The sequence below is a fragment of the Microbacterium sp. Leaf151 genome (assembly GCF_001424225.1).
Lineage (GTDB): Bacteria > Actinomycetota > Actinomycetes > Actinomycetales > Microbacteriaceae > Microbacterium.
Genome location: NZ_LMOR01000003.1, coordinates 1 through 53,937, shown reverse-complemented (window position 1 = coordinate 53,937; position 53,937 = coordinate 1). Strand labels below are relative to the sequence as shown.

Below are 53,937 nucleotides of genomic sequence, written 5' to 3'. Positions count from 1 at the left end.
GTGTCAGCCGCTCGTCGTTCTTGGCGAGGAGGAAGCGGGCGAAACGGTTCTGCGCCAGGAGGATGACCTGCAGGAACTGCTGCTGGGTGAGCCCGAGGATCTCGTCGAGGCGAGCCGCCACGTCGACCGGCCGTGCGGCGACCCCCGTCCATCCCTCGGGTGCGAGTACCTCGAGCAGGGCTCGGTGCGGTTCTTTGGTCGTGCCGCCGCCCCGACGCTTGGGCCGCTCGAACTCCGGCGATCGCGTGACACGCCACCGTTCGCCCTCGGCGCTGAACTCCAGGGTGACGCGCGTCGGGTCGTCGGGGCCGCAGTGGTCGCTTCGCAGGCGCCGCTCGGCTCCGTCGTAGCGGGGGACGCCGCCGTAGAGGGCGTAACAGACACCGTCGAGCACGCTGGACTTGCCCGCGCCGGTGCGGCCGGTGATGAGGAAGATGCCGTCGTCGGCGAAGGCGTCGAAATCGACCTCTTGCGCGTCGAGGAACGGGCCGAACCCCTCGAGTTCGAGTCGGTGCAGTTTCACGCGCGCGCCTCGGCCATCGTGCGGGCGCCGAGCACGTCGCGGATGAGCTCGCGTTCGACCACCGACGCGCCCTCGCCCTCGCGCACGTGCGCGAGGAACGCGTCGATCACCTCGGCGTCGTCTCGGGCCGCGCGCACACGCCGCGCGTAGCCCGCGCCGTCGTCGGCCGAGGACGCGGCCGGCAGGTGGACGACGGTCGCACACCACGGAAAGCGCGCCTGCAGACGACGCATCGGATCGGGCTGGGGGGTGGGGTCGGTGTACTCCGCGCGCACCCACTGCTGACGGTGATCGGCGAAGCGTTCGTCGGTGAGTAGGTCGTCGAGCGGCGCCCGCAGCGTGACGAGGGGACGCGGCACGGGAAGGTCGAGCCACCGCACCGACGACAAGCCGGCCGCATCGAGATCGACGAGCCACGACCCGCGGGGTTTGCCCGCTTCGCCGAAGCTGTAGTGCAGCGGCGCCCCCGCATATCGCACGCGCTCGGAGAGCTGTTGACGGCCATGGATGTGCCCGAGGGCGACGTAATCGGGGCCGTCGAACGCCGACAGGGGAACGACGTCGAGTCCCCCCTGCCGGATCTCGCGCTCGACGCCGGGCGTGGACTCGACGCCGGCGGCGAAGCAATGCGCCGCAACGACGAAGCGACCCCCGCGCGCGGCCGCATCGGCGCGCACGAGATCGAGGGCGTGTGCCATCGTCTGGGCCTGGCTGCGCAGCTCGACGCCCGCCCACAGGTGCCGCACGATAGCCGGCTCGAGGTACGGGATGCCGTAGACGTGCACGGGACCGTGCTCGTCGGCGAACGTCACCGGAGTGCCGACCGCCGAGGGGTCGGTCAGGACCGTGATGTCGTCGCGGAGTAGAGCCGACTGGAAACCGAGACGGGCCGCGGAGTCGTGGTTGCCGCTGGTGACCAGCACCCGGGCACCGGCGTCGGCGAGAGCGGCGAGGGTGTGCGAGAGCACGGGATAGCAGGCCGCCGACGGCGCGGCGGAATCGAACACGTCGCCCGCCACGATGACGAGGTCGACCGCGTTCTCGCGTACCTGCTCCACCAGCACGTCGAGCACGCCGGTGAGCGCGTCGAGGGTGGAGTGCCCGTGGAACGAGCGCCCGATGTGCCAGTCGGAGGTGTGCAGGATGCGCATGCAGCCACGGTACGTCGCACCTCCGACATCGGCTCGCAGCAAACGCGCGGACGCACGAACGCCCCGCGCCGCCTCAGCGGCGGCACGGGGCGTCTGCGAGCTGATCAGCCGCCGGCGACCTCGGCAGCGAGGGCGCGGATGCGGTCGTCGCCGAGGTCGAGCCCGACCTCGGCGAAGCGCTGGCGCAGGACGTCGGCGATGCGTTCCTCGCTCTTGTCGCCGACATCGGCCCGCGTCTGGACGATGACGCCGCGGATGCGCGCCTCGTCGTCGGTGGCGTGCATGTCCATCGCCGGTTCGGACTGCTCGCCCGGTTGAGGGGTCTTGCGGTCGCGGTGGACGGCGCCGCCGACCGAGTCGGCCGCGTCGGCACCTCCATCGGGACCGGAGCTGGGCTCGGGGGCCCGGGTTGCATCCGACATGTCAGTCCTCCGTACTCAGGTCGGGGTCGATGCCCTGGCTTGCGGCATCGCCTTCGATGGGGTCCGAGGGTGCGGCGTCGTTCAGGCGCGCAGACCCCTTGGCGTGATCGTTGCGCTCGGCGGTTTCACCGTCGGCCACAGTGCTGCTTTCCCACCCACCGGGCGGGTCGGCGTCGATGACACCCTCGGGCAGATCGCGGTCGTCGTTCATGACTTCCCCTTTCGAGGTCTTCAGCTTCGTCGCGTCGGACGAACGACGGGCGGGGGTTGACGTTCGCGCACGCGCGCGCAAACGTTCAGACCGTCATGATGCCGGGCGCCGGTGCAGGATGTCGGCGCGCTCGGGGTGGGCGTCGAACCACTCCCCCACGTACCAGCACACCGGGATGATCTCGCGGTCACCGGCCCCTTCGATCGCGTCCACGGCGCGCTCGGTGACGATGCCGGCGTAGCCGTGCCCTCGGAAGGTGGGAATGGTGAAGGCGCGGGTGAGGGCGATCGTGCGCCCGTCGTCGCGATAGTCGAGGACGGAGACGAGGTCGTCGCCACGATGGAGGGTGAACCGGGACGCCGTCTTGTCGTCGGCGAAATGCAGATCGGACATGCGGAGAGGCTACGCCGGTCGTCCCGGCCGACGCCGGGATGACACAGAATGCACGGCGGCACCGCAGGTTCACGGGCAGGGATCGAGCAGAATGCGTCAGACCCGGAGCGTCATCATGATTTGACCTTGTTGGACGCAGTGGGTAATAATGCCGCCATGACTGACTTCGCGCGTCCTCTGTCCGCCCGGGAGGCGAACAGGACTGCCGGCATGATGATGCCCGGCCGCGCTGTCATGTGCTGTCGAATGTGCCGCTGACCGCGACCCTCGAACGTCCTGACCTCGTGCTTCTGAACGCCGACGTCGTCCCCCGGTCGCCTGGCATCCGCGTCGATCACGCGTACCCCGGCACCGCCCTCCGGCCTGACGGCCCTCACCTCCCGTCGAACCCCGCTCACGATGACGCCCGGGTTCACACACCCAAGGATTTCTCCTCATGTCGCTCTCCGCAGTCCTCGACCGTCCCGTGACCGCCTCCACCCGCCCCGTCACCGCCGGCACGGCATCCACCCCTCAGCCCGCCACTGCCGAAGCCGCCACCGCGGCGCCCGCACGCGCCGCCGCCTCGACCGCGCCCCGCGGGTTCGCGCTGTACGTCGGCATCGATGAAGAGAAGGCCGCAGCCGCCGGTGTGAGCCTGGGAACGCTCGTCGAGGCGCTTCGCCGCACGCTCGGCGAACTCGCCCCCGCCGCCGAAACCTACGCCACGGTCGCCCTGGCGCCGACGGGATCGGGAGGTCGCGACGTGGACGTCGTCCGCCTCGCTCTGCACGAGCCGTCCGCCGTCGCCCGCACCAAGGACGAGCCCGCCGAGGAAGACCGTGCCGCCGGCGGCGTGGTCGTCGACATCTCGCGCAAGCGCGTGCTCATCGACGGCGAGTCCGCCGCCTTCACCTTCAAGGAGTTCGAGTTGCTGCAGTACCTCGTGCTGCGCGAGGGACGCACCATCGAACGCACCGAGCTCGTCTCGTCGTTGTGGGAGGGCTCCACCGACGACGACGCCCCCGGCGAGCGCACCATCGACGTGCACGTCCGACGCCTCCGCGCAAAGCTCGGCGCGTACGAGGACATCGTCCGCACCGTGCGCGGTGTCGGCTACCGCTTCGACCGTCACGCCGATGTCTCGATCCGCTACGGTCACGGCACCCCCTCGCCCGACCGTTTCTGATCGCGACGCGCACGCCGTCTTCGGCGCCCCGGGCAGGCGACCGGGGGACGGCGGCGTGGATTCCGGCCCCGCAGAGCCCGGATGCCGTGATGTCGGTGGTCCGACGTAGGGTGTCGCCATGAGATCGACCGGGGTTCGCACGCGCCAGGCGCCACACGAGCTCACGGCGCCGGTCGAACGAGCTCTCGAGTCGGACTACCGGCCCGCCCGGCCCGTCGACATCGGGCGCGCCGTCTCCGCACAACGCCACGGCAGCAACGACCCCACCTTCTTCGCGACGGCTCCCCTCGGGGCGGGCGGTGTCGTCTGGCGCGTGAGCCGCACGCCGCTGGGTGTCGCCACCCTCGCGCTCCGCCAGCGGGCCGGTGGGAGCATCCGTGCAGCTGCGTGGGGCCCCGGCGCTCCGTGGGCTCTCGACCAACTGCCCGCGTTGTGCGGTGCGCACGACGATCCCGACGGGTTCGACGCGTCGCGGCATCCGTCGGTCGCCGAGTGGCACCGTCGTCACCCCGACCTGCGCATCGGTCGCACCGACCTCGTCTTCGACGCCCTCGTCAGCGCGATCATGGAGCAGAAGGTCACGAGCATGCAGGCGTTCTCGGCCTGGCGCAGCATCGTCACCTGGTACGGCGAGCGCGCGCCGGGCCCCACTCCCCGCCCGATGTTCGCCCCGCCCGACATCGAGGGGTGGCGCCACGTGCCGTCGTGGGCGTGGCACCGCGCCGGGCTCGAGCCTCCCCAGTCGCGCACCATCGTCGAGAGTGCGCGTCGCGGCACGGCGATCGTCCGCGCCGCGACCGCCGCCACCGACGGCGAGAGCCGCGACCGCGTCTTCATCAGCCTTCGTGGCGTGGGCATCTGGACGAGCGCCGAGACGCGCATCCGCGCTTTCGGTGATCCGGATGCCGTGAGCACGGGCGACTACCACCTCGCGCACCAGGTGGGTTTCGCCCTGACGGGCCACCGCACCGACGACGACGGCATGCTGGAGCTGCTCGAACCGTTCGCCGGCCATCGTCAGCGTGTGATCCGCCTGATCTACGCCGGATCGTCGCTCGAGCCGCGCCGCGGACCGCGGCTCAGTCCCGAAGACCACCGCGACCGCTGATCCGTCGCGACGCGGTTGCGCCGCGACACGAGTGCGTCGCGACGCGGTTGCGCCGCGACACGAGTGCGTCGCGATACAGAGTCGTCGCAACACAAGTGCGCCGCGACGCCAGTTCGCCGCAACACGGGCGCGCCGCAACACGAGTGCGCCCCGGTCGGGCGTCCCCGCCGCGGACGCCGGCACCTCAATGAGCGCGCGGTGCCCGCCAGTATCCGGTGAACGAGATCATCCGTTTGTCGACGCCGACCCGCACCCAGTGCCGACGCATCGCCGCGACCAGGGACTGCTCCCCCGCCACCCAGGCGTAGGCGGGGACGACCGCACCCGCCTCACTCGCCTCGACCGCCGCAGTCAGCACGGCATAGCCCGGGGTCGCGTGAGGATCGTCGCGCACGACCCACGACACGTCCACGCCGACCGGCGCGGCCAGGTTGCGCACGTCGCCGGCGTCAGGCACCTCGATGAAGGCGCTCCCCGTCGTGTCGGCGGGAAGGGACGCCAGGATGCCGGCGAGCGCGGGGAGGGCGGTCTCGTCGCCGACGAGCGCGAGGGGGCCGCGCAGACCGGTGGGCGGCGCGAACAGCACGCCCTCGTCGAGGATGGCGACGGCGTCGCCTGGCGCGCAGGTCTCCGCCCAGGATGCCGCGGGACCCGCCGTGCCCGCGGCGGCGGAGCCGTGCCGCACGAAGTCGACGTCGAGTTCGGGACCCTGCGCACCGCCGGAGCGGAAGCCCGCGACGGTGTAATTGCGCAGCACCGGGCGCTGGGTCTTCGCGATCGCGAGGTAGCGCAGATACGCGAAGGTGTCGAGACGGTTCGGCAGTCGCGTGAGCGTCCCCTCAGCGACGGGTAGGAAGAGGCGGAACCACTGATCGGCGCCCATCGGGATGAAGCGCGCCAGGTCGGCTCCGCCCAACGTCACGCGCTCGAAAGTCGGTGACAGACGACGGCGATGCCTCACGTACAGCGTCAGCAGTTCACTCTTCTCGGGCGCGACGCGCTTCTGCGCGGCGGTGGTCCGGGCCATCAGCCCCTCCTTCTTCTCGGTATCGATGGGACGTAGCGCGCCCCGCCCCCGCCGGCGCCGCACCGTAGGCTGTCCGACATGACGCAGACGGGAACCGGCTGGCCTCGCGGCCGCACGTACTGGGTGCTGGGGAGCCTGCTCCTCTTCGGGCTGGGTGTCCTGTTCGGACTGGTGTGGCAGAACGTGTGGCTGGGCGTCGTCATCGCCGCGGCGGTGTCGGTCGGGTGGCTCATCGCCTACGAATCCAGCCGCGGCCGCAACGTCGGTGTCAACGACGAAGACAACGGCATCCAGCTCTGAGATCTCATCGGTAGTAGACCGCCAGCGGGTACGGCCCGTCGCGGCGCACGTCGATGGGTGTGCCGAACACCTCTTCGAGGGTCGATGACGTCATGAGATCGTCCGGCGTACCGACGTGCACGACCCGCCCCTCGGACAGCGCGACGATCCGGTCGGCGTAAGCCGACGCGAAGTTGATGTCGTGCACGACGATGACGATCGTCTTTCCGAGTTCGTCGGCCGCGCGGCGGAGCTGGCCCATCATCGCCACCGCGTGCTTCATGTCGAGGTTGTTCAGCGGCTCGTCGAGCAGGATGTAGTCGGTGTCCTGCGCGAGCACCATGGCCACGTATGCGCGCTGGCGCTGCCCGCCAGAGAGCTGGTCGAGATAACGCCCCGACAGCTCGGCCAAGTCGAGGAAGTCGATGGCCTCGTCGATCTTGGTGTGGTCGTCGGCGGTCAGACGCCCCTGCGAGTGCGGGAAGCGCCCGAAGCCGACGAGTTCGCGCACGGTCAGGCGCGTGACGAAGTGATTCTCCTGCCGCAGGATCGACACGATCTTGGCGAGCGCCCGTCCGGGCGTGGCCGTCACGTCGAGGCCTGCGACGGTGACGCGGCCGCCGGTGGCCGCCGTCAGGCGCCCGACGATCGTCAGCAGGGTGGATTTGCCCGCGCCGTTCGGACCCACCAGGGCGGTGACTCCGCCGGCGGGGATGTCGAGGGTCACGGGACCGAGCACGGTCACGTCGCCGTAGGTCATGGTGACGTCGGTGAGCGAGATCACGGGACGCGCCGTCCCGGCGAGCGGGTGAGCATCAGAGACTCCCCTTCCGGAGGAGATAGACGAGGAAGAAGACGCCGCCGACGAACTCGATGATGATCGAGAGCATGCCGGCCGCGTAGAACACGTGCCGCAGCACGAAGTACCCGCCGAGCAGCGTGGCCATGCCCAGCAGCACGGCGAAGGGCAGCACCACCCGATGCTGCGACGACCCCGCGAGCTGGTAAGCGAGGGTGGCGACGATGAAGCCGAAGAACGTCATCGGCCCGACCATGGTGGTCGACACCGAGATCAGCACGGCCACGAGAACGAGCATCCCGATCACCTCGCGCCGATAGGCGAGCCCCAGGTTGACGGAGGCCTCACGGCCGAGCGCCAGCACGTCCAGGCGGTGTCGCGCGCGCCAGACGACGGCGAGCACCGCGGCGACGACCAGCGCCGCCCACGGGAGGTACTCGGCATCCGAGTTCGAGAGGTTGCCGAACAGGCGGGCCGAGAGGATGTCGAAGTCGCTCGGGGTGAGCAGCCGCTGCATGACGGTCGACAGCGAGCCGAAGCCCACACCCAGCACGACCCCCACCAGCAGCATGACGTGGAGATTCCCGCGGCGGCCGGCGAACAGCCAGCCGTACAGCAGCGTCGCAAAGCCCACCATCAGTACGCTCTGCACGGCGACCTTGAGCAGCCCGTCGGTCGCCGACAGAGCGGCGCTTCCGAAGAAGAACACCAGCGCGGTCTGCATCACGACGTACAGCGCGTCGAAGCCCATGATCGACGGGGTGAGGATGCGATTCGCCGTCGCCGTGTGGAACAGCACCGTCGCGACCGCCTGGCAGCAGGCGACGAGGGCGATCGTTGCAACGCTCACCACGCGCAGGTTCACCGCCAACCAGAAGGCCCGCGAACCGGGCTCACCCGGGACGTTCCACGTCAGCACGCCGACGGCGGCGACCACCACGATCAGGATCAGGATGCCGAAGCGCAGGGCGATCCTGGGGCGACGGGCCGCGAGCGCCGGGGCCGACCGGGTCATGGTCTCAGCCACGGGCACGCATCCTCAAGAGCAGGGTGATGAACACGGCGGAGCCGACGACCCCGAGGATCATCGAGACGGGGACCTCGAACGGCATCCGGATGACGCGTCCGACGATGTCGCAGACGACGACGATCGCCACGCCCCCGACGCACACCCAGGGGAGGTTTGCGCGGGCGTTGTCGCCGCGCCACATCGACACGAGATTCGGAACGACCAGGCCCAGGAACGGCAGGAAGCCCACGACGACGGTGGTGACGCCCGTGGCGACCGCGACGAGCCCCGTGCCGATGAGCAGGACGCGGGTGTGGTCGAGGCCGACCGAGGTGGCGATGTCGCGCCCCAGACCGGCGACGGTGATGCGGTCGGCGTACAGGAACACCAGTAGCACGACGATCGCGGCCACCCAGAGCACCTCGTAGCGTCCCCGGACGATGGAGGTGAAGCTCCCCATGAACCACGTGCCGAGCATCTGGAGCGAGTTGGTCGAGACCGCCAGGTACGTGGTGAATGCCGAGACGACCGCGCCGAGCATGATGCCGATGAGCGGCACGACGAGCGAGGAGCGCAGTGAGATGCGCTGCAGGATGCCGATGAAGATCATGGTCCCGACGAAGGCGGCGACGGATGCCATGATCATCCGCACGGGAAGGGGCGAAGCCGGTGCGATCAGCACCGTGACGAGCAGGCCGAGCGCGGCCCATTCCGACGTCCCCGTGGTGGAGGGCTCGACGAAGCGGTTCTGCGTGAGCAGCTGCATGATGAGGCCCGAGACGGCCATCGCGCAGCCGGCGAGAACGAGCGCGAGGGTGCGGGGCACGCGCGAGATCCAGAACATCTCGCCCCCGAACTCGTCGGCGGTCAGGTCGTAGGCGCCGACGAACAGCGACACGACGACGAGCGCAGCGACGCCGATCACGGCGAGCGGCAGCGCCGACCGTGCGCGGGGGTGGGTGGCGGTGACAGTCATGGCATCCGTCCCGCCCCACGCGCGTGAGGGGTCATTCTCTGTCGCCTCGGCAGCCCAGGCGACGGATATCGACCCCTCACGCGAGGGGGCCGGGGGCGGGTCAGGAGGCGAACGCCTCGGCGGCGGAGCGGTACAGCGTCGTGTACGCCTGAATGCCCTCGTCGAGGTAGAAGCTGCCGTCGAGGTAGACGATCTGGCCCTTCTGCACGGCGGGGACGTTCTTCAGCGCTTCGGCGTTCTCGACGAGCTCCTTCGCCGAGACGTAGCCGTCCTCACCGAACATCGCGTCGCGATCGAGGACGAAGAGCCACTCGGGATTGGCGGCGGCGATCGCCTCGACGCTGATGTCGTCGCCGTGCGAGGCGTCTTCGGCGGACCGCTCCAGAGCGGGGGTGAGCCCCAGGGTCGGGAAGAGCACGCCGACGCCACGGCCCTCACCGGGAGCCGCGTACGCGATCTTGCCGCCCGACGTAATGAGACCCATCACGCTCTGGGACGGGTCGTAGGCCGCCTTCGCATCGGCGATCGCGGCATCGAGGTCGGACGAGAGCTGCGCCGCCTCGTCGTTCTTGCCGAAGACCTGACCCAGGATCGTCGTCTGGCGCTTCAGCTCCGAGGCGTGGTCCTCACCGTCGCGGGGGCTGGTTTCGATGGTCGCCGGCTGGATCTCCTTCAGCTGGTCGTAGATGTCGCGGAACCGGTAGCCGCCGACGATGAGGTCGGGCTCGGCGGCGAGGATGTTCTCGATGTTGGGCTCGCGGTGCAGGCCCGCGTCGAGCACGTCGTCGTCGCCGGAGAGCGAGGGCCAGAGGTCGTACATGAGGGGCTTGGGGGCCGCGGCCAGGGTCACGCCCCATTCGCTGAGCGTCTCGAAGGTCGTGTTGTCGAGGGCGACGACGCGCTCGGGCGCCACCGGGACCTCGATCGAGCCGTGGTTGTCTTCGACCGTCACGGTGGTCGCGGCGGCGGCTTCATCTGCGGGGGCAGCGGCTCCCGAAGAGCATCCGGCGAGGGCGAGGGCGGCCACCAGGGATGCGGCGGCGAGGGGACGGAACAGGCGGGTCGTCATGCGAATCTCTCCAGTGCTGTGTGTGAGTCGAGCCGCCACCGGCAGGGGTAGCGGACGATTCGTTAGGTTAGCCTTACCTCTATGCCCATGTCGAACCAGAGCGTCTCCGCCCGCCTCGAGCCTCGTCGCCACGACCTCGTCTTCCGTTCGGCGATCCTCGCGCGGCGGACGCACGTGACGCCGTCGTACGTGCGCCTGCGTCTCGAGGGGCCCGAGTTGAGCGGCTTCGACTCCCCCGGCGCCGACGACCACATCCGCGTCTTCTTCCCGTCGGGCGCCGCAGACGACCTCCGCGCCGCGCCCAGCCGCGAGTACACCCCGGTGACCTGGGATGCCACGGACGGCTGGCTCGACGTCGATGTCGCGCTGCACGGGGCCGGCGTCGGCAGCCGGTGGGCCGAGACGGCCGCCATCGGCGCACCGGTGGGCGTGGGCGGCCCCCGCGGCTCGATGGTGCTGGTGGGACGCCCCGACGCGTGGCTGCTCGCCGGCGACGAGACGGCGGTGCCCGCGATCCGTCGGTTCGCCGCGCAGATGGACGACGACGCCGTCGGTCGCATCGCCGTCGAGGTGCCGGATGCCGCGCACGACCTCCCCGTCGCCGCCCCTCCCGGCGTCGAGGTGGTGCAACTGCACCGGGGTCAGCGCCCCGCGGGCGAGGAACTCGTCGACTGGCTCGACTCCCTCGACGTCGAGGAGCGTCCCGATGGGTGCGTCTTCGGCTTCGTCGCCGCCGAGCAGTCCGTGGTGCGCGCAGGGCGCGGGCTCCTTCTGGACCGGTGGGCGGGCGACCCCGCCGCCACGGTGGTGAAGGGCTACTGGAAGCGCGGCAGCACCGAGTACCACGCGCCGCACTAAGTGCGCTCGACCGGCACCTCGTCGACGTCATGCCACACGTACAGCGCGCACGTGGTGTCGTAGTAGTCGCGCGTCTCGCCCGCGGGACGCAGACCGATCCGCTCCGCGACGGCACCGGACGCCGTGTTCGCCGGGTTCGTGACCGCCACGATTCGACGGATGCCGTGGTCTCGAGCGAGCTCCATGACCGCAGCCGCCGCCTCCGTCGCGTGGCCGCCGCCCCACGCATCGGGGTGGAAATGCCACCCGATCTCGATATCGTCGGGACGCCCATCGGAGACCCCGGCCGACCACGGGATGCGCTTCAGGAGCACCGACCCGAGTCGCGCTCCGCCGGGAGTCGCGACCGCTCGCACACCAAGGACGCCGTCGGCCAGACCCGCCCAGCGATCGAGCAGGCTGTCGACCTCGGCCGCCTCGACCATCACCCGCCCGTCACCCAGGTAGCGACGCACCTCGGGGCGGCGGTACATGTCGAACAGGAACGCACGATCGGCGTCGTCGCGCGTCCATTCGCGGAGCACGAGACGTTGCGTGACGAGGCGTGTGCGCCGCATCGGAACGTGCGGAATGCCGTCCTCGGCGAAGGGCGGGCCGGACACGACGAAGCCGAAGCGCCCGTACCACCCCGCGAGGTGCGCCTGCGCGTCGAGCAGGATCGGGATGCCGGGCGCCTCGGCATCGAGAACCTCGACGGCCGCGCGCATGAGGTCGGCGGCGATACCGCGCCCTCGCGCATCGGGGGCGGTGGCGACGCGCCCGATGCGCAGGTTCTGCGTCTCGCGGAGGATGCGCAACGTGGCCAGCACATCGTCGCCCTCGATCGCCCACATGAGCTCGGCGCCGGACTCGATGTCGCGGCCGTCGATCTCGGGGTAGGCGGCCTGCTGCTCGACGACGAACACGGTGACCCGAAGCCACAGCAGGCGGTAGAGAGTGAGGGGGTCGATCGCGGCGACGGGCGCCCGATGCAGGGTGACGGCCATCTTTCGACCGTACCCCGCGGCTCCGACATCTCTCCTCCGCGGGCCGGGCGGAGAGTCGACCCGACGCGGGATGCCGCCTCACGTCCGGCGTCGAGACCCTGCCACGGATGGACCGATCCCGGAGGGGCGCGCTACCCTCCGGACATGTCATTCCAGTCGTATCTCGACAACATCGAAGCCAAGACCGGCCTGACCCCGCGGCAGTTCATCGCGCTCGCCGAGGAGCGCGGGTTCGGCGCCGGCACCAAGGCGACTCCCATCCTGCAGTGGCTGAAAGACGAGTACGACCTCGGACGCGGCCACGGCATGGCGCTCGTGCACGTCATCACCAAGGGTCCGAAGATCAGCGCCGCGCACGTGGGTCGCAGCGGGCCGCACGGCGACGTGAGCGACGAACTCTGGCTCGACGGGGCGGCCAGCAACCCCGACCGCTGACCGCGGCGGGCAGAACCGGCGCGACCTCGGGGTCGGGCATCACTCGCCCGACGTGACCCCGAAGCGCCTCGAGGCGGCGATCTGCTCCGCCACGCGCCGCAGGGCCAGGATCAGCGGCTCCACGAGCGCCGTACCGAGGACGACGTAACGCACGGCATCCTCGATCGATGTGTCGGGCGTCGCCGCGAGTTCTGCCTCGGCAATGGCGGAGAGGTGGACGAGGTACGCCTCCATGACCCGTTCTGGCACGGTGAATCCCGCCCGATCCAGCCCGGCCAGAGCGTGGGCGACCGCGGCGACCTGATCGGGGAAGCACTTCTCGCCGTTGCCGCCCATGCGCTCGAGCAGCGCGGTCGCCACCGTCAGGTCGATGTCGGCCGCGACGGCAGGGGTGACGGCCGCGTTGGCGGCGCCGAGGAGGTCGTAGGGATTCGCGGGGGGCTCCTCCAGAACGCCGACCACCTTGCGCACACCCGCGAGGCCGACGCCCGCGTCGACCAGGGCGCGGATGACGCCGAGACGCTGCACGTGCGCGACACCGTACGACGCCTGGGTGGGCGAGGTCCGCTCCCCCTCTGGCAGGAGCTTCTCGCGCAGGTAGTACTTGATCGTGGCGACCGGCACGCCGGCTCGCGTCGATAATTCCGAGATCCGCACACTCACCCCTTGACTCGATAGCTCTACTATCCAACACTGGATAGCAACACTATCGAGTGAGGACGAGCCATGGCATCCATCAATCCGGGTCGGATGACCCATCGTTACGACGGCGAACTCGTGGTCTTCCACATCGGGATGACCGTCAACAAGTGGTGGCGACCCGACCAGTGGATGCCGCTCATGGGCGACATGCCGCGGATGCTCCGCGAGCTGAGCGTCGACCCCGACTCGGGCCTGCTCGGATTCTCGATGCTGCTCGGGGCGCGCGGGCCCTACCTCGTGCAGTACTGGTCGTCGCTCGACAAGCTCTACGCGTACGCCTCCGCGCCGCAGCAGGAGCACCGGCCGGCGTGGACGCGCTTCAACAAGCGGGCGCGCAAGACGCCCGGTGCGGTCGGGATCTGGCACGAGACCTACGTCGTCGAACGGGCCGAGACCATCTACGTCGCGACGCCGCCGATGGGCCTGCCCCAGGCGACCGAGACCGTGCCGATCACGTCGCGCCACGACCGGGCGCGGGCACGCGTGGCCGATGGCCGGACGCACGGCGACGCGGCAGGCGACTGAGGGCCAGACTGGGGGGATGGCCTCGATCCTCACCACCGCTCCCGAGCTGCACGCCGCCCTCGCCACGGGGGCGTACCCCGACGGCGGCTCCGTGCGAGTGCTCGACGTCCGCTGGCGGCTCGACCGGCCCGACGGACTTCCCGACTACCGCAACGGGCACATCCCCGGCGCGCAATACGTCGACCTCGACCACGACCTCGCAGCGCACGGCGACCCGACAGACGGGCGGCATCCGATCCCGCCGATCGAGACCCTTCAGGCCGCCGCACGGCGATGGGGCGTCGACGCGGGAGACACGGTGGTCGTCTACGACGATCTGAAGAACATGTCGAGCGCACGGGCGTGGTGGCTGCTGCGCCACGCCGGCGTCGACGACGTGCGGCTGCTCGACGGATCGCTACGGGCGTGGACCGACGCCGGTTTCGACCTGGAGGACGGCGATGCCGAGACACCCGCGCCGGGCTCGGTCTCGCTGTCCTACGGGGCGCTACCGGTGCTCGAGCTCGACGCCGTCGGCGGGTTCGCCGACGAGGATCTGCTTTTGGACGCCCGCGCGGGCGAGCGCTATCGGGGCGAGGTCGAGCCGATCGACCCGCGCGCGGGGCACGTGCCGGGCGCCGTGAGCGCGCCGACGACCGAGAACGTCGGCGCCGACGGACGGTTCCGCTCACCCGACGAGCTGCGGTCGCGGTTCCGGATGCTGGGGGCCGAGGACGGCGTATCGGTCGGCGTCTACTGCGGTTCCGGCGTCACGGCGGCGCACCAGGCGGTGGCGCTCACCCTCGCGGGCTACGAACCGCGCGTGTTCCCCGGGTCGTGGAGCCAGTGGTCGAACCATCCCGAGCTGCCCGTTGCCGCGGGGCCCGACCCCCGCTAGGCCCAGAGGTCGCTGACGGGGATCGCCCTGCCCAGCACGTTCTGTGCGGCACGGTGACCCGAGAGCATCGCGCCGGGCACGGTCGCGGGGTCGTCGCCCCACGTCGCCTCCCCCGCCAGGTGCAGGACGCCTCCCACCGGCTCGGCGAGATCATCGTGGTCGGCGCTGACGGACCCCGGCAGCATGTACGCGTAAGAGCCGCGCGAGAACGGGTCGTCCTGCCAGCGGGTCACGACCGCGCTGGTGGGCTCGGGTACCGCGTCGCCGTAGAGCCGGCGGAGTTGCGCGAGGGTGGACGCCACGATCTCGTCATCGCTCCAGGCGCGCGTGGCCACCGCCGCGGGTCCGGCGGCGAAGGTGAGCAGCGCGGGTTCGTCGTGCAGACGCCCGAGGTCGTACCAGGAGTGCCACCACTGCCCCTCGTCGCCCAGCTGACGGATGCCGTACACGTCGGCATCCCAGAACCGTTCGGCGAATCGCAGCACGACCTTCTCGAACGCGTTCATGCGCAGCAGCCCGAGCGCACGGCGGTGCCGTTCGGGCAGCGGGGGCTCGATGACGACGGCACCGGCGTTCAGGACGCCGACGGGCACGGTCACGACGGCGTCGGCGGCGGCGAAGGTGCCGCGGTCCGTGTCGACCTCCACGCCCGTCGTCGACCACCGCACCGCAGACACGACGTGTGCGAGGCGCAGTTCGAGCCCCTCGGCGAGATGCTGTGCGAGTTCGTCGTACCCCTGCGGGAAGACCACCTCGTCGCCGTTCACCGTGTCGTCGTCAAGGCCATGGGCCCCGAGGCCATCCCCTCCGACGCCGTACTGCTCCTGGGCGCGCCGGTCGTTGTACTCGCGCACGCGCTCTTTCCGCTCCGCGTCCCACTCCCGCGTCCCCAGAGCCGCCTCCACGACATCCGCGTACGTCGCGTCGGCCGGGGCGTCGGCGATGACGTCGACCAGCGTCGCGTTCAGCGCGCGGACGTCGTCGGCATACTGCCGAACGGCGGCGGCCTCGAGCCGCCGGCCCGCCGCGTCGAAATAGGTCAGCGGACGGCTGTCGGGCTGGTAGCCGCCGACCGTGAACTCCACCATCGGCATCCCGAAGGCGCGGGCGGCCTCGGCCACCGGGCTGTCGGTGATGCCGTGGATCCACGAGGCTCCCCGGTCGGTGACGTGCCCGTCGGCGCGGTCGGTGAAGACGCGCCCGCCGACGCGATCACGGGCTTCGAGCACGACGACGTGGCGTCCCGCACGAGCGAGCAGCCGGGCGGCGGCGAGGCCCGCCACCCCCGCGCCCACGACGATGGTGTCGACCGTCTCCATGTGTCCTCCGGGCTCTCGGTTCCCGTGACGGTACTGCGGTCGCGGGGGTGGCGGCATCCGCCGCTCCGGAGAACCGGCGATGCCCGAGTGGACGCCGCGTACAGCGTCGGCCGACCGGGGTGGGCGGCGGCGGCGCGGTCTGAGGCTCAGGACTCGGGGAACAGCTCGGCGAGGGTGGTTGGGACACCGTGGTCGGTGTTCGACGGGGCGCGGTGACGGGCCCGGGCGACGACCTCCGGGTGGGCGTTGGCCATGGCGTATGACCAGTCGGCGGCATCCATCATCTCGAGGTCGTTGAGATAGTCGCCGAACGCCGCCGTCTGGGCGGGGGTGACCGCGAGGGCGGCTTGAAGCCGGCGGAGGGCCGCTCCCTTGTCGACACCGAGGTTCATGATGTCGACCCAGTGCGGCGACGAGACCACCACGCGACGCGTCGCCGCGATGTCGTCGAGTGCGCGCCCCACGCTGTGCGCCGCCTCGGCGAAGTCGCAGACGGCGATCTTCAGCACGTCGTCGTCGACGGCGAGCACGTCGTCGACCTCCTCGAGCGCGGCGTAATAGGTCGACGCCTGAACCCGGAACGCGACGTCGGTGCGCTCGATGTAGGCGGAACGCTTGCCGCACAGGACGACACCGAGGTCGTACCCCTCTGCCGCGAGTGACCGCAGTCGGCGGACCGCGCGTTCGACGACCTGCGCATCGAGGGCGTCGGACGCCACCTCGACCCCGGCGCGCACGACGTACGCTCCGTTCTCGGCGATGAAGGTCATGGCATCCGCCGCCTCGCCGAACGTGGCACGCAGGGTCGCGAGCTGTCTTCCGGATGCCGGGACGAAGGCGACTCCGCGATCCGCGAGTCGAGGGAGAAGCTCCCACAACGGTTCGGGGACGTTCCCGTCCCCGTCGAGCAGTGTTCCGTCCATGTCGACGGCGACCAGGCGGATGTCGTGGGTCACGGCATCCATCCTCTCAGCCACGGAAAGCGGCGCGAAAACCCCTCAACCCCTGGGAGGTCCCGGAAACACGCGCGGGTGCATGCGACTATGAGAAGGACGATCGCCCGATCGCGCCGACCAATGGAGAGCGGATGCCCCCCATCTGGAGACGAATCGTTCCCCGCAGCGTGCGCCTGCGCAGCAGACTGCGGCTGAAGAACGGCCGCTGGCGTCTCGCGACGCCCGACCGCGTCCTGCTCGAAGACGTCATCGTGCCCGAGTTCCTCGGCAAGGACGACATCCGTCGCATGCTCGACGTCGGAGTCGCCTGGTACACCCGCACCTATCCGCGGCTCTACCGGGGCATCGAGTACCACTCGATCGACGTCGACCCCGCGATGAAGCGCATCGCCGGGCGCCACCATCACACCCTCTCGATGACCGATCTCGCGACGGTCTACCCCGCCGACACCTTCGATCTGGTCGTGTGCAACGGCGTGTTCGGGTGGGGTCTCAACACCGCCGAAGAGGTCGCGCGCGGCCTCGAGGCGTGCGCGGACGTCCTCCGGCCGGGAGGGTGGCTCGTGGTGGGCTGGAACGACATGGAGGGGCGGCGCATCCCCGACCTCGACACGCTCGCGGCCGTCCGCTTCGAGCGCGCGGTGCTCCCCGCGGCGCACGCCGACCACGTCGTGACGTCGACCCCCTACGCCCACCGATACGACTTCTTCACCCGCCGGTGAACGCGCCGACGCCGATGATCGCCGGGATCTGGGCTCATTACGACGACGATCTGCTCTTCGCCGTCCCGACGATCGACGAGGCGATCAGCGCCGGCCACGGTGTTCGGCAGCTCTTCCTGACCGCCTCAGACGCGGGCCGCGGCATGTCACGGTACGTCGACGATCGTGAGACGGGCATCCGCGCCGCCTACGACGTCATGCGCGGATCGGCGACCGCCTGGTCGGATCGACGGACGGTGTTATCGAACGGCGTCACCGTGACGACGACCTCGCCGGACGACGACCCCCGGATCTCCCTGTCGTTCCTGCGGCTACCCGACGGCGGTCTCACCGGCGGCGGCTGGTACGCGACCGGTTACCGCACGATCACCAAGCTCCTCGGCGGGGCGCTCCCATCGCTGGCGACGCTCGACACCGGCCAGGACCTCACCGTGGCACGACTCCTCAGCACGATCGCCGCGTTCGTCGCCGAGGCGGGAGCGACGGAGGTCTTCACGACCCTGCCCGATTTCGCACCGGCCAGCGAGGGCGACCACCCCGACCATGGCGGCGCGGGCCGGCTCGTGGCCGCAGCGGTCGACGCGGGACTCCTCGACGGCGCGATCGTCCGGTACGCCGTCGGATACCCGGGCCGCACGTGGCCGGCCAACCTGGACGACGGGGCGGTCGCTCGCAAGCTCGCCGTCTTCGCCGCCTACGGCGCGCACGATGAGGTCGTGTGCCGCGCTCCGGAGGCCTACCTCGAGACTCCCGGACTCGGCGAATGGCTGCAGCGCGAGCATCTCATCGACGACCACGACATCGTGCGGCCCTCCCCGCCCTCCGCCAGCGGTCAGGCCGACCGTGCGGCGACGCCGAGTCACGAGAGGGTACCCGGCGAGGCCTGAGAAGGCGAGGGCCGCGCGCAGACCCCCGGATGCCGCAGACACTTCGAGGATCATCCCCCTTGGAGGCAGCATGTACTTCCACCTGCAGGAATTCATCAACGAAATCGCCCAGGACGAGCCCGATCCCGCCGCAGCGAACGCGCTGCAGGAGGGACTCGGCGGGCAGTTCGGCGAGATGCGCACGATGATGCAGTACCTCTTCCAGAGCATCAATTTCCGCGGACCGTCGGGTAAGGCCTACAAGGACCTGATCCAGGGCATCGGAACGGAGGAGATCAGTCACGTCGAACTCATCGGCACCACGATCGCGCGCCTGCTGGACGGCTCCCCCGCCTACCAGGGCAAGCCGGCCGATCCCGTGGACCAGCCCGGCGCCGGCGGCGCCACACCGCTGAGCATCGCGGTGGATCACGGCAACATCCACCACTACCTCGTGGGCGCCCAGGGTGCGCTGCCCGTGGACGCGGCGGGAAACCCGTGGTCGGGGAGCTACGTCTACAACTCCGGCAATCTCGTGCTCGACCTGCTGTACAACCTGATGCTGGAATCCACCGGGCGCCTGCAGAAATGCCGCCTCTACGAGATGACCGACAACAAGATGGCACGCAGCACCATCTCGTACCTCATCGTTCGCGACCAGGCGCACGAGAATGCGTACGCGAAAGCGCTCGAAACGCTCGGGGTCAAGTGGCGCACCTCCCTGCCCATCCCGAAGACGAACGCCGAACAGTTCCCGGAGGTGAAGCGGCTCGTCGACCTGGGTCTGCAGAGCAAGCAGTACTCGTTCGACCTCGGCAACCAGTCGGAGGCGGGCAGGATCTTCCAGGGCGCGTCGCCGTCCAACGACGGCACACAGCTGGATGCCAGCGAGCAGGCGCCCGTCGGCACGCCGATCACCGTGGCCCCCGAGCGCCCCGAGGAGTTCTCGCCGGGAGCCGACGCCGAGCTGCGCAGACTGATCGAAGCGACGGCCGCGATGGAGATGGCGGATATCGACGCCACGTTCGGACGGATGAAGTAGGAGCCCCGAGCGCCGCGCCCCCCGAGCCGGGGTGCGGCGCGATCTCCCGCCCTCGTGCGTACCGCTGGCACGAGCGAGGACCCTATGAATAACAAAAAGATCACGGACGCCTCTTCCGCTCCGTTACCTCACCGTTATAGAGTGCATACACGGTAGATGTTTTGCTGTGGCACCTACCGACATGTGATTGCAGGACACTCTGGTGCAGGACCGGGCCGGTCGGGATCCCCGACCGGCCCGTCTTCGTCTATACGGCGCCGCCTCACGGCGCGAGGATGTACACGTGAAGGACGCAGAGCTGACCGAACCCGACGGCCGCATCGTGCTCGTGCGGCACGGCGAGACCCAATGGAGCCGAAGCGGGCGGCACACCGGCCTCACCGACATCCCGTTAACCGAGACGGGCGCCTACAAGGCCGAGCTCGCCGGCACCCTGCTCGCGACACGGCGGTACGACCTCGTGCTGACGAGTCCGCTTCGTCGAGCCGTCGAAACGGCCACCCGCGCCGGGTACCCGGACGCTCGGCCGGAGGGGCGCCTGGTGGAGTGGGACTACGGCGCGTACGAGGGCCTGACGACGCCAGAGATCGTCGAACGCCTCGGCCACGCGTGGACGGTGTGGGACGGAACGCCCCCGGGCGAGACACCCGGCGAGACGGTCGCCGACGTCACCGCCCGGGCCGAGTCCCTGCTCGGCGAACTCCGCCCGCGGGTGCGGGCCGGAGAGCAGATCCTGATGTTCTCGCACGGCCACTTCCTGCGAGCGCTCGCCGGCACGTGGCTCGGCCTCACCGCCGCCGGCGGCCGCTTCTTCGTGCTGGGCACTTCGGCGGTGAGCGAGCTGGGCTTCGAGCACGGCACCGAGGTCATCACGCAGTGGAACCACGTACGCGGGCGGTGAAGATGCGGCTTCGACGAGCCCTGACGGAGCCCGCGAAACAGCCCGTGAAGATCGGTCACGAAAATGTAACGACGACCTCTTCCCTTCCGTTACCCCACCGTTATAGAGTGCTCGCACGGTAGTTGTTTTGCTGTGGCAGCTACCGACATGTGATTGCAGGACACTCTTGGTGCAGGGACAAGGGCCGGTCGGAAGCCTCTCCGACCGGCCCTTACTCTGTCCGGCCCTCGCACGGCCCCAAATCTCACCCGACGCAAGGGGCGAAACGTCGGGCCGGAACGGGCACGGTCGGCTCTACGCTGAAGGGATGACCGATCGACGCCTCGCCGTGCAGGCCTGGGAGAGCCTCTTCCGCGCGCAGCACGAGGTGTTCGAAGACATCCGCGGCGATTTCGACAGCACCGAGCTGACGCAGGCGGAGTACGACGTGCTACTCACCGTCACTCGGGCGCCGCAGATGACGGCGAGACTCCGCGACGTCACCGGCAACATGCTCATCAGCCAGCCCAGCGTCTCGCGTCTGGTCGAGCGGATGGTGACGCGGGGACTGCTGACCAAGTGCGCCGACCCGGAGGACGGTCGCGGCTCGCTCGTGTCCGCCACCGAGAACGGCGCGGTGGTGTTCCGCCGGCTGGCCGCCGCGCACGGCCGCTCGATCGCCGAGCGCATGGCCCGCCTCGACAACGACGAGCTCACGCAGCTGCACGCGCTCACCGCGAAGCTCCGCGACGGGGCCTGACCGCACGCACCACAGGCCGCGTGCGACCCGGCGGCGCGGGCTGCAACTCGCCATGTGGCGGTGAAACCTCACCCGTTCGCCGAGGCCGCACGCCTTCGGCCGCAGTCCGTTGCGGTGTTTCAAAAACCCTGCGGTTCGGCGGCCTCCGGTCGGGCACTTCGCCTCAGCACTCGATGACGTTGACCGCGAGACCGCCCTCGCTGGTCTCCTTGTATTTCGTCGACATGTCGATACCCGTCTGACGCATCGTCTCGACGACCGCGTCGAGCGAGACGTAGTGACTGCCGTCGCCGCGCAGGGCGAGGCGCGCGGCGGTCACGGCCGTGGAGGCGGCGATCGCGTTGCGCTCGATGCACGGGATCTGCACGAGCCCCCCGACGGGATCGCACGTGAGGCCCAGGTGATGCTCCATCGCGATCTCGGCGGCGTTCTCGATCTGGCGGTTCGTGCCGCCCATGACGGCGGTGAGGCCGCCCGCCGCCATCGCGCACGCGGAGCCGACTTCGGCCTGGCATCCGCCCTCCGCCCCCGAGATCGACGCATTGGCCTTGAAGAGCGAGCCCAGCGCCGTCGCCGTCAGCAGGAACCGGCGGATGCCCCGACGGCGGTTCGCCTCGGCGACGTCGCCGTCATCCCATCCCGAGACCTCGGTGCGCGTGACCGCGTGACCGTCGTAGCCGAGCAGCGCGCTGCCGACGAATTCGCCGTGCGGTGTCACGGCGTTGCCGATGCCGAGGCCGGAGTCGGCGAGGAAGCGCCACCAGTACATGGCCACGGCCGGCAAGATGCCCGCCGCTCCGTTCGTCGGCGCGGTGACGACCCGCCCGCCCGCCGCGTTCTCTTCGTTCACGGCGAGGGCGAAGGCGCCGAGCCACTCCCCCGGGAGTTCTCGGTGCCCCTCGGCCTCGATCGCGTCGAGCTGACCGCGGATGACGGACGCTCGGCGCTTGACCTTCAGGATGCCGGGAAGCACGCCGTCGTTCTGCAGGCCCGCGTTCACGCAGGCAGCCATCGCATCCCAGATGCGGTCGAGGCCGGCGGCGATCTCTTCGTCGGAGCGCAGCGCCGCTTCGTTGAGCCGCGCAGCCTCGGCGATCGTGATCCCGCGCTCGTCGCACAGCGCGATGAGGGTGGCCGCGTCGTCGAACGCGAGGGGCATCGGCGCCGCGGACACCCGCGCCGGCTGGCGGTCGCGTCGGATGAAGCCTCCGCCGATGGAGTAGTACGTGTCGCCCGCGACCACCGCGCCGTCGGCGGCGCGCGCGACGAGGATCATGGCGTTGGGATGACCGGGCAGACGCGTTCGGGGCTCGAGCGAGATGTCGGACTTCGCGAACGGGATCTCGTGCGTACCGGCCAGAGAGAGGAGGCGCCCGTCGGGCCAGTCCGACCACGCCCGTCGCACGGCATCCGGATCGACCGTCTCGGGATCGAGGCCCTGCAGTCCCGCGACGACCGCGTCGGGGGTGCCGTGGCCGATACCGGTCGCGCCGAGTGAGCCGTAGAGGGCACACGAGACGGATGCCACCCGCTCGAGGGCGTCGTCGCCCCGCAGTCGGGTGACGAAATCGACAGCGGCCTTCATGGGGCCGACGGTGTGGGAGCTCGAGGGTCCGATCCCGATCGAGAACAGCTCGAACGCGGAGGTGTATGCGCTCATTCCGCCAGCGTACGTCGCCGTCCCGACACCGGCCGGTTACCCCCGCGCCACGCCCGGGATGCGTGACGTTCGGGGCCGATTAGACGTCCCCCACGGTCCCGGCTATGCTGGACCACGGCCTGCGCGCCGTTTCGCGCGGAGGCCCTGCGCCCGTAGCTCAATGGATAGAGCATCTGACTACGGATCAGAAGGTTAGGGGTTCGAGTCCCTTCGGGCGCACACTGTGTTGAGACAGTGATAAGCCCCGGCCGTGAGGAAACTCCGGCCGGGGCTTTTTTCGATGCCGGCGCCCGCACTCCGGGCGTGTGAGGCGCCAAGAATCGTCGCCTCGAGAGCCGTCCGAGCGACACTTCTCGGCACCTCACGCGGGAGGCGGCTCAGCCCGAGGAGGACGCCTCACCGCGATGGGCGGCATCCATCTCCTCCGAGTGCAGGTGCAGGATCGCCAGTGACTCACGGAGCGAGCCGAGCGGCGCCTCGATGTCGTCGTAGTGGTGCACGAAGCCGTTGGCATCCCTCGCGGTCACCGACACCAGCGCATAACCGGGACGCGGCACCCGCGCCTTCCGACCGACCCGTCGCTCCGCCATGGCATCCACCTTCCGTCGCGGCCGAGATTACCGCGGCCGGGGCGTGACGCGGCTCAGCGCGCGGCCGACTTCTTCTTCTTGCCGGTCTTGGCGCCGCCCGTCGTGGGCGGAGGGGCCGCGTCGGACGCCGCCTCGTCTGCGACGGCCTTGTCTTTCGCCCGTCGCTTCGCCTGGGACGCGAGGCGGGCGAGATCGACCATGCGCAGGGCATCCATGCGGGCCTTGCGCATCTGGGCGTACTCGGGATCGGCGTCCGCCGTCATGCCCTCGACGTCGAGTCGCTGACTGAGGTTCGCCTCGACATCGCCCCAGGCCGCGATCCGCGCGTCGGCGACCAGACCGGCCACCCGTTCCGGATCAGCCGCGAACGTGCGGAGCTCCTTCGCCACTCCCCGCGACTGTTTGGCCCGCCGGCGAAGATTACGGGTGTCGCGGTCGCGATAGTCGTGGGTGCCCGAGGAGTCGGAGAACCGCCCCCACGCACGCTTGCGCTGGTGCGTCACCCGGTCGGCAGCCTGGTCCTGCTCGTCGGCGAGCGAGTTGAGGACGGCGCGGGCGAACTTGGCGAACACGTCGCCGTCGAACTGCCCGCCGCGGGCGATCGTCTCGACGAGGATGCGATTGCGCACGGCGAGCCGCGCCGCCGCTGTCGCGATCGACAGCCCCTCGGCGATGGCCTCATTCGTGCGCCCCACGGAACCTCCCGTCCCAGGCTATCGTCCGCGGGGGGCGCCGCACTCAGGTGAGCTTGTCGACCACGGACGCGATGCGTCGCGCGCGGGTGTCCGCCGCCTTCGCGGACTCGACGCTGGTGACGTGCGCCTTCCGAGCACTCGGCGACAGGGCGTCGAACGACGGGCGAGTACCCGACTCGGCCAGCGCGGCGGCGAGGTCGTCGGGGATCTCGACCGTTCGCGGCGTCGTGTCGAGCGTCAGCGTGACGGTGATGGCATCCCCACCGGACAAGCCCGTGGCGGCCCGCTTGTCGGACGAGAAGGGGATGAGGAAACGCCCGCCCATCACGCCGATCGTGCTGGCGTAGCCGTAGCCGTTGACGTCGACCACGACGGCGGCGCGCTTTCCGCCGCCGAGCTCATCGACGACGGCGGGCGGCACCTCGATGCCGGTGTTGTTCCCCATCTGGAAGAGAGTCGTTTCGAAGCGCATGCGGCACAGTGTGCCAGAGCTCTCGGGCGGCCGCGCGGGAGCATCCGCACCCGCGTCCGACAATCCGCCGACCCGCGGGCTCCGAAGATCACGTAGCGGCGGTGCGGAAAGCACGAGCCGCCGGTGGGGGCGCACCGACGACTGGCTGAGATCATGACAGAACCCGTACGACTGCACATATCCGACGGCGTGGCCCGGGTCACCCTGAACCGACCCGACGACGGCAACGCGATCAATCTGGACCTCGCGCGAGCACTCCGTCGCGTCGTGGCGCGCATCGCCGATATCGCTCCGCGGGTCGTGGTGCTCACGGGCGACGGGGGCGCATTCTGCTCCGGTGGCGACGTGGTCGAGATGGCCGCAGCCGTCGACCTGGGCGACTTCGTGTACGAACTCGCGACGACCTTCCACGGCGCGCTCGCGAACCTGGCCGACATCGACGCGGTCATCATCGCGGCGGTCGACGGCGTCGCGGCGGGCGGAGGGCTCGGGCTCGCGCTCTGCGCCGATGTGGTCCTCGCCTCCGACCGCGCCCTCTTCCTCACCGCGTACGAGGCCATCGGGCTGAGCCCCGACAGCGGTGCGTCGTACCTCTTGCCCCGGGTCATCGGCGCATCCCGCGCACGCGCCATGAGCGCGGTCGGTCTTCGATTGGATGCCGCGGCGGCCCACGACATCGGGCTGGTCCACGCCGTCACGCCGTCGGCCGACCTCGACGACGCCGTGTGGACGATGGCCACCCGGCTCGCCGCGCGTCCGCAGACTCACATGGCCGCATCGCGGGCCCTGTTCCGCGGCGCGGACCCGCAGGAGTTCCGTCGCCACCTCGACGCGGAGGCGCAGGCGATCAGCGCCGCGGCCGCGTCGCCCGACGCCGCGCGCCTGATCCACGAGCACGCAGTCCGCGCCGAGCGCAGCGCCGCCGCCCTTCGGCGTCGCGCCGAACGGGCTCGCGCGGCGTAGGTGAACGTCACGCGAAGCGCAATCCCCCCGAACCGCTGAGGACGACCTCGTAGTTTCGGATCCGTTGCGGAGGGCCTCGGAGAGTACTCGGGGGCCTTCTGTCGTTTCACGGGTCCTACCGGAGCAGGGATGTGGTCCGCAAAGGGCAATCCGAAGCACGGTGTTCCTCCGAAGATGTGGTGAGGCGGCCGGACGGTCGCTGCCAACACTCTGGGAGGTTCATCATGAGCTCATCACCCAACCGTCTCGTGGCCACCGTCTTCGGCGCTGTCTACCTGCTCGTCGGACTGCTCGGCTTCGCCGTGACCGGCGGCGTCGGTTTCATCGCCACCGAGGGCGGCCTGCTTCTGGGCATCTTCGAGGTCAACCCGCTGCACAACATCGCGCACCTGTTGATTGGTGGCGCGCTGCTGGTCGCCGGCCTTGCGAACGCCCGCGCCGCGAAGGGCGTCAACACCACCGTCGGTGCCGTCTACCTGCTGCTCGGTATCGTCGGCTTCTTCCTCACCGGAACGGCGGCGAACATCCTCGCGCTGAACGTGCCCGACCACTTCCTGCACCTCGGCAGCGCCGTCGTGCTGCTGGGTGTCGGCCTCGGCACCGAGCGCAGCATCCCCCGCACCGCGGCGGTGTGAGATGACCGCCGCGACCTTCACGCGGTCGTGGCCCTCCGTGTCCGCATGGGGGGCCGGCCTCATCATCGCCGCCCTCGGTGCGGGCGCGATCGTCCGCCCCGGTTCCGAGGCCGTCGCCATCGTCCTCGGGGCCGGGGCGGTCGTCCTCGGACTCGCCGCCCTCGCGTGGGGCGGTGCCGTCCTGGCCAGAGGTCGCACTCTCGTGCCGCGAGCCGCCCTGGGCGGGTCGCTCGCCGCACTGGTGCTGACCGCCGCGCTGGTCGTCACCGACCCGGCGCACACCAGCATCATGGGTGCCGCCGCGGCATGCGTGCTCTTCGTCGTCGTGGGCGCCACCGCGGCGGGGTTCCTCCGTCGAGCCCGCCGAAACGACGGAGCCGCAGACCGGACGGCGCAGCCGATGAGCGTCACCGGCTTGCTCGTGGCCGCCGCCGTCATCGCCGTCGTCGTCACGCCCGCCCTGGGGGCGACCCAGAACGCCGTGTTGCTGCGCGACGACGGCACCGTTCCGGTCATCACGCACGAGGGCCACTGACCCCTCGATCCGGGACCTCACGGCGCCGAAGCATCCCAAAGCCCGTGCCCGTGAACGGTGGCACGCTGGAAGGGTGACAGACGCCCCCTCCCCCACCCCCGACTGGATCCAGTCGCTCCGCGGGAAGATCCTCGTGGCCCTCGCGGGTGACCCGACCGGCTTGGCCCCCTACGTGCGCGACATCGCCGAGGGCGACGACGCGGGGTACTTCGTGGAGAACGGCCCCGCCTGGACGGTGCACGCCGGAATGGGCACGCTCGTGGCCGGCATCCGGGCGCTCCTGCTGCAGGCGCTGCACCCGGGCGCCCTCGCGGGAGTTCACGACTGGTCGCGCTACCGCGAAGACCCGATCGGCCGCCTCACCGGCACGGTGCGCTGGGTCATCACGCTGACGTACGGCTCGAAGACCCAGGCGGATGCCGAGACCCGCCGTGTCGGACGCTTCCACCAGCGCGTGAAGGGCGAGTACCGCGCGGGAGACGGCGCCGAGCGCACGTACACGGCGGAGGCGACGGACCTCGTCCGCTGGGTGCATCTCGCCTTCACCGACGCCTTCCTCGCCGGCCACGAGGCGTCGAGGAAGCCCATTCCCGGCGGACCCGATGCCTACGTCGCGGACTGGGCGACGGCTGGCCGCCTGATGCGCGTCGTCGACCCGCCCCTCACCCGGGACGCGCTGCGCGGGGAGATCGACGGCTTCTGGGAGCGCGGGGAGCTGCGCGGCGGCGAGCGCGTCGATGAGGTCGTACGGTTCCTGCGCAAGCCGCCGTTCCCCGGCGCCATGGGTGTGGCCTATCGCGTGCTGTTCGCGGCGGCGGTGGCGACCATCCCCCGCCGGTACCGCAAGATGCTGGGCGTGCGGCGGTGGCCGCTGCCCGTGCTGACGGTGACACGGGTGATCCTGCGCATCACCGAGCGCGCCCTCGGGTCGGGACCGCGCGCGCAGGACATGGCGTACGAACGCCTGCGGAGGCTGGAGCGGGAGGCGGCGTGAGCGAAGATCCTCGTCAGGCGGCCGAGCGGTACCGCCTCGATCGGCGACTGCGGCAGGCGGGGCTCGCCCCGTCGCCCGACGAACGAGCGGCGGACGCGGCGGCGCACGACACGGCGTCGGGGCCGGCGAGGGGATCGACGTCGGCCGAACGCGCGGCATTCGTCGAGACCGCGCTCCAGCAGGCCATCCGCCGGGGCGACTTCGACGACCTCCCCGGTGCGGGCAAGCCCCTGCCCGACCTCGGGGGCGGGCACGACCCGGACTGGTGGATCCGCCGAAAGATCGAGACGGAGAAGCTCACCGGGCTCGGGCCACCTGCCCTCACCCTGCGCGTCGAGCACGCCGAGATGGCGGAACGGCTGGATGCCATCGCACGCGAGCCCGAGGTGCGCGAAGCCGTGGAGGACTTCAACCGTCGAGTGATCGACGCGCGGCGGCAGCTGCTCGGCGGACCGCCGGTGGTGACACCCACAGTCGACGTCGAGGCCGAAGTGGCTGCGTGGGCCGCTCGGCGACGGGCGCGCGAGGCGGCGGCGACGGTTGCGAGTCCCGTACGCAAGCGGCGGTGGTTCGGGCGGCGGTGACGCCCGGGCTCAGAGGGCGGCCAGGGCCTCCGCGCGCTCGACCAGGGCGCGAGCCCGGGCGAGGGTCGGCGCATAGGAACCGTCGACGGGACCGTCGGGGGTCGCCGACAGCAGTGACCTCGCGGCCTCCACCTCGGCGGGCGACGGGGTGAAGCCCGCGTGCGCGCCGGCAACGGCGGCATCCTGAAGCGCCAGCGTGCCGGTGAAGCCCATGGCGACCGCGTGCAGCGCGGCATCCCGAGCCTGCTCGATCGGACCGCACGGGCCGTCGATGGGTCCCGCGATCCCCACGGCGGCCGAGGCCACCACGAGCTGCGCCCGCGGCCACGACAGCGCCATGCGATCGGCCGCCATGCCGGTGTCGCGCCGGAAGTCTCCCGTGCCGAACGCGAGGCGACGGGTGGCGGGGTGTGCGGCGATCGCCGGCGCGGCCAGGAGCGCTGCGGCCGACTCGACCATCGCCACGATGGGAGTGCCGAACGGAAGGGATGCCGCCACGTGGGCGACGTCATCAGGGCCGGCGCACATGGCCAGGACGACGCCCGCGAGGCGACCCTCCAGATCGCGGCACAGGGACAGATCGTCGTCGCCGTCGCGGGTGCCGGCGGCGCTGATCCGCAACCAGACCGGGGCGTCGGCAGCGGCACGGTGCGCCCGCTCGCGCCCCTCGGCCTTGCGGCCGGCGGGGAGCCCGTCTTCGAGGTCGAGCACGAGGACGTCGGCCGTGGTGTCCAGGCCGCCCGCGAGCGGCGAGCGAAGCATCCAGGTGCGGGCGAGGTCCACACGCGCGGGGGCGGGGGCGGCCGAAGCCGCCCCCGCCGGGGTGTGCGCGATGGTCACGAACGGCTCCGAGCCACAGCCTCCGCCTCCGCCTTGGCGCGGAAGGTGTTGAGCGTGTCGGTGTCGACCGTGGCGGGGCCGGTGCCGGCCTCGGCCGAGGCCTGCTGCTTGGCATCCGCCGACTTGTTGACCGAACCGTGGTCGTCGCCGGTGAGCAGGTTCTCGTCGAACGGGATCCGGCCGGCGAGCACCTCGCCGACGCGCTCGCGGTCGTACTGCTTGGTCCAGGCACCGATCAGCATCGTGGCCACGGCGTTACCGGTGAAGTTGGTGACGGCGCGAGCCTCGGACATGAAGCGGTCGATTCCGACGATGACACCGACACCGTTGACCAGGTCGGGGCGGTAGGCCGAAAGACCACCGGCGAGCGTCGCCAGGCCCGCACCGGTCACACCGGCTGCACCCTTGGACGCGATGATCATGAAGACCATGAGGCCGATCTGCTCGGGGATCGACATCGGCGCACCCATGGCGGAGGCGATGAACAGCGAGGCCATGGTCAGGTAGATCGCGGTGCCGTCGAGGTTGAAGGAGTAACCGGTCGGGACGGTGATGCCCACGACGGGCTTCGAGACACCCAGGTGCTCCATCTTGGCGATCAGACGGGGAAGCGCCGCTTCGGAGGACGAGGTGCCGACGATGAGGAGGTACTCGCGGCCCAGGTACTTCATGAGCGAGAAGATGTTGACCCGCGTGACGGCGTAGAGCAGCGTGCCCAGGACACCCACGATGAAGACGAAGCACGTGAGGTAGAACGCACCCATCAGGATGCCGAGGCTGATGACGGCGGCGAAGCCGGTCTTACCGACGACGGCGGCGATGGCGCCGAACGCACCGAGCGGGGCGAGCCACAGGATCATGCCGAGGATGCGGAAGACGAGCACCTGGAAGTTGCGGATGGCGTCGACCATCTTGGCGCCGCGCTCGCCCATCCGCTGAAGGGCGAAACCGACGAGCAGGGCGATGAAGAGCACCTGGAGGATGCTGCCGCCGGTGAACGCCGAGAAGAAGGTCGTCGGAATGATCCCGAGGATGAAGTCCTGCGTGGTGGTGGGCTCAGCCGCCGCCTCGTAGGTGGCTCCGGCGATGTTCAGGCCCTCACCGGGGTGGATGATGTTGCCGACGATGAGGCCGATGATCAGGGCGAACGACGACATGATCAGGAAGTAGACCATCGCCAGGCCACCGATCTTGCCGACCGTGGAGGCCTTGGCGATCGATCCGATGCCGACGACGATCGTGCAGAAGATCACCGGGGCGATCATCATCTTGATCAGGCTGACAAAGCCCTTACCGATCGGCTCGAGCGTCGTCGCGAACGCGGGGGCCACGAGGCCCACGACGATGCCGCCGACGACGGCGATGATCACCGAGATGTAGAGCCAGTGGTTCGGGTCGATCTTCTTGCGAGGCCGGCCGTCGCGAGTGGTGCGGAGTGAAAGTGCCATGAGCGCCTATCTCCTCTTTCTAACGTCATTGTTATTGCCGGCCGAACTGCCGGTGGGTGAGATGCCTTGTTCCTGCCGGCGGGGCCGCCGGTGGATGTCATGACTGTGGTCGACGGCGAGCCCCTCGACGATTTGTGGTCGTATTGTTCACGGCATGGACGCGAAAGGGCGAGGGATGCGACTGAGCGTGGGTGGGCGCCTGGCCCTCGTGTCGCTCGGCATCGTCGTGCTCGTCGCAGGTGTCCTCGCCGCGCTCCTGTCCGTGCAGTTGAGCGACTCCGGGCAGCGCGAGGCCGAGCAGGTGACCCGGTCGGTGGCCGAGACGTTCGCGCACGAGTCGGAGATCGCCACCCTCGTCGCCGCTCGCGACTCCGACCGTCTGCAGCCGATGGTCGAGCAGATCCTCCCCGACGCCGACCTCTCCTTCGTCACGATCATGACGCCCGACGGCATCCGTCTCACCCACCGCAACCGCTCCGAGATCGGCCTGCCGTACCAGGGTTCGAGGGCCGAGGCCCTCGCGGGCGAGAGCTTCACCGAGGTGTACGTGGGAACGCTCGGACCATCGGTGCGCACCATCGTGCCCATCCGCGAGGGGGGTGACGAGGACGGCCCCATCGTCGGCCTCGTCGCCGTGGGCGTGACGCTCGGCGCCGTGCAGCAAGACCTCGCCGCCCGCGTTCCCCTGATCGTCGCGGCATCCGCGGCCATCGTCGGCTTCGGCGTGCTCGGCGCGCTGTTCGTGCGCCGGAGCGCCCGGCGCGTGACCGGTTCGTACACGCCCCGCGAGCTGTCGCGCCTCGTCGACAGCTACGAGACCGTGCTGCACTCGCTGCGCGAGGGACTCGTAGTCACCGACCGCGACGGGCGCATCGTGCTCTACAACGACGAGGCCGCCGACCTCCTCGGCCTGCCGCCGGCCATCACCGGCCAGGTCTCGCTCGACCCGCACGACGTCGACATGGACACCGATCTGGCGGACGCCATCGCCGGTGGTCGCCGCATGGTCGAGGAGACCGTCGTGAACGGAGACCGCGTGCTGCTGGTCAACCAGGAGGAGGCGCGAGATCTCTCGGGCCGGCGCGCACCCGAGCGGGGACGCGTGATGACCCTGCGCGACCGTTCCGAGCTGCAGGCCCTGCTGGGCGAGTTGGAGGGCGTGCGCACGCTCAGCGACACCCTGCGCTCGCAGACGCACGAGCACGGCAACCGCCTGCACGCTCTCCTGGCACTGCTCGAGCTCGGGCGCATCGACGAGGCGCGGCGACTCATCGTGGCATCCACCGAAGACCGTCAAGAGCTGGCCGACCGCCTCGTCTCGGACGACGACGACGACGCCGTCGTCGTCGCCCTGCTGCTCGGCAAGCTCGACGAGGCCGCCGAGCGGGGCGTGCGTCTCGACCTCGACGTCGCCGAGCCGGCCCCCCGCGTGCCGTTGGCGGCGCCGGAGGCGGTGACGGTGGTCGGCAATCTCGTCGACAACGCCCTGGATGCCGCATCCGCGGGCGCCGAACCACGCTGGGTGCGCGTGTCTCTCACCGCGCGCGAGGGTGACGCGGTGCTCGAGGTCGCCGACAGCGGCGCGGGCTTCGATCCGTCTCTGCACGACCCGTTCGCCTACGGCGCCTCGACCAAGCCCGCACACGCGCCGGGCGGGCGCGGTGTCGGCCTCGCGCTCGTCCGCGACATCGTCGCCGCGCGCGGGGGGACCCTGCAGCTGGCGGCCGAACCGACGACGGTGAGGGTGTTCCTCCCCGTCGTGACGGAGCAGGTGCCGGCATGATCCGCGTGCTGGTGGTCGACGACGACGCCCTCGCGCTCGAACTGCACTCCGCTTACGTCGCGCGGGTCCCGGGCTTCGAGGTCGTGGGGCAGGCCGCGGGGGCCCGCGCGGCGCTCACGGCCCTCGCCGACCCCGAACGTCGCATCGACCTCGTTCTGCTGGACATGACCATGCCCGACGGCACCGGTCTCGACGTCGCACGGCATGTACGGGCGATGGGCTCGCGCGTCGACATCATCGCCGTCACGGCGGTGCGGGATGCCGCGACCGTGCGCGCCGCGGTCTCGATCGGCGTCGTGCAATACCTGATCAAGCCGTTCGCGTTCGGAGCATTCCGCGAGCGTCTGGAGGCTTACCGCGCCTACGTCGAGGGCCTCGACCGCGCCGCCGGCGAGGCGACGCAGTCGGAGGTCGACGCGCTGCTCGGGTCTCTCCGGACGGTCGCGCCGCCGACCATGCCGAAGGGACTGAGCGACGAGACACTGCACTCCGTGGCCGAGCACGTGCGCACGGCATCCGGAGCCGTCTCCTCGACCGAGGTCGGTGAGGGCGAGGGAATGTCGCGGGTCACCGCCCGGCGGTACCTGGAGCACCTTGCCGACGTCGGGCGCGTGCGCCGCGAGCCTCGCTACGGCGGGCAGGGAAGGCCCGAGATCACCTACGCGTGGGTGCGGGGGTAGTCGCAGGCATCTGAGCCGCGCCAGGTCTCCGAGCTCGTCGAAGGGACCGGAGGTATCGACAAGCTCAGCCACCTCGCCTCCCCGACCCCGTGCCCCGATCCCCGACCCTCGGGCCCCAGGTCCCTGAGCTTGTCGAAGGGACCGGGACCCGCCGGCGTTGTCCACAGCCTGGACGAGCTACCCCGAGCGCAGTGCCATCATCACGGGATGCCATGGGCGTACATCCTGGAATGCCGCGACGGGTCGTTCTACGTCGGCAGTACGGGCCGAGAACGAGAGAGCCGCGTGTGGGAGCACAACCATGACGATGACCTCGCGGCATCCTTCACGAAGAAACGCCGGCCAGTGCGCTTGATCTACGCCGAATGGTTCGACGCTGTGGAGGCGGCGTTCGCCCGCGAGAAACAGCTTCAGGGGTGGCGCAGGGAGAAGAAGATGGCGCTCATCGCCGGACGTGGCCAGGATCTTCCCCGACTTTCGAGGGGCGGTTCGGGCTCGAAGGCTAGGACAGGTTCAGCCTCCACCCAAGGGCCTCAGCCCCCGCCAATTCGCTGAGCCCGGCGAACGGGACCGGCGGCTTCGACAAGCTCAGCCACCTCCGCCGCAGCTGAATGATCGAGCACATCGACGGCTCGCTCGCCCCTCAGAGGTCGAAGGCGGCGCGGACGCCCTCGTTGACCACGACGCCGGCGCGCACGTTCAGGCCTTTGGCGAGAGCGGGATCGGCGGATGCCGCGGCCTCCCAGCCCGCGTCGGCGATACGCGCGATGTAGGGCAGGGTGGCATTCGACAGCGCCCGCGTGGAGGTGTGCGGCACCGCGCCGGGCATGTTCGCCACGCAGTAGTACAGCGCGTCGTGCACGCGGAAGGTCGGGGCGTCATGGGTGGTGGGGCGAGAACCCTCGAAGCAGCCGCCCTGGTCGATCGCGATGTCGACGAGCACGGCCCCCGGCTTCATCGTGCGTACCATCTCGTCGGTGACGAGTTTCGGGGCCGCGGCACCCGGGATCAGGACCGACCCGATGACGAGGTCGGCGTCGGCGAGCTGCTCGGCGATCTCCAGGCGGGTGGACGCACGCGTCTCGATCGCTCCCCCGAAACGTTCTTCCAGCTGCCGGAGCTTCGGGAGCGAGATGTCGACGACCGTGACGCGGGCGCCGAGTCCGAGGGCGTTGGCCGCCGCATGTTCGCCCGCGACGCCGCCGCCGATGACGACGACCTTCGCGCGCGGCGTGCCGGGCACGCCCCCCGGAAGCAGGCCCCGCCCACCCGAGGCGCGCAGCAGATGGTGGGCGCCCTCGATGATCGACAGGCGTCCGGCGACCTCGCTCATCGGCGCGAGGAGCGGCAGCGCGCGGTCGGCAGTCTGCACGGTCTCGTAGGCGACAGCGGTGGTGCCCGCGGCCATGAGGGCGTCGGTCAGCGGACGGTCGGCGGCGAGGTGCAGGTACGTGAAGAGCGTGAGGTCCCGACGCAGGAAGCCGTACTCGGGCGCGATCGGCTCCTTGACCTTGACCAGCAGCTCGGCGCGGGCCCAGGTCTCGTCGGCGGTGGCGACGATCTCGGCCCCGGCGGCACGGTACTGCTCGTCGCTGAACCCGCTGCCCTCGCCCGCCCCGGCCTGCACGAGGACCTCGTGACCGCGGTGGACGAGTGAGTCGACCCCGGCGGGCGTCATCGCGACGCGGTTCTCGTTGTTCTTGATCTCGGTCGGCACGGAGACGCGCATGGGTTCCTCCTCGAGCGGGTGAGCGTTGCGGAGAGAATCGCAGAATACTGTGTTTCCGTGGTGTTTCTCCGTAGATCCTTCGGTCAAATCCGGTACGCCAGCGCTATCGTCTGTCTCACCGCGCCTCCGGCGCCCGGGAGAACGAAGGATCTACGATGACCGACGACGACCTGCACCCGCTCGACACGCGCATCATCGAGCTGCTGTCGGCCGACGCGCGCATGACGAACGCCGCGCTGGCCGACGCCTTGGGGGTCGCGGCATCCACCGCTCACGTGCGCGTGCGCGCGCTCGTCGACCGCGGCCTCATCACCGGGTTCCACGCCGCCGTCGACCAGAGCCGTCTGGGACGCGGACTGCAGGCGATCGTCGGGGTGACCCTGCGTCCGGGCCAGCGGCAGGAGAGCATCCGCGCCTTCGCGCACGACGTGCGCCGGCATCCGGACGTCATCCAGCTGTTCTTCCTGGGAGGGGCCGACGACTTCCTCGTGCACATCGCCGTCGACGACTCCTCGGCCGTGCGCCGTTTCGTCGTCGACCATCTCTCCGCGCGGCACAGCGTGGCATCCACACGGACGAGCATCATCTTCGAGTACCACCGCAACGCGGTCGCGGCGGACTTCGACTGAGGGCGTCGACGGTTCCGGGCCCCGCGGGTCCGCGTCCCGGCGTCATTGTCCCGCTCCGGCCGCCGGGGCGCCGCGACACAGTGCAACAGATCCGGCCGCGTGAGCGTGCGAGCGCGGGATCAGTCGGCTGCGGTAGAGCGAAGATCCTGCGTTGTGCACCTTCGCGACAGCAACCTGGAGCCGCCGGGACCACGTGACGGCAGTCAGCGCAGAGCAGCGGCGATCGCGGCGATGTCGGCGGGCGTGGAACGGCAGCAGCCGCCGACCAGGCGTGCGCCCGCCGCGACCCACGCCGGGGCCTCATCGGCCAACGGGGCAGCGGGGCCGAGCCAGGCGCGGGCGGCGGCGTCCCACCGCTCGCCCGTGTTCGGGTAGGCGACCGAGGGGATGCCAGGCACTTCGGCGAGCGCGGACAGCACCGTCGCGGGCGCGCAGCAGTTGACTCCCACCGCGATGACTCCGGGGACGGATGCCGCGACGCGCAGGGCCGCCACACGCGAGCCGGGGGCGGCGAACCCCGTGCTGTCGGCGGAGAGGCTGACGAATGCGGGGACGCCGAGGTCGGCGAGCTCGATCGCCAGCGCCTCGACCTCGAGCCGCGACGGGATCGTCTCGACGGCGAGGAGGTCGGCCCCGGCGCCGGCGAGGACGTGCAGCCGACGTCGATGCGCGTCGCGCAGCTGCGAGACGGTGAGGCCGTAGTCGCCGGTGTACTCGCTGCCGTCCGCGCGGAGCGCCCCGATCGGACCGACGGATGCCGCGACCACGACGTCGGCAGCCTCCCGGGCGAGCGACACCGAGCGGGTCAGGAGCGCCTCGACGTCGGCATCCGGGATCCGCCCGTCGAATCCCAGCTGGTAGGAGGCCGTGATGACGACCTCGGCGCCCGCCGCGGCGAACGCGGCGTGGGCCGCGCGCACCTCATCGGGGTCGTCGCGCAGCACACGCGCCGACCACAGCTCCGAGGTCACGTCGTTTCCGCGAGCCTCCAGCAGAGTGCCGAGTCCGCCGTCGAGGACGACCGGGCGTCGCGTGATGGTGTCGGCGAGGTCGATCACGCCTCGTGCGTCTCGCCTGCCGCGAGCACGCGCAGAGCGCTCGCCAAGAGGGCCTGGTCACCACGGCTGACGTCGCGCAGGGCCTCGGCCTCGAGGCGGACGAGCTCGGTCATCGCAGCATCCACCCGTTCGATGCCCTCGGGGGTGATCGCGACGAGGATCGCGCGACCGTCCGACGGATTCGGGCGGCGGTGTACAAGACCGCGCTCGGCGAGCTTGTCGAGGCGGTTGGTCATGGCCGCACTGCCGATCATGGTGGCCGCGATCAGACGCGTCGCACTGAGCTCGGTGCCCGCGCGGCGGAGGACGGCGAGCACGTCGAACTCCCACACCGCGATGCCGGCGCTCGCGAAGGCCTTCGCGCGTAGCTTGGACAGGTGGAATGCCGCGCGGCGCAGGCGCGACATCACGTCGAGGGGCGTCAGGTCGACGTCGGGCAGCAACTGCGACCACGCATCGATGAGGAGGTCGACCTCGTCGTCCTTGCTGCTCGCGGTAGGCATTCTTCGACGGTACCGGAGCCGCGGGGTGCGGGGGCGCAGTGACGGGCGTGCCGGATCCGCCGGCATCCCCGCGCCCGGGTGTCTCGGGCACTCGAGCACGCGTCAGGCAGCAACCCGGGTGAGCGGACACCGGATGCCGACGCGACTCCCGCGTGAGTCCGCGCGCGAAACCGCACCGGCGACGCGACGCGCGGCTCCCGTGTCCGGCATCCGCGTTAGCGTGGAGCATCGCCCCCGACGCCGCGGAAGGACCCGATGACCCTGCACGACGAGACCGCTCCCCCGGCCGCGGACGCCGACGCCTCCGCGCCGGCCGGCGAAAACCCCGGCGCGCGCGGCATCGTCGAGAACTCGGCATCCCGTGTCTTCCCCGACCGCGACGACGCCCGGGCCGATCCCTGGTCGATCGATCTGGAGCGCATCCAGTTCTCGCCGTACTTCTCGCGGCTGTCGGCCGTGACGCAGGTGGTGTCGCCGTCGATGGGCGGGGCGCCCGTGCACAACCGCCTCACCCACACGCTCAAGGTCAGCGCGATCGCGCGGGTCGTCGCCCTGCAGCTCAACACCCGCTCGCGCCGGGCCGGCGAGGGCGACGTGTGCAACGCGACCGTCGTCGAGGCTGCGGCCTACGCGCACGATCTCGGGCACCCGCCGTTCGGACACCTCGGGGAGTCGACGCTCGACCGTCTCGCCCGCACCGAACTCGGCCTCGCCGATGGGTTCGAGGGCAACGCGCAGACGTACCGCATCCTCACCGCGCTCGACGTGGTCGAGAACGCGCCGCGCGGGCTCAACCTCACCGCCGCGGTGCGCTCGGCGTCGGCGAAGTACCCGTGGGCTCCATCCGTCGACGCGGCCGAGATCGAGCGGATCGGCGCGCCCCGTGGCATCCGTCGCTCCCCCGACGGCGCGTATCGCGTGCACAAGTATTCGGCGTACGACCTGGATCTCGCCGACCTCGCCGAGGCTCGGCAGGGGGTGGATGCCGAGCCGCTGCGCCAGAGCGTCGAGGGCGCCGTGATGGACCTCGCCGACGACATCGCGTACTCGGTGCACGACGTCGATGACTTCTACCGGGCGGGCATCCTGGATCACGCGCCCATCGCGGCGGAGTTCCGCGGCTGGCTCGACGACGTGCTCGAGTGGCGCTCGCGCGACGACGCCGAGGTACGCGCCGAGCTCGCCCCCGGCGCGGGTCTGGAGCGGCTGCGCCGCAAGATGCGCCGCGACGACCCGTGGATCGCCGACGACGAAGCCTTCCTCGCCGCCGTCAGTGACGTGGATGCCGAAATGGTCACCGACTTGCTCGCCCGACCCTTCGACGGCTCGCTCACGGCCGAGCGCCGACTCGCGGGCTTCACCGACCGGTGGATCCGCCGTTTCCAGGAGTCGGCGCGGCTGCGTCCCCTCGACACTCCGCGCGCCGGCCCCGTCGTGCTGTCGCCGTGGGCGTGGCACCACGTCGAGGTGTTGAAGTTCGTGCACAAGCGGTTCGTCCTGAGCCGCCCCGACCTCGCGATCCAGCAGCGAGGCATGAGCCGCATCCTCGCTCGCTCGGTGCGCGCGCTCGGCGAGTGGCTCGATGACGACCTCGACCGCGCGCGCACCCCACGACGCCTGCGCGAACTCATCGCCCTCGCCCGTGAGCAGTACGCCGCCCTGCCCGCCGAACGCAGACCCTCGGATGCCGAGGCCGAAAAGCTCGCGCGCTCCCGCGGCATCGTCGACTACGTGGCATCCCTCACCGACGCGCAGGCGTTCGCCCTGTCGGAGGCGATCTCGGGCCGCGCCGATCGTCTGTGGGCGCTGGGGCAGCGGCTGTAGGTCTCTGCCGCGGTCCGGCGGGTTGCCAGCCGGTGCGGGCCCGCCTACGGTGGGCGGCATGCGACACCGCGCCGCCGTTCTTCTCGTCACGAGCGCCGTCGCCCTGCTCGCGGGATGCTCCGGGGAGTCGGTCGTCGCCGATCCGCCCTCCGCCGACGTGATCTTCGACCGCGCCCAGCAGTCCGCCGATCTGCTGCCCGCCGACGTCGCCTCCCTCTACGACGGCGACAGCAGCCGATACGTCGGCGAAGACTCCGCGGGCGACCGCTATTGGGCGGTGAAGGATCAGTCGGCCACGGCGTGCATCCTGCACCTCCCCGCCGACGACCCCGAGGAGTATCTCGGCTTCTGCGGGGGACCGGGCCTGTCGGGCGAGACCGCGGCGGGCATCGTCGTGGAGTACGCTTCGTCACCGTCGCAACTCGACCCGGATTCCGCGGAACTCGTGGGCGACACGCTCCTGGTGAAGCGCCCGTGATCCCTGTCGCGGCACACGGACGCCGGGCGTCATGAGGTCCTCGCATCCGATCCCCGGCAACCCGTGGCCGCGCGGCATGACCATGACGACCGACGATCGCCCGACCACGGTCAACGAGCTGCTGTGGGTGCGCGAGGCGTTCGATCTCACGGTGGCGGGTGACGCGCCGCCCCCACTGCTCGACTCGCCCGCCCCGGCGTCCAGGTCGCTGACCGAGAGCGAACGCGCCCGCTGGGCCGCCGCTTGGCCCGACGTCTGGACGGCGGTCGTCGAACACGCGGCGCGACCGCACGACGCCGAGGCGATGGACCGCCTCATGCGACAGGACACACCGGTCGAGGAACGGCCGGCCCTGCTCGCGCGCCTGGCGGGGCCCTCATGGCGCGACGCCTTTGGCGACGAGGTGTTCGACGACCCGTCGCACCGGGCGTGGGACGAACGATCGTTCGCGTCCATCCGTTCCGCCCTCCCCCCGAATTACGAGGCCCAGCCGGAGCGGCGGGCCGTGGACCACCTCGCCGCCGCTTGGCGGCGGGGGCTTGGGAAGATCATCGTCCTCGCCTGCGAGGGGACGTTCGTGCGCTCGGTCGGGTCGAGCGGACTGCTCGTCACCACGGGCGACCGCGATGACAACAGGTCGTACCGCGAAGCCCTGGCCTCGTTCGCGCCTCGTTGACGGAGGCCATGCGGGCGCCCGCCGCGGCATCCATTGGTGCGTTCCACCAGCGCCGAGATCACACGCGTTTCCCGAGAATACACGCCGTTACCGCGAACGACACGTCATCTCGGCGAACAGGTGTGATCTCGCCGCCGGCTGAGCCGTACGATCGGCGGATGCTGTGCGCCACCGACCCGCTGCCCGCGCGGCCCCGGCGGATCGTCGTCGCGGGGGTGTCGGGTGTGGGCAAGACGACGCTGGCGCGGCGGATCGCCGAGATCACCGGCATCCCCCATACCGAGATCGACGCGCTGTTCCACGGGCCGGACTGGACGCCCCGGCCCGCATTCGTCGATGACGTGCGCGCCCTCGTCGCGCGGGACACCTGGGTGACCGAGTGGCAGTACTCCGACGCGCGGCCCCTGCTGACCGCTCGCGCCGACCTGCTGGTGTGGCTCGACCTGCCGTTCGCGACCGCGACACTCCCCCGTGTCGTCGCCCGGACGGTGCGACGGCGCCTTCGCCGCGAACGCCTGTGGAACGGCAACGTGGAACCTCCCCTGCGGACGTTCTTCACCGACCCCGAGCACATCGTGCGGTGGTCGTTCGCGACGCGGAGGAAGTATCGCGAGCGGATCCCCGCACTGCGCCGCGATCTGCCGGTGGTGCGCCTGCGCCGCCGGCGGGATGTCGAGCGGTGGGTGGCCGGAGCGCTGACCGACACGGTGCGCTGAGCCGAGGACCGGCGCGCCGCGTCATCCGCGTCCACGCACCCGTCCCTCGGCAGACCAGCCTCGCCTCGACCCCCGACGATCGCGCAGCATCTCGATCGCACCCGAAAGGGGCCGTTCGCTGGATCACGCCCTGGTCGGGCCGGCGCCTGCCGACCGACCGTTCACGCGGGACGGGAGCCGTCGGCATCCCCCTTACAAGATGCCGACGGCCCAGGTCTACTCTGCCGCACGCAACGCGGCGACGACGTCGTAGCGCTCTCGGATGGCGGGGCGATGGTCGGGCTCTACGGCGCGCGTGGTGACGACCGTCCAATCGACCGGGCCGCCCGCCAGCACGCCCGCCGCCTGCCGCGCCGCTCCGAGGGCGACGTACTCGCCCGCGGCCGGCACGACGATCTCGGCGTCGAACACCTGCGCGGCGATACGCGCGACGCCCTCGTTGGCGGCAGCTCCCCCGATCAGCAGGATGCGCCGCACCTCCACGCCCTGCGCCCGGATCGCGTCGAGCCCGACGGCCAGGCCGCTCAGCATCCCCTCGATCGCGGCGCGCGCGAGGTTCGGACGGTTCGTGGATGCCAGAGTGAGACCGGTCAGCGACGCCTGCGCCTGCGGGAGGTTGGGGGTGCGCTCCCCCTCGAACCAGGGCACGAGCACGATGCCGCCGGCGCCGGGCTCGGCCTCGAGGGCGAGGGCACCGAGCTCGTCGTGCGGGACACCGAGCAACCCGGCGACGGCGTCGAGCACGCGGGCGGCGTTGAGGGTGGCGACCAGTGGCAGGAACCGGCCGGTCGCATCCGCGAAACCGGCGACCGTGCCCGTCGTGTCGCGCGTGGGTACGTCGGCGACCGCGAAGACCGTGCCGGAGGTACCGAGTGATACCACCACGTCGCCCACGCCCGCGCCGAGCCCCAGGGCGGCACCCGCGTTGTCGCCCGCGCCGGGACCGACGAGGGCGCCGCCGGGGAGCGTCCCCGCGCTCTCCCACGGCCCGAGCACACGAGGCAGCACCGCCTCGTGGCCCAGTGCGCGGCGGAACAGGTCGAGGTCGTAGCCGTCGGCACCCCAGTACGCGGTTCCCGACGCGTCCGAGCGATCGGTGACGAGCTCGCCGAGCACGGCGTTGCCGGGCCCGAACCCGCGGAGGCGCCACGTCAGCCAGTCGTGCGGTAACGCGACGGCGGCGACGCGCGCGGCGTTGTCGGGTTCGGCATCCCGCAGCCAGCGGAGCTTGGTGCCGGTGAACGAGGCGACCGGCACCGCCCCGGTGCGCTCGGCGTAGGCGCCGGCGCCGACCTCGTCGATCAGGTCGCGCGCAGCCTGCGCTGAACGGGTGTCGTTCCACAGCAGGGCATCGCGGATGACGCGCCCCTCGGCATCCAGCACGACCATTCCGTGCTGCTGACCGGCGATCGAGACCGCCGCGACGTCGTCGAGGCCGCCGGCTTGCGCGATGGCATCCTGCAGTGCGCGCCACCACGCCTCGGGATCGACCGAGGTGCCGGGGGGATGCGGCGCACGCCCCTCGCGCACCACGCGCCCGGTCTCGGCGTCGGCGACGACGACCTTGCACGACTGCGTCGACGAATCGACTCCCATGACGAGCGCCATGCTCTGCCCTTCTGTCTGCCGCGCCTTCGTCGGCGCGGTCTGTGGTGTTCGAGCGCCCGCGAGGCGGGCTCCCCCGTTGAGTGTCCACAACTCGCCGTTCGCGCGCCGGTGGCGCGGAGTGTTGTGGACACTCAACAGGGGTTAGGCGGGGCCGGGAACCGGATTAGCGACGCCGAGACGGACCCGCCGGCCGCGTCGGACGGACGGGTGCCCGGATGCCGTGGCATCCGGGCCCCTCCGAACTCAGCGCGCGCCGAGCAGGTGCTCGGTGGCGAGCTGCTGCAGGCGCACGAAGCCGAAGCCCTTGCCGCCGAGGTAGGCGTCGGTGTCGAAGTCCTCGTACGCCGAGCGGTCGGCGAGGAAGTCGTCATAGGTCTCGCCCTCGTTCAGCGTCGGCTGCGCGAGCTCGGCCACCTTCGCAGCCTCGAGCGCCTCCTGCACCTCGGGGTCGGCGCGGAAGGCCGCGGCGCGCTCCTTGAGCAGCAGATAGGTGTTCATGTTGGCCGAGACCGAGTCCCAGACGCCCGTCTCGTCTTCGGTGCGCGAGGGCTTGTAGTCGAAGTGGCGGGGGCCGTCGTAAGCGGGGACGCCGCCGGGGCCGCCGTTCTCGAGAAGGTCGACGAGCGCGAACGCGTTGTGCAGGTCACCGTGACCGAAGACGAGGTCCTGGTCGTACTTGATGCCGCGCTGACCGTTGAGGTCGATGTGGAAGAGCTTGCCGTGGTACAGCGCCTGGGCGATACCGGCGGCGAAGTTCAGGCCCGCCATCTGCTCGTGGCCCACCTCGGGGTTCAGGCCGACGAGCTCGGGACGCTCGAGCGAGTCGATGAAGGCGATCGCGTGGCCGAGGGTCGGCAGCAGGATGTCGCCGCGGGGCTCGTTCGGCTTGGGCTCGATGGCGAAGCGGATGTCGTAGCCCTTGTCGGTGACGTAGTCGCCGAGCAGATTGACGGCCTCGCGGTAGCGTTCGAGCGCCTGGCGGATGTCCTTCGCGGAGTCGTACTCAGCGCCCTCGCGGCCGCCCCACATGACGAAGGTCTGAGCTCCCAGCTCCGCGGCGAGGTCGAGGTTGCGCAGAACCTTGCGCAGCGCGAAGCGGCGCACCTGGCGGTCGTTCGAGGTGAACCCGCCGTCCTTGAAGACGGGGGCCGAGAAGAGGTTGGTGGTGACCATCGGCGTGATGATGCCGGTGTCCTTCATCGCGCCCTTGAGGCGGTCGATCTGCGTCTGACGCTCGGCATCGGTCGAGCCGAAGGCGAAGAGGTCGTCGTCGTGGAAGGTCAGGCCGTAGGCACCGAGCTCGGCGAGCTTCTCGACGACGTGCACGACGTCGAGGGGCTCGCGGGTCGGGCCGCCGAAGGGGTCGGTGCCGTTGTAGCCGACGGTCCAGAGTCCGAACGAGAACTTGTCATCGCGGGTGGGGGTGGGCATTCCTGCTCCTTCGCATGGAGACGCACGGGTGCGTCATGACGCACATCGGGGTTTGTTGGTGCTCACAACATATATGGCGGATGCCGCGGCGTCCAGCCCCTGCCTCAGACCCCGAGCGCCCTGTCCACGACCGCGAACACCTCCGGATCCCACGTGAGCGCGCGGTCCCACGGCAGCCCGAACGCCTCGGCGAAGAAGATGCTGTGCACGTGATCGGAGAACGAGTGCCGTTCGACGGTCGGCAGCACCGCGGCGGGAATCTCGTCGGCGCGTCCACTGGTCAGCGAGACGAGACCGTCGTGCGGCCACAGCTGCGCCGGCTCGGTCGCCGCGGCGAAGTACCCCGCGCCGATCGCCGTCACCGGGATGCGGTCGAGCACACCCGCCTGGGCATCGTTCCACTCGCGCAGGAACCGGCGCGACACCTCGTGCGCGGCCCCCTGGGAGTGGGCATCCGCGTACGGGCGCACCTCGGCGAAGATCTGCTGTGTCGCCGGGTCGTCGTGCGCGTCATCCTCCGAGAGCTCGCCGTCGAGGAGGTCGCCGAGCACCGATCCGTCCCACGGGGTGCCGAGTGTCACGAGCCGTTCGATCCGGAGGCTGTCGTCGCCCAGCTCGCGGATCGCGGCGCGTGAGAACAGGCCGCCCATCGAGTGACCGACGAGGTCGACGCTGGTCACGCCCTCGTCCGCGGCGAGGCGCCGCAAGAACCCGGCGAGTGCGACCCCGGCGTCGTCGACGCGGCCCACGGCGTTGATCGTGACGTCGGCCGGGAGCACGACGGGGACGTCGGCGAAGCCCTGCCACCCGGCATCCTCCCCCACCTCTCCCTCACCGATGCGGGCCGGAGCGGTGAACACGCGGATGCCGTGGTCGAGGAAGTGCGCGCGGAGGGCGGTCATCGTGTTGCCCGCCGCGAGGCCGGACGCGGCCGCGCGCTCCGGGTCGGTGTACGGGGTGACGGCGGCACCGCCGGAGACGAGGACGACAGCATCGGTCATGTCGCTCAGATTACCGACGAGCGCCGGGGCGCCTCAGCCGCCCGACATCACGGCCGCGGGCGCGTCACCGATCCGAACGCCTCCGGAGGAGCGTGTCGGCCGCGACCCCGGCGGTCAGACCTACGGCGGCGCCCAGCAGCAACCCGAGGGCGAGATTGTCGAAGCCGAACACGCCGATGGCGGCGCCCGCCGGCAACCCGAGGACGATGCCGATCGCGATCGGGTTCACCGCGGATGAGCGCTCGGGATCGTGGCGTGTCATGGCTTCACCGTAGGCACACCGGCCCGCGCGCACCTCCCCCGCGTGGGGGACGCTCAGCTGGGCAGCGCGTCTTCGATCGCGGCGACGACCTCGGGGGCGTCGGGGAGCGTCCGCGGGCTGAAGCGGGTCACGCGGCCGTCGGGAGCCACGACGAACTTCTCGAAATTCCACGAGATGCGGCCGGTCTTGCCCTCGGCATCCGGGGTCTGCGTCAGCTCCTTGTAGAGCGGGTGGGCGTTTCGCCCGTTGACCTTGACCTTCTCGGTCATCGGGAACGTCACGCCCCACGTCGACGAGCAGTACTCGGCGATCTTGTCGCTGTCGCTGAGCTCCTGCAGGAACTGGTTGCTCGGAAAGCCGATCACGGTGAATCCGCGGTCGGCGTAGCGCTTGTGCAGCTCTTCGAGGGTCTCGTACTGCCCCGAGAGCCCGCAGCGGGAGGCGACGTTCACCACGAGCGCGGCCCTGCCCTCGGTCAGCGCGCCGAAGGTGGTCTCTTCGCCCTGGAGGGTGGTGACGGGGATGCCGGAAAGGTCCATGCTCCGATCCTCGCACCGCCGCCTTTGACCGGGGTGGGAATGGGGCGCCCGGGGTGGGAATGGGGCGCCATCGCGCGGGACCGGGGTGGGAATGGGGCGCCATCGCGCGGGACCGGGGTGGGAATGGGGCGCCATCGCGCGGGATCGCCGCCGCCGCGCAACGCCGACGCCGGCTCGGCATCCACGCATAAACACGATTCGTGCGCCGAAACACGACGACAGCGCGTTTATGCGCACGAATCGTGTTTATGCGTGAGGAGAGCGGCGGCCTCGGCGGCGGATGCGAGTCGTGGCCACGTGAGCGCTCACGCCAGAGCGGGCCGTCACGGTTCACGCGAGTCCTTGACCGCACCCGCCCGTGGCACAGTGGTGGCATGGTCACCGCGGGGAGTCGGGGCGACGGCATGCGCCGTGCCAACCTCTCGCTCGTGCTGCGCACCGTGCACCGCGAGGGTCCGCGTTCGCGCGCCGCACTCACCGAGGCGACGGGGCTAAATCGCTCGACGATCGCCGATCTCGTGGGCGAACTGCAGCGTGCCGGCCTCGTGATCGAGCGAGCGTCCGAGGCCCTGGGGCGCGTCGGTCGTCCCTCCCCCATCGTCGTGCCCGACCCCCGGGTGGTCGCCGTGGCGGTCAACCCCGAGGTCGATGCGCTCGACATCGGCGCCGTGACCCTCGACGGCACGATCATTGCGCGCCGGCGCCTCGAGCAGACCGCCCTCCTGACTCCCGAGCGCACGGCCGAGCTGGTCGAGGAGGCCCTCGCCGGCTGGCGGAGCGGACCGCTCGCCGAGAGCCGGATCGTCGGTGTGGGCGTGGCTGTACCCGGCCCGGTACGCGCGTCCGACGGACTCGTCCGCGAGGCACCCCACCTGCAGTGGCGTGACGCTCCGCTCTCGGAGCTGATGACGGATGCCACGACCCTCACCGCCCACGTCGGCAACGACGCGGCCCTCGGCGCTCTGGCCGAGCACCTCTTCGGTGCGGCGCGCGGCGCGCACGACGTGGTCTACCTCAACGGCGGCGCGAGCGGCATCGGCGGCGCCGTGATCGTCGGCGGCGTCCCTCTCGGCGGCGCCGGCGGCTACGCCGGGGAGTTCGGGCAGAACCGCCCCGGCATCGTCGACGCGGCCGACCGGCGCGCGAGCGGCGGGGTGCTCGAAGACGAGGTGAGCCGAGCGCTGCTGCTGTCGGCGGTGGGCCTCGACGGCGGCGACGACGCGGTCCTCGCTGCTGCCCTGGCATCCACCTCCGATCCCGCGGCGCACGCCGAGGTCGATCGGCAGCGGAGGATCCTCGCGACGGCGCTGGCGAACGCGGCGAACGTGCTGAACCCGGCGGTCATCGTGCTGGGCGGCTTCCTCGCCGTGCTCGCCGCCCGCGACCTCGACGGCCTCGACACCGCCGTCCGCGCGCAGACGGTGCCGGCTTGCGCCGACGGCCTGCGCCTGGCCGTCGCCGAGCTGGGCGAGGACCGCCTGCTCGTCGGCGCGGCCGAGGCGGTGTTCGAGGCGCAGCTGTTCCCGGCTCGCTGAGTCCGACGCGGCGGAAGCGACGACCACCGTGGCGGGAGGAGATCCCGAGAGGGGAGGAGACCCACCGCCACAGCGTCCTCCTCTTCCAGAATCTCCTCCGCCGCGGCGAGGCGACGGCGAACGACGGCGGACAGCGGCGACTCCGATGTCGGAGGTTCGAGGCAGGATGGGAAGCGTGATCCACAGACGCGACCCCGGAGCCACCTGGTCGGGCAACCACCGCTACCGCGCCACCGAGGTGCTCCTGCCGAGTGACCTCGTCGAGCTCGCCGAGGTCGTGGCATCCGCTGGCACGCTGCGCGTCCAGGCCACGCGGCACACGTTCAACGACGTCGCCGACTCCGGCGCGGCGCTGGTCTCGCTCGAGCGCCTGCCGACCCGCGTCGAGGTGATCGGCGATCGCGTGCGCGTCGAGGGGCTCGTCACCTTCGCCCAGCTCGCGCCCGTGATCGAGGCCGAGGGGCGCGCGCTGCACAACCTGGGCTCGCTCCCCCACATCTCGGTCGCCGGCGCCACTGCCACGGGCACCCACGGCTCGGGTGTGCGAAACGGCAACCTATCGAGCGCGGTACGGGCGCTCGACATCATGGATGCCGACGGGCACACGCACCACGTCGACCAGGCCCACGCCTGGTTCCCGGCCGCGGCGATCGGGCTCGGCGCTTTCGGTGTCGTGACCGCCGTCGAACTGCAGACCGAACCGAGCTACCAGGTGACGCAGCAGGCGTACACCGGCGTCGCGTGGGACGACATCGCGGGTGACCCCGAGCGGGTGTTCGGCGGCTCGCGCAGCGTCAGCGTCTTCACCACGTGGGGCGACCCCGCGCACGACATGGTGTGGGTGAAGAGCGACGACGGCGCGCCCGACTGGGTCGAAGAGCTGGGCGGGCGTCCCGTCGGCGACGACATCCATCTGGGGCGTATCCGCACCGTCGACAACACCACCCCGCGCGGCACGCCCGGGCCGTGGCACACGCGTCTGCCGCACTTCCGCGCCGATGCGCTCCCCAGCGACGGCGACGAGATCCAGACCGAGTACTTCGTTCCACTGGCGTCGGCGCGCGAGGCCCTCGCCGTGGTGAAAGCCGTCGCCCCCGCGTTCGACGCGCAGCTGCTGGTGAGCGAGTTGCGCACCGTCGCCGCCGACGAGCTGTGGCTGAGCCCGGCCTACCAGCGCGACGTCCTCGCCATCCACTTCACGTGGCGTAACGACACCGACGGGGTTCTCGGGGTGTTGCCGAGCATCGAGGCGGCCCTGGCGCCATTCGACGTGCGGCCGCACTGGGGCAAGGCGTTCACCATGCCCGGCAACGCCGTGCGCGCAACGCTCACCCGCGTCGATGACTTCCTCGCCGCCGCCCGCGAAGCCGACCCGCGCGGCGTCTTCCGCAACGACTTCCTGCGGCGGACGCTAGGCCTGTAGCCCGCTTATCCCTGCGGCACGGGCCCCGCGGCTTCACGAGAAGCCGAAGCGATAGCCGCGGTCGCCGTTCCGGTCGGGCCGTGTTCGTCATTGCGGTCGTGGTCGCCGTCGCGGTCGGGCCGTGGTCGCCGTTGACGTCGCGGTCGGGCCGTGGTCGCCGTTGCCGCCGCGGTCGTGGTCGCCGTTGACGTCGCGGTCGGGCCGCGGTCGCCGTTGCCGCCGCGGTCGTGGTCGCCGTTGACGGCGCGGTCGCCGTGGTGGCCGACCGGAGGCGCGGGCTCGCCCGAGGGATCGGCGGCGGCACCACAAGTTGCGCCCGGACTACGGCCACGCAAAGTCAGCGATTCGCACAACTTCAGCCCTCCACCGCGGAAAGCCACTGACCTTGCGCGAATCGCTGAGGATACGCATCACCCAACGCGCGTCGCCCGCGCCCACCGCGCACCCGCCGCCACCGCAGCACCACCGCAGCCGCCGCCGCGCAAAGTCAGCGATCCGCACAACCTCAACCGCCAGGGCCGAATGCCACTGACCCTGTGCGAATCACTGAGGTTGTGCCGTGCCGCCGCGACCGCGAAACGGCGCCGCCCACCGCGGCGCCGCCCCGCGGCATCCGGGATCAGCGGCTGGAGTAGCCGCCGTCGATGGGAAGCGAAACGCCCGAGATCATGCCGGCACCGTCGCTGAGCAGGAACACGATCGGGGCGGCGATGTCGTCCTCGGTCGCCCACTTGTGCAGGGGCATCGCTTCGAGGAACGGGCCCTCGATGTCGGGGCGACCCCAGTACCAGGCCGACATCGGCGTCATCACGACGGTCGGGTTGACGCTGTTGACGCGGATGCCGTAGCCGCCGAGCTCGAGGGCCGACACGCGCGTGATGTTGTCGAGCGCCGCCTTGGAGGAGCCGTACGAGATGTGGCCGGTGAGGGCGACGAGGCTGGCCTGGCTGGATACGTTGACGATCGCACCGCCCTTGCCGACGCGGATCATCTCGCGCGAGGCGTACTTGGTGACAAGCAGCGAGCCGCGGGCGTTGATGCTCATGACCTTGTCGAACACGTCGATGTCGGTCTCCATGGGGGTCGCGATCTCGCCACCCCAGCCGCCGCAGTTGACGACGCCGTAGAGGTCGCGGCCCTCGATCGCGGTGCGGATCTCGTCTTCGGACTCGAGGTCGAAGACCACGGGCTCGGCGCCGGTCTCGGCGGCGATCGCCTCGACGCTGTCGGCGGTGCGACCAGCGGCGAGCACGGTCGCGCCCGCGGCGACGAGGTGGCGGACGGTCGCGCCGCCGATGCCGCCACCGGCGCCGGTGACGAGGATGGTGCGGTCGGTGAATTCGGTCATGGGTGGGCTCTTTCGCGGGTCCTGGAGGCGAGGACGACGGCGGTGTCGTCGCGGCCCACTATAACCACAGAATCACGCGGATGACTTCGGTGTCATGACGAATTGATCACGGGTGTTGACACCGGTGACATGGTGGCCGTACCGTAACCAAAGTTCGACCGGTGCACCCCACCGGAAACCGCTTCGCCGACGCAGCACTCCCGATGTGCGACGCCGCCCGGAAGGACCCACACAGCCGTGACCCACACTTCGGAGACCGCCGCGACCCCGGCCGCCGCGACCGTGCGCATCGTCGACCTCGTCGACCGTGCCCGCGCCCTCGCCGCTGCCGGCGAGCGTCGTGTGCTGGGTATCGCCGGTACCCCCGGGGCGGGCAAATCCACCGTCAGTGACGCGCTGCTCGACGCCCTCGGCGATGACGCGATCCTCGTCGGCATGGACGGCTTCCACCTGGCCAACGAGGAGCTGGTGCGCCTCGGACGGCGCGAGCGCAAAGGTGCCCCCGACACGTTCGACGTCGAGGGCTATGTCGCCCTCCTCGACCGCATCCGTGCCGGTCACGCGGTCTACGCCCCTCGCTTCGACCGCAGCCTCGAGGAGTCCATCGGCTCGGCGGTGCTCGTGCCCGCCGAGGTACCCCTCGTCATCACCGAGGGCAACTACCTGCTGCACGACCGGTTCGGGTGGGATGCCGTGGCATCCCGACTCGACGAGGTCTGGTTCCTCGATGTCGACGCCGCCGAGCGTCGCGAGCGGCTGGTGACACGCCGCCTCTCCCACGACCACCCCCACGACGAGGCCGTCGCGTGGGTTCGCGACGTCGACGAGGCCAACGCCGCCGTCGTCGAGCGCGGACGCCACCGCGCCCACCTCGTCGTCACCGTCTCCGAGGCCCCCGCCGGGGCCCTCGGCCACCACGAAGGAGCTGCTTCATGAGCACCACCACGACCGTGCCCGTGCTGCAGGCGCGGGGTCTCTCGCGTCAGTTCGGCCATGTCCGCGCCCTCAACAACGTCGACTTCGAGGTCTACCCCGGAGAAGTCACCGCGTTGATCGGCGACAACGGCGCCGGCAAGTCCACCCTCGTGAAAGCCCTGTCGGGCAACCTGGCGGTCGATGAGGGCGAGATCCTCTTCGACGGCAAGCCGATCGAGATGTCCAACCCGCAGGTCGCCTCCGCCCTCGGTATCGAGACGGTGTACCAGGACCTCGCCCTCGCCCCGCACCTCGNACCCTCGTGAAAGCCCTGTCGGGCAACCTGGCGGTCGATGAGGGCGAGATCCTCTTCGACGGCAAGCCGATCGAGATGTCCAACCCGCAGGTCGCCTCCGCCCTCGGTATCGAGACGGTGTACCAGGACCTCGCCCTCGCCCCGCACCTCGACCCCGTGCAGAACATGTACCTCGGCCGGGAGATCCGCCGCCCGGGCCTCGCCGGGGCCCTGGGGTTCATGAAGACGAAGGACATGGCCGTCGCCTCTCGCGCCGCGTTCGACGAGTACCTCGGCCGGGAGATCCGCCGCCCGGGCCTCGCCGGGGCCCTGGGGTTCATGAAGACGAAGGACATGGCCGTCGCCTCTCGCGCCGCGTTCGACGAACTCGGCGCCACCGTGAGATCCCTCACCTCTCCCGTGGGGGAGATGTCCGGTGGGCAGCGGCAGGCGATCGCGATCGCCCGTGCCGTGCACTGGGCCGGGCGCCTGGTCTTCCTCGACGAACCCACCGCCGCCCTCGGCGTGCGTCAGACCAAGAACGTCCTCGAAACGATCCGCCGCGTCCGCGACAAGGGCATCGCCGTCGTTCTCATCTCCCACTCCATGCCCCACGTCATGGACGTGTGCGACCGCATCCAGGTGCTGCGCCTGGGTACTCGTGTGGCGAACATCGACGCCAAGCAGACCTCCATGGAAGAACTCGTCGGGCTCATGACCGGCGCCGTCACGAAGGACGACCAGAAATGAGCACCACCACACCCCCCACCGAAACCGTCGCCATCGGCACCTTCGACGACAACAAGAAGGCCAACCCGTTCGTGGCCGTGCTGCGCACCCAGGCGTTCCAGATCCTCCTGGTGCTGCTGGCGATCATCATCGTGTTCAGCATCCTGGCCCCCGAGTCGTTCGCCCAGTGGTCGAACTTCCGGCTCATCATCCAGAACGCCTCGATCCTCGCCGTTCTCGCCGTCGGCATGACGTACGTGATCATCACCGCCGGCATCGACCTGTCGGTGGGTTCCGTCCTCGTCTTCTCCGGCGTCGTCGCCGCACTCGTGATGCGGGCGATGGGCGGCGAAGGATGGGGCGTCGCCATCGTCGGCATCATCGTCGCCGTGCTCAGCGGCGTGTGCTGGGGACTGCTGAACGGCTTCCTCATCGCCAAGGCGAAGATCCCGCCGCTGATCGTGACGCTGGGCTCGCTCGGAATGGCCCTCGGTCTCGCGCAGATCCTCACCGGCGGCGTCGACGTTCGCGACGTGCCCACCGTGCTCACGGTCTCGATCGGTTATGGCAACGTCTTCGGCTCGGTGCCGATCATCAGCGTCATCGCGCTGGTCGTGGTCGTCATCGGCGCGATCGTGCTGCACTACACGCGCTTCGGCCTGTACACGCTGGCCGTCGGATCGAGCGAGATCGCGGCCCGCCGTGTCGGCGTGAAGGTCGACGCGCAGCTCATCAAGATCTACACGATCTCGGGCGCACTGGCCGGGCTCGGCGGCATCCTGTCGCTGTCGCAGTTCTCCACGACCGCCATCGCGGGGCAGACCCAGACGAACCTGAACGTCATCGCCGCGGTCGTCATCGGCGGCACCTCGCTGTTCGGCGGCGTCGGCACCATCATGGGCACCGTCGTCGGCCTGTTCATCCCGGCGGTGCTGCAGAACGGCTTCGTCATCACCGGTGTGCAGCCCTTCTGGCAACAGGTCGCCGTCGGCGCGGTGCTGATCACCGCCGTCTACGTCGACCAGGTACGCCGCACCGCCGCGACCCGCGGCAACAGCCAGGGCCTCTGGCGCAAATTCCTCAGCGGAGGTCGGCGCGGTTGAGCCGCGGCGGCATCCATTCCTCCACCCCTTACCCAGAACCCGACACACAAGAACGGTGATCACAATGAAGTGGAACAACAAGGCGACCGCACTGACGGTCTTCGGCATGGCGGCGACCCTGACCCTCGCGGGCTGCTCCGGTGGAGCAGCGTCCGGCGGCGCATCGGGCGGTGCCGAGGACGGGTACAAGATCGCGTTCGTGCAGGGCGTCGCGGGAGATGAGTTCTACATCTCTATGCAGTGCGGCATCGAAGCCGAAGCAGAAAAAGAAGGCGCCACCGTCACCACCCAGGGTCCCGAGAAGTTCGACCCGACCCTGCAGAAGCCGATCGTGGATGCCGTCGTGGCGTCCCAGCCCGACGCGCTGCTCATCGCGCCGACGGATGTGTCCGCCATGCAGGCCCCCATCGCCGCCGCCGAGGCCGCCGGGATCAAGGTCGTCCTGGTCGACACGACGCTGGAGGACCCCTCCGGTGCGGTGTCGNGCCGTCGTGGCGTCCCAGCCCGACGCGCTGCTGATCGCCCCGACCGACGTGTCCGCCATGCAGGCCCCCATCGCCGCCGCCGAGGCCGCCGGGATCAAGGTCGTCCTGGTCGACACGACGCTGGAGGACCCCTCCGGTGCGGTGTCGCAGATCTCCTCCGACAACGAAGGCGGCGGCGCCGCCGCGTTCGAAGCCATCCAGGAGGCCAACCCCAACGGTGGCAAGGTGCTCGTCGTGTCCACCGACCCCGGTGTCTCCACCACCGACGCCCGCGCCCAGGGCTTCGAAGACGCCGTCGCCAAGGACAGCAAGTTCGAATCGGTGGGTGTGCAGTACTCCCACAACGAGCCCTCCACSGCCGCGGAGATCGTCACCGCCGCGCTGCAGAAGGACCCCGACATCGTCGGCATCTTCGCCGCCAACCTGTTCGCCGCCGAAGGCTCCGCCACCGGCGTCCAGCAGGCCGGCAAGCAGGGATCGGTCACCATCGTCGGCTTCGACGCCGGCCCCGCCCAGGTGAAGGCCCTCGAAGCCGGCACCGTCCAGGCCCTCGTCGCCCAGGAGCCCGCCACCATCGGCTCCGACGGCGTGAAGCAGGCCATCGCGGCGCTGAAGGGTGAGGCCACGGAGGAGAAGATCCAGACCGGCTTCACCATCCTCACCAAGGACAACATCGCCACCGACGGCGCCGACGCCGTCTACAAGTCC

At 70.7% G+C, this 53,937-nt stretch carries 60 protein-coding genes, 1 tRNA gene and 2 pseudogenes (1 of these 63 only partly in view); 34 read left to right on the top strand and 29 right to left on the bottom strand.

Translation table 11 applies throughout. The annotated features are described in order from the left end of the window. The 5 genes from ASF76_RS07780 to ASF76_RS07760 all read right to left on the bottom strand — a co-directional run. Window positions 1-523, bottom strand: the 5' portion of a protein-coding gene (locus ASF76_RS07780; RefSeq protein WP_055955672.1) for an AAA family ATPase. The gene continues 2,495 nt to the left of window position 1, outside the view; only the first 523 of its 3,018 coding nucleotides appear in the window; its start codon is at window positions 521-523; its stop codon lies off the left edge, out of view. Further along, window positions 520-1,674 carry an exonuclease SbcCD subunit D gene (locus tag ASF76_RS07775; RefSeq protein ID WP_055955669.1) on the bottom strand — a complete coding sequence of 385 codons (1,155 nt, stop codon included), beginning with the start codon at window positions 1,672-1,674 and terminating at the stop codon, window positions 520-522. Before ASF76_RS07775 ends, ASF76_RS07780 begins: the two co-directional genes overlap by 4 nt. A 104-nt stretch (window positions 1,675-1,778) precedes the next feature. Then, window positions 1,779-2,096, bottom strand: a complete 318-nt coding sequence (locus ASF76_RS16675) for a hypothetical protein (RefSeq protein ID WP_082484931.1) — start codon at window positions 2,094-2,096, stop codon at window positions 1,779-1,781. A 1-nt stretch (window position 2,097) separates the two neighbouring features. After that, the gene (locus ASF76_RS07765) at window positions 2,098-2,307 is read right to left on the bottom strand and encodes a hypothetical protein (protein ID WP_055955666.1); all 210 of its coding nucleotides are present in this window, start codon (window positions 2,305-2,307) and stop codon (window positions 2,098-2,100) included. Window positions 2,308-2,400: 93 nt separating this feature from the next. After that, window positions 2,401-2,700 (bottom strand): GNAT family N-acetyltransferase, encoded by a 300-nt coding sequence (locus tag ASF76_RS07760; RefSeq protein ID WP_055955663.1) that lies wholly within the window; start codon window positions 2,698-2,700, stop codon window positions 2,401-2,403. 436 nt (window positions 2,701-3,136) lie between these two features. On the opposite strand from ASF76_RS07760, the gene ASF76_RS07755 reads away from it, so the two are divergent. Together ASF76_RS07755 and ASF76_RS07750 are read left to right on the top strand one after the other, a co-directional pair. Next, window positions 3,137-3,868: a winged helix-turn-helix domain-containing protein gene (locus tag ASF76_RS07755; protein WP_055955659.1), complete on the top strand. Its 732-nt coding sequence runs from the start codon at window positions 3,137-3,139 to the stop codon at window positions 3,866-3,868. A 118-nt stretch (window positions 3,869-3,986) separates the two neighbouring features. After that, window positions 3,987-4,976 carry a DNA-3-methyladenine glycosylase family protein gene (locus ASF76_RS07750; RefSeq protein ID WP_055955657.1) on the top strand — a complete coding sequence of 330 codons (990 nt, stop codon included), beginning with the start codon at window positions 3,987-3,989 and terminating at the stop codon, window positions 4,974-4,976. Between the two features lie 184 nt (window positions 4,977-5,160). Here the strand turns inward: ASF76_RS07750 and ASF76_RS07745 are convergent, their stop codons facing one another. Then, entirely contained in the window at window positions 5,161-6,003 is an 843-nt protein-coding gene (locus tag ASF76_RS07745) for a siderophore-interacting protein (RefSeq protein WP_055955654.1), read from the bottom strand. A 78-nt stretch (window positions 6,004-6,081) separates the two neighbouring features. On the opposite strand from ASF76_RS07745, the gene ASF76_RS07740 reads away from it, so the two are divergent. Next, window positions 6,082-6,303, top strand: a complete 222-nt coding sequence (locus tag ASF76_RS07740; RefSeq protein WP_055955651.1) for a hypothetical protein — start codon at window positions 6,082-6,084, stop codon at window positions 6,301-6,303. A gap of 4 nt (window positions 6,304-6,307) precedes the next feature. Here the strand turns inward: ASF76_RS07740 and ASF76_RS07735 are convergent, their stop codons facing one another. The 4 genes from ASF76_RS07735 to ASF76_RS07720 form a co-directional block, all read right to left on the bottom strand. After that, complete coding sequence (locus tag ASF76_RS07735) at window positions 6,308-7,066, bottom strand: iron ABC transporter ATP-binding protein (protein ID WP_055955648.1); 759 nt, start codon at window positions 7,064-7,066, stop codon at window positions 6,308-6,310. A gap of 31 nt (window positions 7,067-7,097) precedes the next feature. Continuing rightward, on the bottom strand, window positions 7,098-8,108 hold the full coding sequence (locus ASF76_RS07730; RefSeq protein WP_235561262.1) for an iron chelate uptake ABC transporter family permease subunit: 1,011 nt from the start codon (window positions 8,106-8,108) through the stop codon (window positions 7,098-7,100). Then, a complete protein-coding gene (locus ASF76_RS07725; protein WP_055955645.1) occupies window positions 8,101-9,066 on the bottom strand; it encodes an ABC transporter permease in 966 nt (321 codons plus the stop codon). Before ASF76_RS07725 ends, ASF76_RS07730 begins: the two co-directional genes overlap by 8 nt. A 100-nt stretch (window positions 9,067-9,166) precedes the next feature. Next, window positions 9,167-10,135, bottom strand: a complete 969-nt coding sequence (locus tag ASF76_RS07720) for a siderophore ABC transporter substrate-binding protein (protein WP_055955642.1) — start codon at window positions 10,133-10,135, stop codon at window positions 9,167-9,169. Between the two features lie 81 nt (window positions 10,136-10,216). Here ASF76_RS07720 and ASF76_RS07715 point away from each other — a divergent pair, with 81 nt between their 5' ends. Continuing rightward, complete coding sequence (locus ASF76_RS07715; protein ID WP_082484929.1) at window positions 10,217-10,993, top strand: siderophore-interacting protein; 777 nt, start codon at window positions 10,217-10,219, stop codon at window positions 10,991-10,993. Here ASF76_RS07715 and ASF76_RS17675 read toward each other — a convergent pair. After that, window positions 10,990-11,979, bottom strand: a complete 990-nt coding sequence (locus tag ASF76_RS17675; protein WP_327037571.1) for a GNAT family N-acetyltransferase — start codon at window positions 11,977-11,979, stop codon at window positions 10,990-10,992. The two genes, ASF76_RS07715 and ASF76_RS17675, sit on opposite strands and share 4 nt — an antisense overlap. Before the next feature lie 144 nt (window positions 11,980-12,123). Between ASF76_RS17675 and ASF76_RS07705 the strand changes: the two genes are divergently transcribed. After that, on the top strand, window positions 12,124-12,414 hold the full coding sequence (locus ASF76_RS07705; protein ID WP_055955640.1) for a DUF4287 domain-containing protein: 291 nt from the start codon (window positions 12,124-12,126) through the stop codon (window positions 12,412-12,414). A gap of 39 nt (window positions 12,415-12,453) precedes the next feature. On the opposite strand, the gene ASF76_RS07700 is transcribed toward ASF76_RS07705, so the two are convergent. Next, window positions 12,454-13,071 (bottom strand): MerR family transcriptional regulator, encoded by a 618-nt coding sequence (locus tag ASF76_RS07700; protein ID WP_055957106.1) that lies wholly within the window; start codon window positions 13,069-13,071, stop codon window positions 12,454-12,456. Window positions 13,072-13,140: 69 nt separating this feature from the next. On the opposite strand from ASF76_RS07700, the gene ASF76_RS07695 reads away from it, so the two are divergent. Beyond that, window positions 13,141-13,641, top strand: coding sequence for a DUF4188 domain-containing protein (locus ASF76_RS07695; RefSeq protein WP_055955637.1), 501 nt, complete (start codon window positions 13,141-13,143; stop codon window positions 13,639-13,641). Between the two features lie 16 nt (window positions 13,642-13,657). After that, window positions 13,658-14,518 (top strand): sulfurtransferase, encoded by an 861-nt coding sequence (locus ASF76_RS07690; RefSeq protein WP_055955635.1) that lies wholly within the window; start codon window positions 13,658-13,660, stop codon window positions 14,516-14,518. On the opposite strand, the gene ASF76_RS07685 is transcribed toward ASF76_RS07690, so the two are convergent. Together ASF76_RS07685 and ASF76_RS07680 are read right to left on the bottom strand one after the other, a co-directional pair. After that, entirely contained in the window at window positions 14,515-15,837 is a 1,323-nt protein-coding gene (locus ASF76_RS07685) for a flavin monoamine oxidase family protein (protein ID WP_055955633.1), read from the bottom strand. The two genes, ASF76_RS07690 and ASF76_RS07685, sit on opposite strands and share 4 nt — an antisense overlap. A gap of 146 nt (window positions 15,838-15,983) precedes the next feature. After that, window positions 15,984-16,802, bottom strand: a complete 819-nt coding sequence (locus ASF76_RS07680; RefSeq protein WP_055955630.1) for a Cof-type HAD-IIB family hydrolase — start codon at window positions 16,800-16,802, stop codon at window positions 15,984-15,986. A 122-nt stretch (window positions 16,803-16,924) separates the two neighbouring features. Between ASF76_RS07680 and ASF76_RS07675 the strand changes: the two genes are divergently transcribed. The 5 genes from ASF76_RS07675 to ASF76_RS07655 all read left to right on the top strand — a co-directional run bounded on the left by ASF76_RS07675 (window position 16,925) and on the right by ASF76_RS07655 (window position 21,063). Further along, on the top strand, window positions 16,925-17,515 hold the full coding sequence (locus ASF76_RS07675; protein WP_055955627.1) for a class I SAM-dependent methyltransferase: 591 nt from the start codon (window positions 16,925-16,927) through the stop codon (window positions 17,513-17,515). After that, on the top strand, window positions 17,512-18,402 hold the full coding sequence (locus ASF76_RS07670; protein WP_055955624.1) for a PIG-L family deacetylase: 891 nt from the start codon (window positions 17,512-17,514) through the stop codon (window positions 18,400-18,402). Before ASF76_RS07675 ends, ASF76_RS07670 begins: the two co-directional genes overlap by 4 nt. Window positions 18,403-18,472: 70 nt before the next feature. Next, complete coding sequence (locus tag ASF76_RS07665) at window positions 18,473-19,423, top strand: manganese catalase family protein (RefSeq protein WP_055955621.1); 951 nt, start codon at window positions 18,473-18,475, stop codon at window positions 19,421-19,423. A 283-nt stretch (window positions 19,424-19,706) separates the two neighbouring features. Then, the gene (locus ASF76_RS07660) at window positions 19,707-20,324 is read left to right on the top strand and encodes a histidine phosphatase family protein (RefSeq protein WP_055955617.1); all 618 of its coding nucleotides are present in this window, start codon (window positions 19,707-19,709) and stop codon (window positions 20,322-20,324) included. Between the two features lie 307 nt (window positions 20,325-20,631). Continuing rightward, window positions 20,632-21,063, top strand: coding sequence for a MarR family winged helix-turn-helix transcriptional regulator (locus tag ASF76_RS07655; protein ID WP_055955613.1), 432 nt, complete (start codon window positions 20,632-20,634; stop codon window positions 21,061-21,063). Window positions 21,064-21,226: 163 nt separating this feature from the next. Here ASF76_RS07655 and ASF76_RS07650 read toward each other — a convergent pair whose 3' ends face one another. Then, window positions 21,227-22,723, bottom strand: a complete 1,497-nt coding sequence (locus ASF76_RS07650) for an L-serine ammonia-lyase, iron-sulfur-dependent, subunit alpha (protein ID WP_055955609.1) — start codon at window positions 22,721-22,723, stop codon at window positions 21,227-21,229. A 146-nt stretch (window positions 22,724-22,869) separates the two neighbouring features. On the opposite strand from ASF76_RS07650, the gene ASF76_RS07645 reads away from it, so the two are divergent. Further along, window positions 22,870-22,942: transfer RNA gene (locus ASF76_RS07645), tRNA-Arg, on the top strand. A 158-nt stretch (window positions 22,943-23,100) separates the two neighbouring features. Here the strand turns inward: ASF76_RS07645 and ASF76_RS07640 are convergent. The 3 genes from ASF76_RS07640 to ASF76_RS07630 are packed head-to-tail and all read right to left on the bottom strand — an operon-like array spanning window position 23,101 to window position 24,480. Then, the gene (locus tag ASF76_RS07640; protein WP_055955606.1) at window positions 23,101-23,313 is read right to left on the bottom strand and encodes a hypothetical protein; all 213 of its coding nucleotides are present in this window, start codon (window positions 23,311-23,313) and stop codon (window positions 23,101-23,103) included. Between the two features lie 53 nt (window positions 23,314-23,366). Beyond that, a complete protein-coding gene (locus tag ASF76_RS07635) occupies window positions 23,367-24,008 on the bottom strand; it encodes a hypothetical protein (protein WP_055955602.1) in 642 nt (213 codons plus the stop codon). A gap of 43 nt (window positions 24,009-24,051) precedes the next feature. Then, window positions 24,052-24,480 carry a YdeI/OmpD-associated family protein gene (locus ASF76_RS07630; protein WP_055955599.1) on the bottom strand — a complete coding sequence of 143 codons (429 nt, stop codon included), beginning with the start codon at window positions 24,478-24,480 and terminating at the stop codon, window positions 24,052-24,054. Window positions 24,481-24,633: 153 nt separating this feature from the next. Here ASF76_RS07630 and ASF76_RS07625 point away from each other — a divergent pair, with 153 nt between their 5' ends. The 5 genes from ASF76_RS07625 to ASF76_RS07605 all read left to right on the top strand — a co-directional run bounded on the left by ASF76_RS07625 (window position 24,634) and on the right by ASF76_RS07605 (window position 28,191). Continuing rightward, window positions 24,634-25,443, top strand: coding sequence for an enoyl-CoA hydratase/isomerase family protein (locus tag ASF76_RS07625; protein ID WP_055955593.1), 810 nt, complete (start codon window positions 24,634-24,636; stop codon window positions 25,441-25,443). 224 nt (window positions 25,444-25,667) lie between these two features. Beyond that, entirely contained in the window at window positions 25,668-26,078 is a 411-nt protein-coding gene (locus ASF76_RS07620) for a DUF4383 domain-containing protein (RefSeq protein ID WP_055955590.1), read from the top strand. Window position 26,079: 1 nt separating this feature from the next. Then, the gene (locus ASF76_RS07615) at window positions 26,080-26,613 is read left to right on the top strand and encodes a hypothetical protein (RefSeq protein WP_055955587.1); all 534 of its coding nucleotides are present in this window, start codon (window positions 26,080-26,082) and stop codon (window positions 26,611-26,613) included. Between the two features lie 73 nt (window positions 26,614-26,686). After that, window positions 26,687-27,607, top strand: a complete 921-nt coding sequence (locus ASF76_RS07610; protein WP_055955583.1) for an oxygenase MpaB family protein — start codon at window positions 26,687-26,689, stop codon at window positions 27,605-27,607. Beyond that, on the top strand, window positions 27,604-28,191 hold the full coding sequence (locus ASF76_RS07605; protein WP_055955579.1) for a J-domain-containing protein: 588 nt from the start codon (window positions 27,604-27,606) through the stop codon (window positions 28,189-28,191). The genes ASF76_RS07610 and ASF76_RS07605 overlap by 4 nt, the downstream gene beginning before the upstream one ends. Window positions 28,192-28,200: 9 nt before the next feature. On the opposite strand, the gene ASF76_RS07600 is transcribed toward ASF76_RS07605, so the two are convergent. Together ASF76_RS07600 and ASF76_RS07595 are read right to left on the bottom strand one after the other, a co-directional pair. Beyond that, window positions 28,201-29,031, bottom strand: coding sequence for an HpcH/HpaI aldolase/citrate lyase family protein (locus ASF76_RS07600; RefSeq protein ID WP_055955575.1), 831 nt, complete (start codon window positions 29,029-29,031; stop codon window positions 28,201-28,203). Further along, the gene (locus tag ASF76_RS07595) at window positions 29,028-30,479 is read right to left on the bottom strand and encodes a cation:dicarboxylate symporter family transporter (protein WP_055955572.1); all 1,452 of its coding nucleotides are present in this window, start codon (window positions 30,477-30,479) and stop codon (window positions 29,028-29,030) included. Before ASF76_RS07595 ends, ASF76_RS07600 begins: the two co-directional genes overlap by 4 nt. A gap of 154 nt (window positions 30,480-30,633) precedes the next feature. Here ASF76_RS07595 and ASF76_RS07590 point away from each other — a divergent pair, with 154 nt between their 5' ends. From ASF76_RS07590 to ASF76_RS16665, 3 genes are all read left to right on the top strand, one after another. After that, complete coding sequence (locus ASF76_RS07590; protein WP_082484928.1) at window positions 30,634-32,262, top strand: sensor histidine kinase; 1,629 nt, start codon at window positions 30,634-30,636, stop codon at window positions 32,260-32,262. After that, window positions 32,259-32,942, top strand: a complete 684-nt coding sequence (locus ASF76_RS07585) for a response regulator (protein WP_055955565.1) — start codon at window positions 32,259-32,261, stop codon at window positions 32,940-32,942. The genes ASF76_RS07590 and ASF76_RS07585 overlap by 4 nt, the downstream gene beginning before the upstream one ends. A gap of 207 nt (window positions 32,943-33,149) precedes the next feature. After that, on the top strand, window positions 33,150-33,497 hold the full coding sequence (locus tag ASF76_RS16665) for a GIY-YIG nuclease family protein (RefSeq protein ID WP_082484927.1): 348 nt from the start codon (window positions 33,150-33,152) through the stop codon (window positions 33,495-33,497). Between the two features lie 88 nt (window positions 33,498-33,585). Here ASF76_RS16665 and ald read toward each other — a convergent pair whose 3' ends face one another. Beyond that, window positions 33,586-34,671 carry an alanine dehydrogenase gene (gene ald / locus ASF76_RS07580; protein ID WP_055955562.1) on the bottom strand — a complete coding sequence of 362 codons (1,086 nt, stop codon included), beginning with the start codon at window positions 34,669-34,671 and terminating at the stop codon, window positions 33,586-33,588. 155 nt (window positions 34,672-34,826) lie between these two features. Between ald and ASF76_RS07575 the strand changes: the two genes are divergently transcribed. Then, a complete protein-coding gene (locus ASF76_RS07575; protein ID WP_055955560.1) occupies window positions 34,827-35,300 on the top strand; it encodes an Lrp/AsnC family transcriptional regulator in 474 nt (157 codons plus the stop codon). 203 nt (window positions 35,301-35,503) lie between these two features. Here the strand turns inward: ASF76_RS07575 and mmuM are convergent, their stop codons facing one another. Both mmuM and ASF76_RS07565 read right to left on the bottom strand, forming a co-directional pair. Beyond that, window positions 35,504-36,358 (bottom strand): homocysteine S-methyltransferase, encoded by an 855-nt coding sequence (gene mmuM, locus ASF76_RS07570; RefSeq protein WP_055955557.1) that lies wholly within the window; start codon window positions 36,356-36,358, stop codon window positions 35,504-35,506. Further along, window positions 36,355-36,861, bottom strand: a complete 507-nt coding sequence (locus tag ASF76_RS07565; RefSeq protein ID WP_055955553.1) for a MarR family winged helix-turn-helix transcriptional regulator — start codon at window positions 36,859-36,861, stop codon at window positions 36,355-36,357. The genes mmuM and ASF76_RS07565 overlap by 4 nt, the downstream gene beginning before the upstream one ends. Before the next feature lie 255 nt (window positions 36,862-37,116). Here ASF76_RS07565 and ASF76_RS07560 point away from each other — a divergent pair, with 255 nt between their 5' ends. The 4 genes from ASF76_RS07560 (at window position 37,117) to ASF76_RS07545 (ending at window position 40,555) form a co-directional block, all read left to right on the top strand. Continuing rightward, window positions 37,117-38,685, top strand: coding sequence for a deoxyguanosinetriphosphate triphosphohydrolase family protein (locus ASF76_RS07560; RefSeq protein WP_055955549.1), 1,569 nt, complete (start codon window positions 37,117-37,119; stop codon window positions 38,683-38,685). A gap of 58 nt (window positions 38,686-38,743) precedes the next feature. Next, a complete protein-coding gene (locus ASF76_RS07555; RefSeq protein ID WP_055955546.1) occupies window positions 38,744-39,163 on the top strand; it encodes a hypothetical protein in 420 nt (139 codons plus the stop codon). A gap of 31 nt (window positions 39,164-39,194) precedes the next feature. Next, window positions 39,195-39,839 (top strand): hypothetical protein, encoded by a 645-nt coding sequence (locus ASF76_RS07550; RefSeq protein WP_156459175.1) that lies wholly within the window; start codon window positions 39,195-39,197, stop codon window positions 39,837-39,839. A 158-nt stretch (window positions 39,840-39,997) separates the two neighbouring features. Continuing rightward, window positions 39,998-40,555, top strand: coding sequence for an AAA family ATPase (locus ASF76_RS07545; RefSeq protein ID WP_200936097.1), 558 nt, complete (start codon window positions 39,998-40,000; stop codon window positions 40,553-40,555). Between the two features lie 216 nt (window positions 40,556-40,771). On the opposite strand, the gene xylB is transcribed toward ASF76_RS07545, so the two are convergent. The 5 genes from xylB to ASF76_RS07520 all read right to left on the bottom strand — a co-directional run bounded on the left by xylB (window position 40,772) and on the right by ASF76_RS07520 (window position 45,396). Then, window positions 40,772-42,163: a xylulokinase gene (gene xylB, locus ASF76_RS07540; RefSeq protein WP_055955540.1), complete on the bottom strand. Its 1,392-nt coding sequence runs from the start codon at window positions 42,161-42,163 to the stop codon at window positions 40,772-40,774. Window positions 42,164-42,406: 243 nt separating this feature from the next. After that, complete coding sequence (gene xylA, locus ASF76_RS07535; RefSeq protein WP_055955535.1) at window positions 42,407-43,594, bottom strand: xylose isomerase; 1,188 nt, start codon at window positions 43,592-43,594, stop codon at window positions 42,407-42,409. Window positions 43,595-43,698: 104 nt separating this feature from the next. Next, window positions 43,699-44,595 carry an esterase/lipase family protein gene (locus ASF76_RS07530; protein ID WP_055955530.1) on the bottom strand — a complete coding sequence of 299 codons (897 nt, stop codon included), beginning with the start codon at window positions 44,593-44,595 and terminating at the stop codon, window positions 43,699-43,701. Window positions 44,596-44,659: 64 nt separating this feature from the next. Beyond that, on the bottom strand, window positions 44,660-44,857 hold the full coding sequence (locus ASF76_RS07525) for a hypothetical protein (protein WP_055955525.1): 198 nt from the start codon (window positions 44,855-44,857) through the stop codon (window positions 44,660-44,662). A gap of 53 nt (window positions 44,858-44,910) precedes the next feature. Next, window positions 44,911-45,396 carry a glutathione peroxidase gene (locus ASF76_RS07520; protein WP_055955522.1) on the bottom strand — a complete coding sequence of 162 codons (486 nt, stop codon included), beginning with the start codon at window positions 45,394-45,396 and terminating at the stop codon, window positions 44,911-44,913. A gap of 374 nt (window positions 45,397-45,770) precedes the next feature. Between ASF76_RS07520 and ASF76_RS07515 the strand changes: the two genes are divergently transcribed. Together ASF76_RS07515 and ASF76_RS07510 are read left to right on the top strand one after the other, a co-directional pair. Next, window positions 45,771-46,931, top strand: coding sequence for an ROK family transcriptional regulator (locus tag ASF76_RS07515; protein WP_055955520.1), 1,161 nt, complete (start codon window positions 45,771-45,773; stop codon window positions 46,929-46,931). Window positions 46,932-47,106: 175 nt separating this feature from the next. Next, complete coding sequence (locus tag ASF76_RS07510) at window positions 47,107-48,354, top strand: D-arabinono-1,4-lactone oxidase (RefSeq protein WP_162240809.1); 1,248 nt, start codon at window positions 47,107-47,109, stop codon at window positions 48,352-48,354. 619 nt (window positions 48,355-48,973) lie between these two features. On the opposite strand, the gene ASF76_RS07505 is transcribed toward ASF76_RS07510, so the two are convergent. Then, a complete protein-coding gene (locus ASF76_RS07505; RefSeq protein ID WP_055955512.1) occupies window positions 48,974-49,702 on the bottom strand; it encodes an SDR family oxidoreductase in 729 nt (242 codons plus the stop codon). Between the two features lie 237 nt (window positions 49,703-49,939). Between ASF76_RS07505 and ASF76_RS07500 the strand changes: the two genes are divergently transcribed. The 6 genes and pseudogenes from ASF76_RS07500 to ASF76_RS07475 all read left to right on the top strand — a co-directional run. After that, on the top strand, window positions 49,940-50,638 hold the full coding sequence (locus ASF76_RS07500) for a nucleoside/nucleotide kinase family protein (RefSeq protein WP_235561260.1): 699 nt from the start codon (window positions 49,940-49,942) through the stop codon (window positions 50,636-50,638). Then, window positions 50,635-50,932, top strand: a pseudogene (locus tag ASF76_RS07495) (ATP-binding cassette domain-containing protein); the annotation flags it as partial. The gene ASF76_RS07500 and the pseudogene ASF76_RS07495, both read left to right, overlap by 4 nt. A gap of 1 nt (window position 50,933) precedes the next feature. After that, window positions 50,934-51,662: ATP-binding cassette domain-containing protein (locus tag ASF76_RS07490; protein WP_156459220.1), on the top strand; the 729-nt coding region annotated here is incomplete at its 5' end. Then, on the top strand, window positions 51,659-52,744 hold the full coding sequence (locus ASF76_RS07485; protein ID WP_055955503.1) for an ABC transporter permease: 1,086 nt from the start codon (window positions 51,659-51,661) through the stop codon (window positions 52,742-52,744). The genes ASF76_RS07490 and ASF76_RS07485, both read left to right, overlap by 4 nt. Window positions 52,745-52,808: 64 nt before the next feature. Continuing rightward, window positions 52,809-53,228 (top strand): annotated as a pseudogene (locus tag ASF76_RS17725) (substrate-binding domain-containing protein); the annotation flags it as partial. Window position 53,229: 1 nt separating this feature from the next. After that, window positions 53,230-53,937: substrate-binding domain-containing protein (locus ASF76_RS07475; protein ID WP_055957099.1), on the top strand; the 708-nt coding region annotated here is incomplete at both ends.

What these genes read in the sequence shown, in the direction of transcription:
- ASF76_RS07555 (WP_055955546.1), top strand. Translation starts at nt 38,744, where the DNA reads ATGCGACACCGCGCCGCCGTTCTTCTCGTCACGAGCGCCGTCGCCCTG.
- ASF76_RS07705 (WP_055955640.1), top strand. Translation starts at nt 12,124, where the DNA reads ATGTCATTCCAGTCGTATCTCGACAACATCGAAGCCAAGACCGGCCTG.
- xylB (WP_055955540.1), bottom strand. Translation starts at nt 42,163, where the DNA reads ATGGCGCTCGTCATGGGAGTCGATTCGTCGACGCAGTCGTGCAAGGTC.
- xylA (WP_055955535.1), bottom strand. Translation starts at nt 43,594, where the DNA reads ATGCCCACCCCCACCCGCGATGACAAGTTCTCGTTCGGACTCTGGACC.
- ASF76_RS07515 (WP_055955520.1), top strand. Translation starts at nt 45,771, where the DNA reads ATGGTCACCGCGGGGAGTCGGGGCGACGGCATGCGCCGTGCCAACCTC.
- ASF76_RS07725 (WP_055955645.1), bottom strand. Translation starts at nt 9,066, where the DNA reads ATGACTGTCACCGCCACCCACCCCCGCGCACGGTCGGCGCTGCCGCTC.
- ASF76_RS07775 (WP_055955669.1), bottom strand. Translation starts at nt 1,674, where the DNA reads ATGCGCATCCTGCACACCTCCGACTGGCACATCGGGCGCTCGTTCCAC.
- ASF76_RS07625 (WP_055955593.1), top strand. Translation starts at nt 24,634, where the DNA reads ATGACAGAACCCGTACGACTGCACATATCCGACGGCGTGGCCCGGGTC.
- ASF76_RS07685 (WP_055955633.1), bottom strand. Translation starts at nt 15,837, where the DNA reads ATGGAGACGGTCGACACCATCGTCGTGGGCGCGGGGGTGGCGGGCCTC.
- ASF76_RS07740 (WP_055955651.1), top strand. Translation starts at nt 6,082, where the DNA reads ATGACGCAGACGGGAACCGGCTGGCCTCGCGGCCGCACGTACTGGGTG.
- ASF76_RS07715 (WP_082484929.1), top strand. Translation starts at nt 10,217, where the DNA reads ATGCCCATGTCGAACCAGAGCGTCTCCGCCCGCCTCGAGCCTCGTCGC.
- ASF76_RS07620 (WP_055955590.1), top strand. Translation starts at nt 25,668, where the DNA reads ATGAGCTCATCACCCAACCGTCTCGTGGCCACCGTCTTCGGCGCTGTC.
- ald (WP_055955562.1), bottom strand. Translation starts at nt 34,671, where the DNA reads ATGCGCGTCTCCGTGCCGACCGAGATCAAGAACAACGAGAACCGCGTC.
- ASF76_RS17675 (WP_327037571.1), bottom strand. Translation starts at nt 11,979, where the DNA reads ATGGCCGTCACCCTGCATCGGGCGCCCGTCGCCGCGATCGACCCCCTC.
- ASF76_RS07650 (WP_055955609.1), bottom strand. Translation starts at nt 22,723, where the DNA reads ATGAGCGCATACACCTCCGCGTTCGAGCTGTTCTCGATCGGGATCGGA.
- ASF76_RS07655 (WP_055955613.1), top strand. Translation starts at nt 20,632, where the DNA reads ATGACCGATCGACGCCTCGCCGTGCAGGCCTGGGAGAGCCTCTTCCGC.
- ASF76_RS07640 (WP_055955606.1), bottom strand. Translation starts at nt 23,313, where the DNA reads ATGGCGGAGCGACGGGTCGGTCGGAAGGCGCGGGTGCCGCGTCCCGGT.
- ASF76_RS07575 (WP_055955560.1), top strand. Translation starts at nt 34,827, where the DNA reads ATGACCGACGACGACCTGCACCCGCTCGACACGCGCATCATCGAGCTG.
- ASF76_RS07585 (WP_055955565.1), top strand. Translation starts at nt 32,259, where the DNA reads ATGATCCGCGTGCTGGTGGTCGACGACGACGCCCTCGCGCTCGAACTG.
- ASF76_RS07750 (WP_055955657.1), top strand. Translation starts at nt 3,987, where the DNA reads ATGAGATCGACCGGGGTTCGCACGCGCCAGGCGCCACACGAGCTCACG.
- ASF76_RS07695 (WP_055955637.1), top strand. Translation starts at nt 13,141, where the DNA reads ATGGCATCCATCAATCCGGGTCGGATGACCCATCGTTACGACGGCGAA.
- ASF76_RS07720 (WP_055955642.1), bottom strand. Translation starts at nt 10,135, where the DNA reads ATGACGACCCGCCTGTTCCGTCCCCTCGCCGCCGCATCCCTGGTGGCC.
- ASF76_RS07525 (WP_055955525.1), bottom strand. Translation starts at nt 44,857, where the DNA reads ATGACACGCCACGATCCCGAGCGCTCATCCGCGGTGAACCCGATCGCG.
- ASF76_RS07675 (WP_055955627.1), top strand. Translation starts at nt 16,925, where the DNA reads ATGCCCCCCATCTGGAGACGAATCGTTCCCCGCAGCGTGCGCCTGCGC.
- ASF76_RS16675 (WP_082484931.1), bottom strand. Translation starts at nt 2,096, where the DNA reads ATGTCGGATGCAACCCGGGCCCCCGAGCCCAGCTCCGGTCCCGATGGA.
- ASF76_RS07630 (WP_055955599.1), bottom strand. Translation starts at nt 24,480, where the DNA reads ATGCGCTTCGAAACGACTCTCTTCCAGATGGGGAACAACACCGGCATC.
- ASF76_RS07505 (WP_055955512.1), bottom strand. Translation starts at nt 49,702, where the DNA reads ATGACCGAATTCACCGACCGCACCATCCTCGTCACCGGCGCCGGTGGC.
- ASF76_RS07560 (WP_055955549.1), top strand. Translation starts at nt 37,117, where the DNA reads ATGACCCTGCACGACGAGACCGCTCCCCCGGCCGCGGACGCCGACGCC.
- ASF76_RS07545 (WP_200936097.1), top strand. Translation starts at nt 39,998, where the DNA reads ATGCTGTGCGCCACCGACCCGCTGCCCGCGCGGCCCCGGCGGATCGTC.
- ASF76_RS07520 (WP_055955522.1), bottom strand. Translation starts at nt 45,396, where the DNA reads ATGGACCTTTCCGGCATCCCCGTCACCACCCTCCAGGGCGAAGAGACC.
- ASF76_RS07745 (WP_055955654.1), bottom strand. Translation starts at nt 6,003, where the DNA reads ATGGCCCGGACCACCGCCGCGCAGAAGCGCGTCGCGCCCGAGAAGAGT.
- ASF76_RS07485 (WP_055955503.1), top strand. Translation starts at nt 51,659, where the DNA reads ATGAGCACCACCACACCCCCCACCGAAACCGTCGCCATCGGCACCTTC.
- ASF76_RS07680 (WP_055955630.1), bottom strand. Translation starts at nt 16,802, where the DNA reads ATGGATGCCGTGACCCACGACATCCGCCTGGTCGCCGTCGACATGGAC.
- ASF76_RS07550 (WP_156459175.1), top strand. Translation starts at nt 39,195, where the DNA reads ATGAGGTCCTCGCATCCGATCCCCGGCAACCCGTGGCCGCGCGGCATG.
- ASF76_RS07765 (WP_055955666.1), bottom strand. Translation starts at nt 2,307, where the DNA reads ATGAACGACGACCGCGATCTGCCCGAGGGTGTCATCGACGCCGACCCG.
- ASF76_RS07565 (WP_055955553.1), bottom strand. Translation starts at nt 36,861, where the DNA reads ATGCCTACCGCGAGCAGCAAGGACGACGAGGTCGACCTCCTCATCGAT.
- ASF76_RS07530 (WP_055955530.1), bottom strand. Translation starts at nt 44,595, where the DNA reads ATGACCGATGCTGTCGTCCTCGTCTCCGGCGGTGCCGCCGTCACCCCG.
- ASF76_RS07595 (WP_055955572.1), bottom strand. Translation starts at nt 30,479, where the DNA reads ATGGCACTTTCACTCCGCACCACTCGCGACGGCCGGCCTCGCAAGAAG.
- ASF76_RS07755 (WP_055955659.1), top strand. Translation starts at nt 3,137, where the DNA reads ATGTCGCTCTCCGCAGTCCTCGACCGTCCCGTGACCGCCTCCACCCGC.
- ASF76_RS07690 (WP_055955635.1), top strand. Translation starts at nt 13,658, where the DNA reads ATGGCCTCGATCCTCACCACCGCTCCCGAGCTGCACGCCGCCCTCGCC.
- ASF76_RS07615 (WP_055955587.1), top strand. Translation starts at nt 26,080, where the DNA reads ATGACCGCCGCGACCTTCACGCGGTCGTGGCCCTCCGTGTCCGCATGG.
- ASF76_RS16665 (WP_082484927.1), top strand. Translation starts at nt 33,150, where the DNA reads ATGCCATGGGCGTACATCCTGGAATGCCGCGACGGGTCGTTCTACGTC.
- ASF76_RS07590 (WP_082484928.1), top strand. Translation starts at nt 30,634, where the DNA reads ATGGACGCGAAAGGGCGAGGGATGCGACTGAGCGTGGGTGGGCGCCTG.
- ASF76_RS07760 (WP_055955663.1), bottom strand. Translation starts at nt 2,700, where the DNA reads ATGTCCGATCTGCATTTCGCCGACGACAAGACGGCGTCCCGGTTCACC.
- ASF76_RS07665 (WP_055955621.1), top strand. Translation starts at nt 18,473, where the DNA reads ATGTACTTCCACCTGCAGGAATTCATCAACGAAATCGCCCAGGACGAG.